Consider the following 56,196-nt stretch of genomic DNA (forward strand, 5'->3'; position numbering starts at 1 on the left):
TACATGTCGGTGTATTTTTCTGCGGAAATATGTGCCTTCGAAGCAAATGCCTCGGAAGGAACGGTCATTGTGGTGGTGTCTTCGGACATGTCGCCTCCCAGTTCTCGTATTCTTGACGTGACCCTGCGCAAGGCAGAGTCCTTCCTCCAGATCAGCTTTACAGAGTTTGATGTGAAAATGCCCGTAACTTGCTGCATTAAATAGATTTATTTGTAAATCACTTCACGAATGTACGTCACTTTGTGTAAATTAAATTTACAAATCTGAAATGTCATGACTTTACAGATTGTTAGTTTCGATCTCTGCAGCAGAGTGAAATCTTGAAATTGCTTGCTCACGTTCGCTGTTTGGGACGTTGAGCGCCCATATAGACGCAGCCGTCGAGTGTCGGGCCAAAACGCTGCGGCGCGGCATTGGAATGCGCCACTCGATGATCGACTCGCTTAACTGGATTTGTTTCATCCGGCGGCAAACCTCCATTGATGCCACCATGCGCTCAGAAATTTGACCAATTCGGGCTATATGTTCCAGCAAAGCAAATTCCCGCATGTCTGATGAGACATGCGGGGAGGCGCGTTTGGTGCAAGTCTCAGCCGTGAGAGACATTTAAGAGACCAGTCTCACCTCTTCATCTTCATTTGTCGTTTTGAGCACAGAGCTGTCACGCTCGAGGGCGGTGGCTTGAGCTTTCAGGGATTGCAAGGCCGCGGTGGTCTCTTCGAACATGGCCGCGTTGTGTTGTGTCACCTGATCCAGTTGGCTGACGGCTGTTGATATTTCCGCGAGACCGACAGATTGTTCAGAAGCAGAGGTCGAAATGGTCTGAACAAGGCCGTCCAAGCTTGCCACAAGGGTCTCAATCTCGGCGAGCGCATCCCCAGATGCATTCACGAGTTGCACACCCTCGTCGACTTGACGCCCCGATGTTTCGATCAGTTTCGCAATCTCGTTTGCCGCCTCGGAGCTGCGTTGTGCCAGGGCCCTCACTTCGGAGGCAACGACGGCAAAGCCCCTGCCCGAATCGCCAGCTCGCGCGGCTTCGACGCCGGCGTTCAGGGCCAAGAGATTGGTTTGGAATGCAATGTCATCAATGACGCTGGTGATCTTGGAAATCTGGGTTGAGCTTTCTGCAATGTCGTTCATGGCTTTGACGGTCCGCTGGACAACATGGCGCCCTGCCGTTGAGCGGTCTTTGGTTTGGCCAACCGTGCCGGCAGCATCTTTTGCACTGCGGGCTGAGCTGTCTACAGAAGCGGCAAGTTCGGTGATCGCTGCCGCGGTTTCTTCAAGGGAGGCGGCTTGAGTTTCCGTGCGACGGCTCAGATCTATCGCGGCGCTGTTGAGGTTGTCGGTTTCACCAATGATGGTGGCGGCCCCTTCAACGATGGTGCTGGCCAAGCGGCTGATTTTTTCAACGGCATCATTGAAGTCGGTGCGCAGTTTTACATATTCAGGCGGAAAGTCTTCGTTGATACGCACGGTCAAATCGCCGCGTGACATGGCGCCGAGGCCCGCCGCAAGCGTTGATACGACGCGCTGTTGATTTCTGAGGTTTCGTTCGCGTTCGGCTTCGGCTTCGGCACGCTCCGCCTCTTTTTCCTGGCGGGCCTTTTCTTGTTCTTTGCGACGGCTTTCCTCAACGGCGGCTTCACGGAGTTTGGCCTGATGTTCTCGCTCCGCGGCGTCTTCCCGTTCGCGCACCATGGCGGCGTCTTTTTCGATTTGAGCCTGTGCAAGTTCTGCACGCTCAACAAGGGCTACCCTAAAGATTTCAAGGACGCGGGCCATTTCGCCAATTTCACTTTTGTTGTTGGTCATCGGCACTTCAGTGTGGGTATCGCCTTGGGACATGGCAGACATACGTGCCTTCAAGGCGTCAAGAGGGTGCGTGACACTTCGGACAAGGAGAGCGGAGGTGAGCCCGAGCGCGATGAGCGCTGCCGCCAGAACGCCATGGCCGATGGTTCTCATGTCAGTAAGATCATCATTGATGTCAGACATGTAAGAGCCCGTGCCAACGATCCAACCCCAAGGTTCGTATTCGCGCACAAAACTGATTTTTTCATCGTCGCCGCTGCCGTCCGGTTTGTCGAAGTAATACGTCAACGCACCGCGGCCTTTGGTGGTGGCAATTTCGATCATTTCCTGGAAAATGTAGGTGCCGTGGGTGTCTTTGATGTCGGTCTGATCGGTGCCGTTCAGCTCTGGCTTGATCGGATGGGCGATCATGATGTTTTGGTTATTCAAGACAAAGAAGTAACCGCTTTCGCCATAGCGCATCTTCATCATGGTCTCCTGACCAAGGGCGATGGCTTGCTCATGTGTGAGAGCGCCGGCTTTTGCCTGATCGTCGATCTCGATAAGGGTCGCGATGGCGGTATCTACAACATCACTTAGGTGTTGTTCACGCATGGCGAGCGCGGAGTTGTAGGCGAGATTCAATAGAATTTGTGTAAGTACTGCGATCAGAACAACGGCAATCACGACGATGGCGTAGATTCGGACTGATAGTTTTGACAGCTGAGCGCGAATCATCTCGATCCCCTTGAATTGTATGGCGTTTGGGAACACCATGAGGGGAGCATCTTAACAATCAGTGCATTGATGCACGTTTTGCAATGCGAGAACGCATTCAGCGTTCGACCAAGGGAGGGGGCGAGCATTTGGGGGTCAAACCCAAAGGCATCATCTCATTCCAGTCAGGCCTATGCCCCGGATCGTGGGTCAGCGAGACAGTTCTTGCGTGATCTTTTGCGCCAGTTGACGCATAGCAAGGCCAGAGGCGGCGGCAATGCCCGCGGGCGAGGTGTCGCGAAGCGGGACGGCGATGTCAAACCGCACGATCCGTTCGCGCACGATATGATCATAGGATGAAATCGCGAACTGGCCTTTGAGGTCAAACTGGCCCGAAGCCCGCGCCACCATTTCCGAGACACGCACTTCGACTGCCGCCTGCGCCGGGGTGGCCAAAGGCCAAGGTTCCGCCGCCACTGTGGCCGACCCAGCGCGGCCAATGGTATCGGCCAGCAAAAGCGTCACAGCGCGCACAGGCTCATCCGCCCAAGCCGCGCCTTTGACCGGGGTCAACGCGCCGTCACCGCCCTCCAAAAGGATTTGCGATTCCTCGGCATAGGCCGGGAGCGACACTTCGCGCACCTCAAGGGTTGCAACGCGCAACCGCACCGGCGCTGCGGTCTCGGCCGGGGCCGTGTCGATCAAATAGCGTGGATCGGTGCCGCCACAGGCGGCCAAAAGCAAAAGGGCAAGCGGGAGAAAACGAAACATATCGGTCACCGTCCAAACAAGAGGGAATTGGGGTTGCGTTCAATGGCGCGGGCGAGCTTGCTCAGCGCTTGTGCCGCCGCGCGCACTTCGCGCAGGGACGAGAGCGTTTCGCGGTTGAAACTGGATTGGCTGCCATAGCCCGCAAGGGTCTTTTCGGCCTCGGCCACGAGGGTTTCGATCCGGGCGGACAGTTCCGGCAGGCTCTGCGCCGCCTGTTCAATCGCCGATGCGGCATCGCGGGCGGACGACAGCGTGGCGTTGGTGTTTTCAACCACGCCACCGGCGCGCAATTCGGCCAAGGCGCTGCGAGCTTCATCCAAAGCGGCGGTCAGGCTTGCGGGCAGGGCGCGGGCGTCCGGCGTGTCGATCAACCGATCCGCCCCGTCCAAAAACGCCCCGGCAGAGGCGAGGAATTGTTCGACTTCAAGCGAATTGGCCTTGTTGGTCAATTTTTGTAAATCGGCCACCAGTTGCGGCAACTCCGCCGTGGCGCCTTCGATGTCGGCGGCCACGTCTGTGACCGATGTCGCGGCCTCTTCGGCGGCGTCCAAGGCGGCCACGAGTTTGCCCACCGCATCCGCTTGCCGCAACTCTTCGGACACTGCGCGCAACTCGGAAATGGCGACTTTCAACTCGGCGGGGAGCGCTTGCGTGTCCGGGCTGCCAAGCAACCCGCGCGCGTCATCCAACAGCGCGACAAATGCATCAGGTGCCGCGCGCAGGGTTTCGTCGCCCGCAAGGCTTTCGACGGCTGCAAGCGTGGCGATGGTTTGATCCAACAGCTCTTCGACCGGCAGGTCATTGACCCGTTTCAACAACCCCTCTGCGGTCGCGCCCACATCCGGCAAATCGGAGGGCACGGAGGGCAACAGTGGCGCGGATTCGGAGAAAATCCCAAGAATCGCCGGGCTTGCATCCGGGATATTCGCGAGTTCGATCACCAGCGAGGTGCTGAACAGGCTTTGCGACGCCAGCCGTGCACGCAGCCCGCCTTTGACGGCATTGGCGAAAAACGCGATGGTTTCTGCGGCGGGGGCATCGGCATCTAAGCCCAAGCGTTGCGGATCAATTGAAATCATCGCGCGCAACTTCACGCTTGGGCCATCCGGCATGTCTTCGATAAATGCACCAAGATCAGAGACCGCACCAATGCGCACGCCGCGATACAGCACGGGTGAGCCTGCGGACAGGCCGCTGACGGATTCATCAAACTCGACCGTCAAATCGACAGCATTGTCGATGGTCTCGCTGAACACACTGTCGCGCGCCTGTTCTTCGCCCTCGAACAGATCAAAAACCTGCCCGGGTCGCACCGGGCCGCCGCCGGAAAACACCGTGTCAAAGGCCAGCCCGCCACGCACAAGACTGGCGACCGAGTCAACCGAAAGATTAAGGCCGCTTGGGCCAAAATTGATTGAGAAGCCAGAGGTTTGCCAAAACCGCGTGGCGGAGGTGAGGCGTGTGTCATAGGGCGCGTTAATAAAGGCGTCGACCATCACGCCCGAGCCATTGTCGAGCAGGCGCGGGCTTTCGATTTTGCCGACTTCGATGCCTTTGTGAAAAATCGGCGCGCCGGGGGTGAGTTGTGATCCAGACGCCGTGCGCAGGGTGATTTTTGTACCTTTCATACCGGGCAAGACCAAGGGCGTGTCATCGCGTCCGACAAATTTGGTGGCACCTGCGCCGGGGGCGGGGTCGAAGGCGGCCTGAATATAGGCGCCCGAAAGCACGGTGGAGAGGCCGGAAATGCCGCTGGCGGAGACTTCGGGGCGCACGACCCAGAATTCGGCATCGGCGGGCAAGGACTCCGCCACCGTCCGATCAATGCGCGCGCGATCACGACAGAGGTCAGATCGGCGGAAAAGGCCACGTCTTCGACCAGGCCGATGGTGACATCGCGGTAGCGCAGAGCAGTTTCATTTGCGGTGATGCCGGCTGCGTTTTCAAACCGGATTTCAATGCGTTGACCCCGGTCGGCCCAGCTTTGCCAGGCAATGAAAAGCGTCACGGCCAAGGCCGCCAAAGGCACCAACCAGACATAGGACAGGTTGCGCCATGCCGAGCGTTTCGGACCTTCGACCACCATTTCTGTTGGCTGCACATCGCTCATGGCATTGCCCTCATTCTGCGTCCTCGTTACGCGCGTCCCAAATCAGACGCTCATCAAAACTCAAGGCGGCCATCATAGTGAAGGCAACGGAAAGTGCAAAGCTGACCGCCGCAATCCCCGGCGTGATGGTGGCAGCAAAATCCAACCGCACCAGCGAAGAAAGGATCGCAACCACAAACACATCAATCATCGACCAGCGTCCAATAAATTCAACAATTTCAAACAGGGTGTGACGGCGATGCATCGGCATGCGTACTTTGCGTGTCACCGACAGGCCAAGGTAAATAATCGCAATGAACTTGGCGATCGGGATCACGATGGAGGCGAAGAACACGATACCCGCCACGCCGTAGGAGCGTGGTGCATCAGTTCGATCACCCCGCCGAGAATGGTGTTTTCCGTGGTTTTCCCAAGACTTACGGTGGAAAGCATCGGGTAGAGATTGGCCGGTATATAGATGACCATTCCGGCGATGAGCCAGGCCCAGACCTTTTGCAAACCATCGACATCGCGCGGGCGCAGACGGGCGCCACAGCGGGCACATCGCACCACGCCGGGTCGGTCCACCTTGCCACAATGGGTGCAGCCGATCAGACCCGCATCACGGGCTGTCAGGATCGGCGGCGCGCTTCTAAGGTTTTCCAAACGGTCACTCTACTCATAAAATTATCTTTCAGCACGGTCACGATGACCAGCGCCACAAAGGCCCAAAATGCCGGGCCCAGCGAGACATGCGCCAGCCCTGCGACTTTTACCAATGCCACCGCAACGCCAACGATAAACACCTCTGCCATCGCCCAGGGCCGCAACGCTTCGGTCACTCGAAACGCATGAACCGCATGGCGTGCCGGATGCCAGCCAAAGGCCATCGGCCCCAACACATAAAGCAGTGTCAAAAACCGGGTCACGGGCAAAACCACAATCAAAGCAGCCATGGCCAGCGTCAGCGGCGCGGTCAATCCGGTGGCATAGGCCATCACCGTGTCCAACAAAGAACTGCGCCGGACCATGCCCGCCGCACCCAATTCGAGAAAGGGGAAAAACACCGCCGCAATCATCAGGATCAGCGCTGCCAGAGCCAGCATGATGATGCGGGTCATCGCCAAGGGTCGCGGCGCTTCGATCACCGTATGACAGCGCGGGCAAGAGGCCGTGGCTCCGACCGAGACAGTGCGGTCCACCAGCAAAGCGTCACAGGCGGGACAAGCCATCATCCCGTCAAGGTCAGGGATATGAGGAAAGGCGGGTGCGGTCATCGGATCAGTCTACCCTGTCGTGCAAGTGTTGAAAAGCGGCACAGCCCCCGCCGTGATCTCCTGGGGCTTTGATGCTCAATAGCGGGGTGTTCAATAGGGGGACAATCTGCGCGTTCGGCGCGTGCAATGCGCGGGGTTTCGCGCAGAGAGGGAATAAAAGGCCGCTTTAGGCGAAAGCAACCTTGTTTTTCCGCGAAACCGGCGAAAAACCCCGATTTCGCCCCTGACAAACTCGCGAAAAATCGCCAGTTCTCAAACGGTTCTACAGATTTATGTGGCGGTGCAGCGAAACTAAACATATTTGACGGATGTCACGGAACTGTCATGCGAGTGAGTCGCATGCAGGGATGATGTGAGTCTGGGAAACCAGAGTCGAGAAACCAAGTCGGGAAGCCAGTTCGGTTCAATGTTTGCGCAATGTCAGTAAAGTCACTCTCTTCTGATGCGGGCCTGTCCCGTCGTTCCGTTCTTGCCACGCTGTCGGGGTCTGTGGCCGCCGTCGCCTTGGCGCGCACTGCTTGGGCACAAGACGTGGACCCAACGGTGGATGCACCAGCCGTCAGCACGCCTGTGCCGGAGGTCATGCCCGAACCTGTGGCCGAACCGATCGGCCCTCAGCCGTTTTCGTTTGACTGGCTCGATGCGCGGATCTCTGAGGCGGCGCAGTCTGACTATCAGGCCCCTGTTGCCGCGGCCGAAGTGATCACGGACCTCGATTACGACGACTACCGTAAGATCCAGTTCAACCCCTTGCGTGCCCGCTGGCGCGATGAGGGCGTGTTGTTTCAGGTTCACGCTTTTCATCCCGGTTGGTTGTACAAAGACACGGTGACGGTCCATGAGGTCGTGGACGGTATGCAGGTGCCGATGGCGTTTTCCACTGACGATTTCCTCTATTATGAAGACTTGGCCGCGCGCGTGTCGCCCCATGTCGCCTTGCCCGGTGTGGCTGGCTTTCGGTTGAACTCGCCGCTCAATCGCGCTGATAAGTTCGACGAATTGGTGGCCTTTGTTGGCGCCTCCTATTTCCGCGCTTTGGCGCGTGACAGCAGCTATGGCCTGTCGGCGCGGGGGCTTGCCATCAACACCGGGTTGAGCGGCGAAGAAGAATTCCCGCGCTTCACTGAGTTTTGGCTCGAACGTCCTGCCGTCGGCCAGGACACCGTGGTATTTTACGCAGCCCTCGAAAGCCCGTCCTGCACCGGCGCGTATCGGTTTGTTATCCGTCCGGGCGAGGAAACGGTGATTGATGTCACCGCCAAGCTGCATTTCCGCCGCGATGTGGAACAATTGGGCGTGGCCGCGCTGACCTCGATGTTCTTGTTCGACGAAAAGAATAGCGACGCCTTTGACGATTATCGCCCGCAAGTCCATGACAGCAACGCCCTGATGGTGGTGCGTCGCGACGGCGATGTGCTCTGGCGTCCGCTCAACAACCCGCCGCGTCTGGCAAGCTCGTATCTGAGCGAACCGAACCTCAAATCCTTCGGTCTGATCCAACGCGACCGGGCGTTTGAGGATTACCAAGACGCCGGGGCGCATTATCAGGACCGCCCCTCTGTGTTGATCGAACCGCAGGGCGATTGGGGCCCGGGCGCTATCCGTTTGGTGGAAATCCCGTCCGATCTGGAAGGCAATGACAACATCGTCAGCTTCTGGGTGCCGTCTGAGAAGCCGAAAGCGGGCGAGACGCGTGAATATGTGTATCGTCTGCGGTGGGGGGCGCTTGGCACCGACCGCGACGGGGACCGCGCATGGATTGTCAACACTTTGGCGGGCCAAGGCGGCACGTCTGGCGTCTCGGGCGCGAAAGCCTCGTTGCGCAAATTTGTGATTGATTTTGACGGTGGGTTGATGGCGGGGCTGCCTGCGGATGCTGAGATGGAGCCGGTCGTGACCCTGTCTGGCGGCAAAATCCAACATATCGCCCTCTCCAAAATTGAAAACACCACGCGCTGGCGTTTGGTGATTGATGTCGATGGCGGCAATGAGCGGCTGGTTGAACTTGTCGCCCATGTCGCGGGCTTTGGACGGAAACTGACGGAAACATGGATTTATCAATGGGTACGCACATGATGATGCAAGGGTCTCTTTCTGATGCGGCGCAGGACGCACACGCGCGGGCCATCGGTACGCGTCACGCGGAGATTTTGCGTGCGGCGCGTCTGCCTCATGCGCCTTTGGCGATGCCCCGGCAGGTGATCGAACGGCCCCTTGCGGAGGCCGTGGCACAGACACCGTTTTTGTCGCGCCTCATCGGGGTTTTCGCCTCCGGTATCGGTCGCACTGCGCGTGGCAGATAACCAATGAGCCAATCGACGTCCCCCAGCGGCGCGCGTTCTGCGCGTGCTTTGGCGTTGCTGATCAGTGTTGGCCTTGGGATCGGCGCGGCGGCATTGTTTTTGCAATTCGGCGCGGCGGACGGCTATCAGATGGTCGATGGTGTGCGGGCTGCGCTTGTGTTTATCACGACATTTTGGCTGGCTTGGGGCGCGATGCAATCGGTGGAGGGGCTTATTTCGGCCCGAAACCCCCCCGCATATCTGAACACGCCGCTTACGACCCGCACCGCGATTTTGATGCCCGTCTATAACGAAGATCCTGCGGTGGTTTTTGCCCGCGTGGCGGCGATGGACGTCTCGCTCACCCGGCTTGGTGTGGCCGAACAATTTGATTTTGCTATCCTGTCTGATACGCAAAATGACCGAGTGGGGCCCGAAGAAGAGCGGTGGTTCGTGCATCTTTGGTCTGACCGCGGCCAAGACGCGCGGGTCGCCTTAGGGAAAGCCCCCCGGTTTTTCTACCGTAGACGGGCGCGCAATATTGGCCGCAAAGCGGGTAATATTCAGGACTTTTTTGAGACCTCGGGCGGGCAATATGATTTCGCGCTGATCTTGGATGCCGACAGTTTGATGGAAGGCGAAACCATTGTTGAAATGGTGCGCCGGATGCAGGCGGCCCCCGAGCTTGGTCTGTTGCAAACCCTGCCGCGCATCACCGGCGCGCGCTCGCGCTTTGGCCGTGCCATGCAATTTTCCGCCGGGTTCTATTCGCCGGTCTTTGCCCAGGGTCAGGCCGCGATGCAAGGCGTCACGGGCCCGTTTTGGGGCCACAACGCCATGGTGCGGGTGCGGGCCTTTGCGGAAAGCTGTGCGCTGCCCGAACTCTCCGGCCCGCCGCCCTTTGGCGGTCATATCCTCAGCCACGATTACGTCGAAGCGGCGCTTTTGGCGCGCGCCGGATGGGGGGTGCGACTTGATCCAGATTTGGCGGGGTCTTTTGAGGAAGGCCCCGAAAACATGATTGATTTCGCCAAACGCGATCGGCGCTGGTGTCAGGGCAATTTACAACATATCCGGGTGATTTCTGCGCCGGGCCTCAAGGGCTGGTCGCGGTTCGTGTTTTTCCAAGGCATCCTCAGCTACGTCGCGCCGCTGTTTTGGGTGATGTTTCTGGCCTCCAACCTCTACGCCACTGCGACCGCGCCTGAACCGGATTTCTTTCCTGAACCGTTCCAATTGTTTCCGGTGTTTCCCTCTGATCAAACCTCGAAAGCGGTGGGGGTTGCGGTGGGTGTCTTTGGCCTTTTGGTTTTTCCCAAAGTGTTGATCCTACTCGATGCCATCGCGCGTGGGCGGGTGGCGGAGTTTGGCGGTACAGTCACGGCCCTGCGCAGCATGATAACCGAGCTCATCCAATCCTCGATCAACGCGCCGATCATGTTGATGTGGCAAACCCGGGCGGTGATGCAGGTGGTGATGGGGCGCGATGGCGGTTGGCCAGCGCAGACACGTGGTGACGGGCGGCTGACATTTCCCGAGGCCTATGCCGCCGGGTGGTGGATTCAACTGTGGGGCATCGTGGTGATGGCACTCACCCATAGTTTCGCCCCCAACCTGATGCTTTGGGTTTTGCCGATTGGCGTACCCTTGGTGGTGGCGCCTTTGGTGATCTGGATGACATCAAAGCCCTCTCACCCGCCGGTGTTTCTGACGCCGGAAGAAACCGCCCTGCCGCAGGTCATCACCGATCATCGCCGGATTGTCGCGCTTTGGGATGACACTTCCCCAAGTGTCGTCGTGCCCAATGCCCAAGTGGCTGAAATCCCTGCCTGATATGTCCCATACCAAACCGTCCTCCTCCGCACCGATTGGCGTGCCCGTATCCTCTCGTGGCCCGAATGCACGAGACCCCAGGCTCGACTTTTTCCGGGGGCTCGCCTTGGTGATGATTTTCATCAACCATGTGCCCGGCAACCCGCTTGAGGTCCTTACCAATCGCAATTTCGGCTTCTCGGATGCGGCCGAAGGGTTCGTTTTCATGTCCGGGATGGCGGCGGGGCTGGCTTATCCTTTGGCCTTTGTGCGTTTGCCGTTGTGGCGGGCTGTGGCGAAATGTTGGGGCCGGGCCTGGACGCTTTACTCCGTGCATCTGGTGATTTCCGTGATCTCTTTGGCGATCATGCTGGGCGCGGCCTATTGGTTCGGCGCCGACAAGATGTGGAAGGTCAACAACGTTGGCCCGTGGATGAAAGCCCCGGTGCAAGCGACGATTGGGATCGCCACATTGGGCCATCAGTTCGGCTATCTGAACATTTTGCCGATGTATGCGGCCTTGTTGCTGATGACGCCGGTGATGATCCTGGTCGGGCAACGCAATATCTGGATCATGCTGGGCGGGTCATTCGCGCTTTGGATTTTCACCGGTGAAACCCGCCTCAACGTGCCCGCCTATCCCAATCCCGGCGGTTGGTTTTTCAACCCGTTCGCGTGGCAATTCCTCTTTGCCATCGGGCTTGCCTGTGGGATGCGGTTGAAGGCGGGTCAGCGGTTGGTGCCAAATGTGGCCTGGGCCAAATGGCTGTCACTGACGATCTTGGTGCTCATTCTGGGCTGGATGAAAATCGACGCGATCCGTGAGGTTGGCAGCAGCGGGTTGGGCGTTTTGCGCAGCCTTGGGGCGCCATTTTACATCACCAATTTCGACAAAACCTTTCTTGCCGCCCCGCGTCTGATCCATGTGTTGGCACTGGTATATTTCCTCTCGACGCAAAATTGGGTGACACACCTCTCTGCCAGCCGTTGGGTTTGGCCGATCCAATTGATGGGGCGGTTTGGTCTTGGCTGTTTTGCGCTTGGCACGGTTTTGTCGATCCTCGGCCAGTCGATCAAAGCGGCGCTGATCTATGATCCGTGGATCTTTGACCTGGCCTATGTGTTTGTCGGTTTGGCGGTGCAAATGGGCTTTGCCCGGATCAAATGGCAATTGGCCAAGCCCGCCGTGGCGCGGGTCGGGTAGTTTTCAAGCGGTGCTGCGGGCCATTTTCTTATCTGCAAAGCGGCGACTTTTGGCTCCAAGCCGTATCTTGCGGCCCTAAATCACCATGCAGACGGTTTTATTCTCCAGGTAATTGTCCAAGCCTTGCGCGCTGTTTTCCACGCCCCAACCCGAGGCCTTGATCCCGCCTTTCGGCAGTTCCGGTGAAAAATAGCTATGGCAATTGACCCAGACCGTGCCCGCATGGATTGCCGCCGCCAGTTTGTGCGCGTGGCTGAGGTTTTCGGTCCAGACCGAGGCCGCCAAGCCGTATTCGCTGTCATTGGCGAGGCCCAAGGCCTCCTCTGGCGTGTCAAATGGGGTGAGTGCCGTCACCGGGCCGAAAATCTCATCCCGCATCAAGGCCATGTCGGGGCGCACGCCAGTCAGGATCGTTGGTTGAAAAAACGCGGGTGCTTCGTCGATTTGCCCGCCTCCGGTCAAAATTTCGGCCCCCTCGGCGCGACCTTGGTCGACAATCCCCGCGACCCGCGCGGCATGTGTGGCGTTGATGAGCGGGCCAAGATCGCTGTCCGGTGCCAACCCGTGCCCAAGGCGCAGCGCAAGTGCGGCCTGCACCAGCCGTTCGGCAAATTGATCATAGAGTGCGCGCTGAACATAGATGCGAGACCCGGCCACACAGACCTGTCCCGAATTGGCAAAAATCCCGCGCGCTACACCCGGCACCGCCAGATCAAGATCGGCATCCGCCATCACAATCGCCGGGGATTTGCCCCCGAGTTCGAGTGTCAGTTTTTTGAGGTTGCCCTTGGCCGAGCCCAACAAATGCCGTCCGATTTCGGTCGATCCGGTAAAGGCCACTTTGGCGACACCCGCATGTGTGGCCAAGGCCTCTCCGACCTCATGTCCAAAGCCAGTCAACAGGTTGACCACGCCCTTGGGCATCCCCGCCTCTTCGATCAATTTACAGAGCCGGATCGCGGTCAGTGATGTTTCCTCGGCCGGTTTCAAAATCACGGTGCAGCCCGCGCAAAGCGCAGGCGCCAGTTTCATTGCCGCCATCAAAAGGGGCGAATTCCATGGCGTGATCGCGGCCACAACGCCGACAGGTTCGCGCCGGGTATAGGCCATGACCTGTTTGCCCGCAGGGGCGTAACCGATTGAAGGCGTGATGCTCTCACCGGTCAATTTGGTCGCAAACCCGGCGTAATAGCGAAACTGCGCGATGGCACCGGGGAGTTCGCCGAACCGCGCGGTGGCGAATGTTTTGCCCTGATCAAGGCTTTCCAATTCGGCCAATTCATCGGCGTGGGCCTCGATCAGATCGGCGATGTTCCACAGCAAGGCCTGACGCGTGGCGGGCAGCATCCCGCGCCATGCGGGGGAGACAAGCGCCTCATGCGCCGACGCCACCGCCGCATCGGCCTCAGTTGCGCCTGCTCGGGAAAGGCGGGTCAAAAGCCCGCCCGTGGCGGGATCATGGCTGTCAAACTGATCGGGCAATATCTGCCATTCCCCGCCGATCCAAATCGGTTGCGCGGGCCGGGCCAAAAACGCCAGGGCACCGTCGGTTTTGGGCGCATGTGGGGTCAAGGTGAATGTCATATCCTGTCCTTTATAAGCGTACGGGCGCGAAACGCCCCGCGCAAAATCGAGTGATAGCCGGTGCAGCGGCACAGGTTGCCCTCAAGGGCGGTGCAGATCATCTCGTCCGTGGCATCGGGCGAGAGGGTGAACAGCCCAACGAGGCTCATCATCACGCCGGGCGCACAATAGCCGCATTGAAAGCCGTTTTCCTCCTCCATTGCGCGCACCAAAGCCCGGCCCTCGGCCAGCGTTTCCAGCGCCTCGATGGTGGTCACGGCTTTGCCCGCCACCTGCCATCCCATCAGCAAACAGGCGTTGATCGCGTGACCCTCGAGCAAAACGGTACAAGCCCCGCAGCGGCCAATTTCGCAGGCCTGTTTGGTGCCGGTCTGGCCTAACCTTTCGCGCAGGGTCGACAACAGGCTCTCATCCGGGGCGATCTCGGCGGTCTGACCATTGAGTGTAAACCCGATCATGTTTGGGCCTCCGCCTCAAAGGATGCGATCACATCCAAAAGGCTCTCTGGGGCAAACGGCGCCACCACCGGCCAGCGTCCAATTGCATCAAACACCGCATTGGCAATCGCGGGCGTCACCGCACCAATGCCCAACTCCCCCGCTCCGCGCGGGCCATAGGGGTCACCGGGGTCAAGATCTTCAAGAGCGGTGATCCGCATGGTGTTGGGCACATCGCGCACCGTTGGCATCATATAGCTGTCAAAATTTGCGGTCACCGGGCGGCCATCCTGCATCAGCATATCCTCGGTCAAGGTGAAGCCCAGGCCTTGGATCAACCCGCCCTCCATCTGGCCCAAATAGGACGCCATGTCGATCACGGGTCCGGCGGCGGTATGCATCTCAAGATCAAGCACGCGGACCTGCCCGCTGATCCGGTTCACGGCCACACGCGTCAATGTCGTGGCAAAAGCGAAAATCAGGCGGGCGTTGCCTTTGGTGTAATCCGACTTTGGAAAAGAGAACTGCGTGGTGAAGGTGGCGCTATCGGCCATGGCGTCAAACCGCAACAGCGGCGTGGGTGTATTGGCCCCGCGCGCGCCAATCCCGCCGGGGACAAGTCGCAGTTCCGCAGGGGGTAGGCCAAGTTTGGCACCTGCCTGCGACAGGAGTTCGGTCTCAAACGCCGGTGCCGTCTCCTTGATCCCGCGCCAGACCACATAGCCGCCGCGCGAGGCGGTGGTCGAACCGCTGTCGGGGGCGGTTCCGGTGTCGCCAAACACCCCACGACTGTCATCGCGGGCCACGCCCAAACGCGTGGAAAGTTCGGCATGAAGCGAGGCGATTAGGCCCTGACCCATCTCATCGAGACCACAGAGCACTTCGATTTTTCCGCCCTTCAAACGCAGCGCAAATTCCGCCTCATCCTCGGGCAAAGTGCCAAGTCCGTTGCCCTGATAATTCAGCGCCATGCCGGTGCCGATGATCTCGTCGGGATTGGTCTCTCGGGCACTCCAAAGCGGCGAGCTTGAGGCGGCGTCGAGCATTTCAAGCAGGCGCTCAGAGGGCGCAACTCTTTGGCTCAGAAAACCGGGACTGCCAGGCACACGCATGTTCAGCCTGCGGATCGCCACCGGATCAAGCCTCGCTTTTGCCGCCAGACGGTCCATCTGACATTCAATCGCATAGCTCATCTGATTGGCACCAAAGCCACGAAACGCGCCGCATGTGCCATTGTTGGTATAGGCGAGCCGCCCGCGTGTTTGAATGTTTTCAATCACATAAGGTCCGGCGGCATGTTCCATCGCGGTTTCTAAAACGCCGGGCGACAACGACGCATAGGCACCGCAATCGGCGACGACATCGACCTCTTGCGCCACCAAACGCCCCGTTGCGTCACAGCCGGTTTTCATCCGAATGCGCATCGGATTGCGCTTGATCCCGGCCTGAACACTTTCAGCGCGGCTGAGGTGTAGCCGCACGGCGCGGCCGGATTTGCGCGCCAAAAGTGCCAAAATGGGTTGGACCGTCAATTCGTCCTTGCCCCCAAACGCTCCGCCCGTGGGCGAAGAAATCACGCGGATTTTGTCCTCGGGGAGGTCGAGAATGCGCGACAGTTGCAACCGATCGCGGGCACCATGCTGGCCCCCGGCACAGACTAAGATTCCGTTGTGCTGAGGCCCATCCGGTGCGGCCCAGCCACCTTCGGTTTCCATAAACCCGTGCATCTGGCGCGGGGTGACGTAGGTGTCTTCGACCACATGCACGGCCTTGGCCCAGCCGTCAGTGAGATCGCCCTTGGCATGGGCGATCTCACTGACAAGATTGCCACTGTCATGCACACGCGCGGCACCGGGCATCAATGCCATCTCCGGGTCGGTGACATCGGGTAAAGGCGCATACTCGACTTCGATCAGCGCCAGCGCCGCCTCAGCCACTTGCGCATCAATCGCGGCGACGGCGGCGACCGGATCACCGGTGTAACGCACTTTGTCGGCACAGAGCGCGGGCTGGTCTTGGAAGACGATGCCAAAGCCGTTGAGCCCGGTGATGTCGCGATGGGTGACCACGGCATGCACCCCCGGCAGTGCCTCGGCCTGGCGCGTGTCAATGCGCAGGATTTCGGCATGAGGGTGAGCGGCGCGCAGGATACGCCCGACCAACATGCCGGGCGCGCGCACATCGGTCAGATAGGGCAGGGCGCCACGCACCTTTGCGGGCATGTCCGGGCGGGTGTGCCAGCGGTCGCCGCCGCCCTGCCGCGAGAGTGCGGCGAGAGCCAGGGGCGGGGTTGGGCTGGGGCGGAGGGTTTTGGGGCAATGGGTTTTGAGGCCTGGCCCGAGCAGGCCATGAGAGATCACTTTGGCGGCGACACGTTTGCGGTAGCCCGCACTGCGAAAGGCACAAGATGGCGCGTCGATGGCCGCGAAAACCCGCGTCTCAAGATCGGCCATGTCAACCTTTGTCAAAACCTGCCCGATGAGCCATGTTTCGACCTCTGTAAGCCGCTGCGGCGCGACGATACCGCCCCCTACCGAGAGGCGCAGATCGGTGATCCGACCGTCCTGCGAGGCGAGTGTTCCGGCGCTGACGATCATTGCGGGCGTGAACGCGGCGCGCAGTCCGATTTTGCGCCAAATTGAGCGCTCCAGCGGGCGGAGGGTCATGGAGAGGATGAGGCCTTTTGGGTCGCGCAGATGGTCGCGCAAAGGACGTGGGCCGCGTGTGGTGTTCAGTTCGGCATCCAGTGCCAAAAGCGCCGGAATGAGACAGCCCGCACCAAAACCGATATTGCCGCCCAGCGTTGCGAGACGACGAATATTGGGTGCGCCGACATCCCTGCACGCCTGTGATAAAAGCGGCAATCCGGCGCGGCGGATGTCCTCAAGGGAGGTGCCCGCGCCGATGGTCAAGCCATTGATCCCATTTGGTAAAAGTGGGCCTATGTTGACGAGGTGATCGGGCCGTGTCTGTCCTTGGGACCAGCGAAACTGATGCCCCGTGCCGCCGACCACGGCCTGCGCGCCTGTGGCAATCAGGGCCTCGGCCTCGGCCAATGTGCGGGGGTGGCTGACCCTCATGCGGCCTCCGGCGTGGTCGTGCCAAAGGTAATCCCCTTTTCCTTCAACCAGCGGCGATAGGCGACCGAGGAACTGTCGGCGCGGGTCGGGATTTCGCTGCGCGCCTCAAGTGGCAACAACAGCGGGCGTTGGTTTTCGACGATGATCCGGTCTTGCAGGAAAATCACCTGTTCAAAGCGCAAAAGCTGGGTATGGCTGGAGGTCTGGTCGAGCAGATACATCACCGGTTGCGCCCGACATAGCCCCTCTTCGATTGGATGGATGAACAGGGCAATGGCATCGCGGTGGGCGGGTTGATCTGGTGCTTCGCGGTAGAGCATGACGACAAAGGGACTGGGCACCCGGTAGGTCAGTTGGGCGAATTCGCCTCCGGGCGGGCTGTGGTCATTTGCGGTTGAAAAAAGGTGCAATTGGTGGCCCAGACCTCGTCCACATTGCGGCGGATTTCGGATTTGTAAACGGGCACCTCGGCGTGCGGTTCAGAGCCCAAAATGTCGGTGTGGACAAAGGGAAAATGCGCCATGTCGAGGAAATTTTCGACCACACGCAGGCCAGAGGCCCGCATGGTCACCCAGCCACAGGTGACAACCCGCCGCTCGGGCTCAAACCGCTCTTCGATTTCGAAAATCTCAGTATTTGGTGCGCCGAGCGTGGTCCAAAGACACTCGAATTTCTCCCGAATGGGCAGGGGTTTACCATTATGCATCACGGATTTCCCCGGACCGATAGTGATCGGATGACCCAAGAGCTTTGTCTCCTCCATCCGGTCCAAATCGGTGAGCGTGGCGACCGCATACCATTGGTTGAGGGCGACGGAATCTTTGGTGCCTTGTGAGGTCTGTGACATCTGGATGCTCCTCAATCGGTCCATTGCGTCGTGCCGCCGCCATTGGCGTCAAGCCAGAGCTGGCGGCGGGTGAAATGCCCCGGTGTGAGGCGGTTCAGCCGGTCGATGATCTCGGTCACATCCCCGCTCACCAGCTTGCCGTCCTCGACGCATATCTGGCCATTGACCATGGTCATTTTGACGTCAGAGCCGCGTACGGCATGGACCAGGTTGTGGTGAATGTTGAACCAGCGCCCATCGGCGTGAAATGGCGTCATCCGCGGCGTGTCGCCGCGCAGGGCGATGATGTCGGCTTTTTTGCCCGGTTCCAATGACCCCGTGACATTGCCCAGCCCCAGGGCCTCGGCCCCCAAAGAGGTCGCCATGCGCAACACCTCCCAACTGTCCATTGCGGCGGCGTCGCGGTGGCGCAATTTGCCCTTGAGGGAGGTGAGTTTCATCTCTTCGAACATGTCAAAATTGTTGTTCTCTTTCTCACCATCCGTGCCGATGCCCACGGGTATGCCCGCCGCCAACATGTCGGAAATGGGCGCGATGCCAGAGGCCAGTTTCATGTTCGACACCGGGTTATGGGCGACCGAGACGTTGTAATTTGAGATCAGGTCGATCTCTTCGGGGGAAAACCACACCGCATGGGCAAACATCGCCCTCGGCGTCTCAAAGAACCCGAGATCGTGAAAGACCTCCATCGGCTTTTTGCCGTAGCGGGTGTGAAACTCGGCCAACTCAATCTCAGCTTCGGAACAATGGGTGTGAAAGCCGGTGTTGTGCCTTTTCGCCATGTCGATGGCGCGCTGTTGCCCGGCCTCATCGGCATAAAACAGATGCTCCAACCCGACCCAGACAGTGACCCGGCCCTCGGCCTTGCCATGCCAACGCTCAATCAACGCCTCATTCATATCGAGCGTGTCGAAATAGTCGTAATCGGGGTGCTCGCCAACGTAAGGCACGGCGACAATCCGGTTGCCAAGAATCTCGGCGGCACGGGCCGAGCCCTCCATATAACGCCACATATCCACCACCGTGGTGGTGCCCGCCAAGAGGCTTTCGGCATAGCACAGATAGCTGGCGGCCTCCGCCTCTTCGGGCAAAAGCACGCGGTGCATCGGGTTGATATGTTGGGTCAGCCAATCCCAAACCGGCAGGTGTTCGGCGGTGCCACGCAGAAAGCCGGAATGGGCATGGGCATTGATCAGACCGGGCATCAATACCGCCCGGCCCATGTCCTTTACCGTGGCCTCCGGATACGCCGCAATCAGGTCGCGCGCGGTGCCCGTGGCCACAATCGTATCACCGCGCACCAAGACCGCACCATGGGGGATCACGGTCAGGTCCTTGTCCATCGTGATAACGGCTTCGGCACTTAGGATCAGGTCAGACATGCGTCCTCCAATATAAATTGCGCCGCCCGTTCACCGATCATGGTGACGGGGGCGTGGGTGTGACAGGCGGGGATGTCGGGAATGACGGAGGCGTCCGCGACCCAGAGGCCGCGAACGCCTTTGACGCCCAACCGAGGGGAAACGGGGGCGTCGGTGTGCGTGCCCATTTGGGCGGTGCCGCAACAGTGAAAAAAGGTCGAACAGGCGCGGCGCACGAAAGTGACGGTATCCCCGCCCGAGACCTTGCGATCCGGGGCGACGAAATCCGCGAAGAGGTGTGAAAAGCCGGGGGTGAGCACCATGTCCAACAGGAACTCCACCCCGGACACGAGCGCCTTCAGATCGCGCGGGTCCGACAAGAGGTTTGGCTGAATATCAAGTGGGTCATCCGGGGAGGTCCCGGTCAGCGTGATCCAGCCTTTGGAATAGGAGCGCATGACGCCCAGTCCGATGGCAAAACCATCACCGTCGAGATCGTAATGATCCCAAAGCGCCGGCACGGCAGAGCGGGTTTGAATGGGGAAAGCCAAGAGATCGGCTTGGTCCAACTCGGGCGCGGATTTCCAAATCGACAGCGTGCCGCCGCCATTGCCTTTCATCGGCCCAAGCGGTGATGAGGCGCGGAAATTGAGGGCGCGCAGCAGTGGATGATCCTGAAGATTGCGACCGATTTCGGGGGCGTGGAGGCGGGTTTTGAGGCCAAGCCGGACCAGCTCCGCCTCATCTCCAATGCCAGAGAGCATCAACAACCGCGGGGTTTCCAAAGCGCCAGCGGCAAGGATCACGCCCGACCGTGCGGTCAAAAGATGCTCCGCGCCGTCTTTGAACACACGGACACCACGGGCGCGATCACCGGAAAACGCCAGAGCCAAAGCGCGGGTCTCGCAGAGGATCGTCAAACGTTCGGACGCCATGATTGGAGCAAGATACCCCATCGCCGAGGTCCAACGCAGACCCTCGGGCGAGATGTTGAAATTGGCAAGGCTGACGCCGAAGGGCTCCGGCCCGTTCGGGTCATCCACCATCGGCAAGCCCATATCGGCCCCACCTTTGAGCATGGCTTGGGTCAGGGGATGATCCGGGTCCGGGCGGGTGATCTTGAGCGGGCCATCGCTGCCGCGCAAGGCGCTCGCACCGCTCTGCCATATCTCGCAGGCTTGAAAGCTCGGCAGGCAGTCCTCCCACGACCATCCCGGCGCCACGGCGTCCCATCGGGCATAATCGGCGGGTCCGCCGCGATACCACATCATCGCATTGGTGGCCGACGAGCCACCCAAGCCTTTGCCGCGTGGGATCGGGATAGTGCGATTCAAAACCCGCGCGGTGGGGGTGTAATGATGCCCCCAATCCCATGCGCCGGATTGCAGAGCAAACCACGCACTCGGGTCTTCGATCTCAGTCACGCCAAAGGTGGATTTTCCCGCCTCGATCACCGCCACATCCGCCCCCGCATCATGCAGCCGACGCGCCACGGCAGAGCCGCCCGATCCAGAGCCGATCACGATGTAATCAAAGGCGGTTTTCATGTCGGTCCCGTGGATTAGTTATGTTCAGAAGGGCCCATGATGGTGATCCCTTCGGTGGCTTCGACATGGCGCACAAAGATGTATTTGTCCTCGCGCCCATCTGAGTGTTTGCGCTTGATCTCGGGCTGAACAGTGCCCGCGACCTTGGCGACGACAATATAGGGGTCGTCACTGGCCAAAGCCGCTTCGCAATGGGCGTCGAACTCGTCCAAAGTGCGGGCGGTGTAGGCGTGTGTCACCCCGGCACCCTGCGCAATGGCGGCCAGATCGACGGTGCCCGAGGCGGTGTGGGTTTTGGGCCCGCCGATGGATTGGTACATTTCATTGTCCCAGACCACGACAAACAGGTTTTTCGGTCTTTCATTGCCCAAAGTGGCCAGTATGCCGAGGTTGAACAACAGCCCGCCATCGGTGTCGAGCGAGATGATTTGACGCTCCGGCAGGCCCGCCGCCAGTCCAAACGCCTGCGGCGTGACACAGCCCAATTGTTGTTGAAACAGCGAGGCGGCGCGCATGTGCGGCGCGGCGTTGTACCATTCGTCAACAGAGGCGCCCAATGAGAGGATCACCAATTCGTCGGAGAGGCGGGCGGCCAATTTTGTCATACACTCAAAGCGTTTCATCGCACGATACTCCCCGAAAGCGCCACGGCGGTGTGGTAATAAGACGAATAGGCCAGCTCATAAGCGTCAAAAATCGCTTGTTCGATCCGCTCCTCTTCGCGCTCGACCACATAGGGGATGCGCAGGGCTTGCAGCACCGGTTCCATGGTCACGCCATGTGGCACCGCCCACCAATTGTTTTCGCCCATATCGCCGCGATAGCTCATCAGCATCACAACCGGGATGCCCGCGCCCAAGCCCATCCGCGCAAGCGGTTCGACCGAGGCGCGCAGACCGGAGTTTTCCATCACCAAAGCCGCGCGTTTGCCCGATAGGAACACACCGCCGCAAATGGCCGCCCCCTCGCCTTCGTTGGTGACTTGGATGGTGCGAATGTCCGGGTCGGCATCGAGCGCCGGATAGAGTTCTTTGAACAGCGAATCCGGCAGGTAACATACGATACTCACACCCGCCCGTTTGAGCCCTCGGATCACCGCATCTACGGCGCTTTGCTGCATATCGAACCTCCAAATCTCACGCTACAAAATCAACCTGTCAGAGTGACTGTGTTCCGAAAAGACGATGATTTCTCAACGAGATGTTCGCTTTGGCGCAACACTTAGGATTTGAGACCCTCCATGGTGGAAGTGAGCGAGGCAGAGAGCGCCAAGGCGGCCTCAGAGGCTTCGCCTTTGGGGCGGGCAATCAGCGACAGGCGGCGCAGACCAAGACCCGCATCCGCAAGCGGGATGAAGACAAGATGGCCACGACTGATTTCATTTTGCACACCAAGCCGGGTCTGAAGGATCGTGCCCAGCCCGCGAATGGCCAGATCAATCATCAAGCCGATGGAATTCGTCCGGGCGCGGCGGGAAAACTCGACGAAAGAGCCAGAAAACATCTGTTCGACCGAACTGCCGAGCGTCAAAGAGGCGTCCGAGAGGATCACTCGCTCACCGGCCAATTCATAGGCTTTTACGGGGCGGTTTTCTTTGGTCAGGGCACTGCCGGGTGGCACCAATACGCCCAAAGGCAAAGCCACGGAGGCCAAACGCCGCGCATTGCGCGGCACCCGCACGTCAAAGGCCAAGGCCAAATCCGCCTCGCCCTGATTGACCAAATCGACGGCCTCTTGCGAGCCGGTGACGCGGACATCGACGCTGATTTCGGGATGGCGCACCCAAAACCCGGCCAGAACTTCGGGCAAAAGCCCGCGTGCGGCACTTTCGATCACCGCCAGGGTCACGGTGCCCCGGCGCAGCCCGTGCAGGTCGTTGATCTCGGTCAGCGCCCGGTTCATTTCGCCGGTGGATTGCCCGATGTGATAGGCTAAAAGTTCGCCCGCTGAGGTCAGTTTCAGCCGTTGTTTGGTGCGTTCAAACAGGGGGGTGTCGAGGTCTTCTTCGAGTTGTTTGATGGTGCGCGAGATCGAAGAGGGCGCGACATTGAGCGACAGCGCCGCCTGCCGGATCGACCCCAGCCGCGCCACCAACATAAAGTGGTGGACGCGCGAGGACACGAGACCAAGCCGATGCAGGTCCATCAGTGGTAATCCGGGATGCCGGGCATGACAACAAAGCCCGGCGTGGCACGCACCCGTCGCGCCCAAAGCCGCAGGGCGGGAAAGGCGTCATGGTCAATATTGCAATCGCGGCTCAGCGCAAAGGCGGGGAACAGCGCAATATCGGCCAGCGTAATCTCTTCTCCGGCGAAGAAACTCAGACCTTTGATCTCTTGCGCGCTCATGTGATCCTCCATAATCCGCAGCAAAGCGCGGGTTTGGGCGATGGTTTGGGGCCCGTCACCGGGCAGATCCATGATCGAAATGGCGCGGGCCTCGGTGGAGACCGATAGGTCATGTTCCGCGAAAAACAGCCAATCCATCATCTGGGCCAGTGCGGAGGCCTCTGTCGGCAAAAGCCGCTTTTGCGGGTCCAGCCCCGCCAGATAGAGTAAAATCGCTCCGGTATGGCGCAGTGTCACATCCGCCGTTTCCAAGATCGGCAAGCGCCCCAAAGGGTTCAGCTTCAGATAGGGCGGGGAAACCTGTTCCATACCGGGGAACATGTCGACATTGCGCAATTCCACCGGAAGGTCGCAACAGGAGGCCACAAGCCGCACGCGATAGCAGGCGTCATCCAGATCATAATTGTGCAAGACAAGCTGGGTCATTGGGCGGCCTCTTTGAGGGGGGATTCGACGTTGCGGCGCAGGGTGGCGAATTGGTCGAGCAGGCTGAGGCGGGTCGCGGTCGGTGTGTCCGAGGGCAGGGTGATGTGCAACGCCGAATGGTCGGCGTCGATGGTTTGTAACCCGAGGGTCAGCGGGGTCTCTCCCAGCGTGGCAGTGATCAGCGCGCCGGTCTGCGAGACCTGCGAGGCCACGGTTTTCACCCCGGCCAAGACCGCATCCCGAGGCGCGTCGATATAGAGGCTGCGCAGCCCGTCCATATCAGGCGCGTTTGGTTCCACTTCTGGCATGTCGCCCAAAGGCAGCGCGGTCCAGATCATGCCACCCGCCTCCGTCACCGCATAGCGCGTGACGCAGATTGACGGTGGCACTTCCAAATCCGGGTGTGCCGGGATGTAGCGACAGGTGCCGGTCTCGTCATATTCCCAGCCGTGATAAAGACAGGCGATGTGATCGCCACGCACAAAGCCAAAGCTCATTTTCATGCCGCGATGCGGACAGCGGTCCTCCCACGCGTGGGCTTTGCCGCCGGTGTCGCGCCAGACCACGATTTCCGCGCCATGCACCGCCGTGCCGGCCGATGTGCCGGGGGCAATAAAGCGTGACAGGGCGATGGGCACCCATCCGGTTTCACTCATGTCTCTTCTCCTTTGGCGGGGTTGTCTGCCTGTCGTGTGACCTTGTGGACGATGCAATCCTGTGGCCCGAGGCTGAGCGCCATTTCAAACGCATCCACCAAATCGCGCTGACCAATCACCTGCAATTTCGCAACTGCATCATTTTGCATCACAGTTGTGAGGGTGATGGACAATCTTGAGGCACGGTGTTGCGCAAACTCGGCAAAACTCTCGCGTGGAATCTGTCCCGTAAAGGTGAATGTCACGTGGTCAATCTGCATGTCTCTGTGCTTTCATCATTCGAGAAAACCCCTTTTTTATAGGAAAAACGGCGATTTTTTCCGAGGTGTTCGCGGCAGTTAGGCGTGGAAAATCTGGACCGTCAAGTGTTGTTCTAAACGCAACATCTGTATCGAAATTTTACGGCTATTCACGGTCACAGCACTCTGGAAACGTGGTCCTGCACATGCGACGTGGCCGCCCCACATTCGTGACCTTGGCGACGGATCGTCCGGGCGCAAGGCGGTCCTGGCGCTATCTCCCCGCAGAGGGCGAAGCGCCGCGCACCTTTCATAGCGCGTCCCCGGCCAAGGCCGGATGGGACATGTCAAAAGCGTTCAAACAGCCAAGAGGACCTCTTCGATGATTTCTACCAAATCCCTGTCCCGCCGTGGGTTTCTCAATATGGGTGCCGCTGCCGGGGCCAGTTTGATCCTGCCCAAAACCGGGGTGATCAGACCTGCCAATGCGGCGGGCCCTTTGGCACCCGTGGTCGAAGCTGACGCGCATATCGCCTTTGGTCACACTGGGCCAACGTCGGACGAAGGCTGGACCTGGGCGCATGACCAAGGGATGAAGGCAGTCGAAGCCGCCTTCCCGGCGCTGCGCACCTCCTATGTCGAGTCGATCCCCTATTCGGCCGATGCCACCCGGATTTTCCGTCAATTCGTCGCCGATGATGCCTGCATGGTCTTCGCCACCTCGAACTATGGTGATTTCTTGTACGACGTTGCCAAACGTGCCCCCGAGGTGGCGTTTTACGAATGCGATGGCCGCAATCCGATGGACAATTTGGGCACTTATTACGTCGCCCATTGGTATCCGTCCTATGTCGCCGGGATCGCGGCGGGGGCGATGTCGACCACCGGAAAACTCGGCTATGTTGCCTCTTTCCCTGTGCCCTCGGTCTATTCCGGCACAAACGCGTTCCTCATGGGGGCGCGCACGATCAACCCGGAGGCCACGCTACAATCCATCGTCATCAACAGTTGGTTCGACCCGCAGGCCGCGACCCAAGCCGGAGTGGCGCTGATTGATGCAGGCTGTGATGTGCTGTTTGGGATCATGGATGAGGCCGGTTACCTTCAGGTGGCCGAAGAACGGGGTGCCAAGGCCGTGATGTGGAACACCGATCTGCGTCGCTATGGTCCCAATGCCTACATCTCTTCGATCATGGTCGATTTCGGTCCATGGTACGTTGAACAAGTGCGTCGCCGTTTGGCGGGCGAATGGATGCCGACCTATGACCTCTTGCCCTTTGGGGCCGGCGTGGACGTCGATGCTTGGGGCGACAGCGTGCCCGCCGATGTCGCGGCCAAGGCGGATGCGGTCAAGGCCACGATCCTGGATGGGTCGTTCAACCCGTTCATGGGCGAGATCAAAGACTCCAAAGGCACGATCAAAGTCGCCGCAGGCAGACCATGACGGAGGAAGAGCTTTACCATTGGAACTGGTCGATCGAAGGGGTCTCCGGTCTGGACAACTGAGTGATGCACGAGGATTCGATCCAACAGCGTCTCGGGCTTGCGCCCGGGACGCCGCCTTTGGTCGCCCTCAAAGGCGTGTCGAAATATTTCCCCGGCGTGATCGCCAATGAGGACGTGGATCTTGCGGTCTATCCCGGCGAGATTCACGCGCTTTTGGGCGAAAACGGCGCCGGGAAATCGACGCTGATGAATGTATTGACCGGCATCTATCACATGGATGCAGGCGAGATCATCATGGACGGGGAAAGTCGCCGCTTTGCCTCGCCAATTGATGCCATCGCCGCCGGGATTGGCATGGTGCATCAGCATTTCAAATTGGTCAAAGCCTTCACCGTGGCCGAAAACATCCACTTGGGTTGGGATGCCACCCCGGCGCGGATTTCGCGCAAGGCGCTGGAAGAGCGGACCATGCATTTGGCCGACACGCTTGGCCTTGCGGTCAAGCCAGGGGCGATTGTGGCCGATCTGTCAACGGGCGAACAGCAGCGGGTCGAAATCCTGCGGGTGTTGGCGCGTGACGCCAAAGTTCTGATCCTTGATGAGCCCACCGCCGTTTTGACCCCCTCGGAGGCACGCGACCTGTTTGCGGCGCTCAGGGCCTTTGTGGCGCGGGGAAACGCGGTGATTTTCATCTCGCATAAACTCGACGAGGTGATGGAGATTTCCAACCGGGTGAGCATTTTGCGCGCGGGCCGCAAGGTCGCGACCGAATGGACCTCGGACTGTTCGGAGACATCCTTGGCACAATTGATGGTCGGGCGCGAAATCGTGCTCAACGACATGCGCGGCGATGGCGGCGCGCGCAAGATTGGCGCGCCGATGGTAACACTTGAAGGTGTCACGCTGAAATCTGAGTATGGCACTGTGTTGAAAAACGTCTCGCTCTCTGTGCGCGCCGGAGAAATCCTTGGCATCGCTGGGGTTGCGGGCAATGGTCAGCGTGAATTGACCTATGTGCTGAGTGGTCTTGTCGCGCCCTCCAAGGGCACGGTGACACTGGATGGTGAAGATATCGGACGCGCTGGCGCGCGGGTCTTTGCGCACAAGGGCGTGGGTCATATTCCCGAAGATCGGCTTTATGCCGGGATGGCCCCGACCCTGTCGGTCACCGACAATGCGGTTCTGCGCGAATACGCACTGGCGCCGCTGTCAAACGGGCCGTGGTATGCGCCGCGTCGAGCGCTGGCTTTGGCGCGCGAGATCGCCAAGATTGCCGGGGTGATGGTGCCGGATTTCGCCATGCCTGCGCGCAACCTGTCGGGCGGCAACCAACAACGTCTGGTCGCGCGGCGCGAAATGCGCATTGCCGATAAGGTGCTGATCGCGGCCTACCCGTCGCGGGGGCTGGATGTGGGCGCGATCAACACGATGATGCGCTATTTTGTTGAGATGCGCGACAGTGGCGTCGCCGTTGTCCTGATCTCCGAGGAGTTGGAAGAAGTGCTGAACCTCGCTGACCGGATTGCCGTGATGTTTCATGGCGAGATTATGGGAGTGGTTCCGGCCCAAGGCGCGGATATCGAACAAATCGGCCTGATGATGGGCGGACAAAGACAACAGGGACAGGCCGCATGAGCTACCGTTTGCAACGTATGCCGGTCGCGGCCCCAAGCGTGTTGTTCTCCGCGCGGGTGCTGGCGGTGATCTTGGCGCTTTTGACCGCCGCCGCCGTGTTGGTGCTGTCCGGCAAAGACCCAATCGCGCTGGGCGGCAAGGTGTTGTCATCGACCTTCGGGTCGCGTTTCGGGCTTGAGGATTTGGGCCTGTTGTTTTCGCCGCTGCTCTATTGTGGTCTCGCGGTTGCGGTTGGCCTGCGCATCGGTGCGTGGAACATTGGGGCGGAGGGGCAATTCAACCTTGGGGCGTTTGCCGCAACTGGCGTGGCGCTGTTCGTGCCGGGTCCCGCGTGGCTCTTAGTGCCGCTGATGGCGCTCGCGGGCATGGCCGGTGGCGCGCTTTGGATTTTGATCCCGACCTTGGCCAAAGCCTATGCCGATGTGTCCGAATTGATCACCACGCTGTTGATGAATTTCGTCGCGCTTTTGTTGGTCTATTGGGTTGCCACCGGCCCTTGGCTTGATCCGTCGGGCATGGCTTTGGCGACCACCGCGCGACTGTCCGTCTCGGTGCCCTATGTCTGGGGGATCGTGCATTGGGGCTTGCCCGTGGCGCTGATGCTGGCGGTCGGTTTGGCCGTGATGTTTGCCTATACGCGTTGGGGCTATGAGGTGCGCATCGGCGGCGCCAATCCGGGTGCCGCAGCCTATGCCGGGATGCCGGTACAGCGTCATCTGATCCTCGTCATGTTGATGTCGGGCGCCATCGCCGGGCTTGGCGGCATGATGGAGGTTGCAGGCACCGTCGGGCGGCTTCAGGGCGGAATTTCCAACAATTATGGCTATCTGGGCATCATGGTCGCGGTTCTGGCCCGCGCCGCCCCTTTGGGGGTGATTGCCACGGCATTTTTTATGGCGGTGATCCTGAATGGTGGGATCGTTTTGCAATCTCAAGGGCTTACAACCCATACGGTTTTGGCCATCACCGGGCTGATCCTGTTTTACGCCGCCATCGCTGACGAGGTCGCGCGCTACAAATTGATCCCAACGACTGGAAAAGTCACACCCAAGGAAGCGCGCTGACATGGATACTCTTGCAGGTCTGATCCAAACCGCCTTTTTGGCCGGAGGCGTCTTGGCGCTGGCGGCTTTGGGCGAGGTTTTGGCCGAACGTGTGGGTGTGGTGAACCTTGGCGTCGAGGGGCTGATCGCCTTGGGCGCGATGTCAGCGGTGGCCACGGTGGTGATCACGCCGCACCCATGGCTGGGCTTTTTGGTCGCCATGGGCGTGGGGTTGATCGCGGGGATGATTTTTGCCGTGGCCACGGTGATCATCCGCGCCAATCAGGTGCTGTGCGGCTTGGCACTCACCTACATGGGGATGGGTTTGGCCGCCACCTTGGGCAAACCGATCTCTGGCTCGCCTGTGTCCGCGACCTTTCAGGACATCCATATCCCAATCCTGTCCGATCTGCCGTTTTTTGGCCGCGCGTTCTTTAGCCATTCGCTTTTGGTCTATCTGATCTTCCTCGTGCTGCCGGTGGCGCTGCATATTTTGATCTTTCACACCCGTCATGGTCTCAACATGCGCGCCGTGGGCGAAAATCCGGCGGCGGCAGATGCCGCTGGGATTTCAGTGATGAAAATGCGGTTTTGGTATGTGTCATTGGGGTCGGCTTTGGCGGCAGGGGCCGGGGGCTATCTGACCTTGGTCTTTGTCCCAAGCTGGTCCGAGGGCGTCGTCGCAGGGCGCGGTTGGATCGCGGTCGCCTTGGTGATTTTCGCCGGATTTCGCCCGATCAACGCGGTCTTGGCCGGGCTGTTATTCGGTTTTGTCACCGCCTTGGGCTTTGTCGGTCAGGCGCATAATTGGCCGATTGCCGCCTCGATCCTCTCGATGTTGCCCTATCTGGGCACCATGGCATTGATGATCGTGCCTGTTCTGGCATGGCAACGGATGCGTCGCCTGATGGCCGCACCCGACAGTCTCACAGTCCCCTATTTTCGAGATCAAAGATGAGCACAACTTTCCTTAAAAACATCTCCTATCTGGCCACCTTTGATGACGGTTATGGCGAGGTCGGTCGCGAAATGACCGATGGGGGCGTATTGATCCGCGACAATGTGATTGCGGCTGTCGGGCCGATGTCGGAGTTTGTCGATGTGGTGGCGGATCGGGTGTTGGACCTGTCCGATCATGTGGTGATGCCGGGGATGATCAACACCCATCATCATTTCTACCAAAACCTCACGCGGGTGATGGTTCAGGATGACGAACTCTTCGTCTGGCTCAAAACCCTTTATCCGATTTGGGCAAAGCTTGATGATCGGGCGATGGAAACCGCTTCGCGCATGGCCATGGCGGAACTGATCATGAGCGGCTGTACCACCTCCTCGGACCACCAATATATCATGCCCAATGATTGCACCTTGGACACGCCCATTCGGGTGGCCCAGGAGATGGGTCTGCGCTTTCATGCGGCGCGGGGCGCGATGAGCCGGGGCGAAAGCAAAGGCGGGTTGCCGCCCGACAGTTGCGTGGAGGAGGAAGAGGCGATCCTGAGGGATGCCGAGCGCTTGATCCACCGCTATCATGACATGTCAGATCACGCGATGACGCGGATTGTTTTGGCGCCCTGTTCGGCCTTTTCCGTCACCCAAGGCTTGATGAAAGACGCGGCGGCTTTGGCACGGATGCATCCCGGTGTGCGGCTGCATTCGCATATCGCCGAAGTGCTGAGCGAAGAGGAATATTGCATCGCCACCTATGGCATGCGTTCGGTCGCCTATGCCGAAAGCTGCGACTGGCTTGGCCCTGATGTGTGGTTTGCCCATGCGATTTTCCTCAACGATGCCGAGATCAAAACCTTTGCCGAGACCGGCACCGGGGCCACGTTTTGTCCCTCTGCCCATATGCGCTGCGGGCTTGGTATCATGCGGGCGCGCGAGATGTTGGACGCCGGCGTGACGGTTGGTTTGGGCGTCGACGGGTCGGCCTCAAACGACACCTCCAACATGTTCATGGAGGCGCGCATGGCGCAGTATTTGCAACGGGTCGCGCCGGACCGCTACCTGTCCGAGGTCCCCGGTGGGCGGGGCGGATTTGGCGGCACACCGGGGGCACTGTCGGCGCGCGAGGCGCTTTGGATGGCGACGCGGGCGGGAGCGAAACTTTTGGGGCGCGACGACATTGGGCAACTGGCCCCCGGCAAATCCGCCGATCTCATTGCCATAAAACGCACGCGGCTTGGCCTTGCGGGCACCCAGCGCGATCCTTTGGCTGCCCTTGTGATGTGCGGTCCGTTTGAGGTTGATCATTCCTTCATCAATGGGGTGCAGATCATTGACCAAGGTGCCTTCACGCGTCTGGACGTGGCGGCCGCTTTGGCCAATCATGCGGCAACGATGGATCGTATTTACGCCTGAACCAGATTTTAAAGGATGCATAAAATGACGACAGAGACAGATGGGTCGGCAGCGCTGGACCCCGCCACGCTCGATCAATGGTATTGCATTCAAAATCTGGCCGAAATCCCGCCCTCTGGGTTGACGACCCGGCTTTTGGGTCAGGATATTTTCATCACGGGTGGCGAGGCTTTGGTGGCGCGCTGTGGTGATAGGGAATTGCCCGTGCGACTACGATACGGCTATCTTTGGGTCACCTTGGCGCGCCCAACACCGATGTGCCGCATATCCCCGAGGCGGATGAACCGGATCGCCGCTACGTTCCATGTGGGGCTGTGAGGGTGAAGTCCTCGGCCCCGCGTGTGATCGAAAACTTCCTTGATATGGCGCATTTCCCTTTTGTGCATACCGATATTCTTGGTTCTGAGGCGCACTCCGAGGTTGAGAAATACAAATGCGAAATCCGCCGCGATGTGGATGAGGTCTGGGCCACCGATTGCGTTTTTACCCAACCACAGGCCGCCAAATCCGCAAGTGGCGCGATCCGGACCGATTATATCTATCGTATCACCACGCCGTTTACCGTGTTGCTGTATAAAACCTGCCCGATGTCCGAGACGCGTTGGGATGTGATTTGCCTGTTTGTGCAACCGATGGAGCCGGGCCTGTGTCGCGCACATCCGGTGATGTTCTTGCTGGATGAGACCAGCACGGATGCCGATCTGATCGGGTTTCAACAGGTGATCTTTCTGCAAGACCGGATCATTTTGGAAAACCAACGCCCGCGTCTTTTGCCGTTGGAACCGCGGTTCGAAACGCCGACCCGCGCCGATGCCTCCTCCATCGCGTATCGCCGTTGGTTGAAAGAAAAGGGCTGTGTTTACGGTACAACTTTGGGGCCGGCGGATACATTTACCGTCACTGCGGCATGAAGGATCTGCGCGGACAAAAGATTTTGGTCTCGGGGTTTCATGCGCCAACCCTGGGTGTGGTTGAAGCCTTTGAAGATGCCGTTCTGACATTGGATGACGCGGGACGCATTGTTGGTTTTGAGCCGGACGGCGATCCGACCGGGGCGACGATCCTGCCAACGGGCTGGTTGATCTTACCGGGATTCGTGGATCTGCATGTGCACGCGCCGCAATACGCGCAACTTGGCACCGCGCTTGACGTGCCGCTTGAGGATTGGCTGCAAACCTACACTTTCCCGCTTGAGGCGCGGTTTTCCGATCTCGATTTTGCCAAAGCGGTCTACAGTGCGTTGATCGACGACATGTTGGCGCTTGGCACCACCACCGCGCTGCATTTTGCCACCGTTCATGTCCCGGCTACCACGCTTTTGGCCGATCTTTGTCTGGCCAAGGGGCAGCGTGCGTTGATTGGCAAAGTGGTGATGGATGACCCGGACCAATGCCCGCCTGAGTATCGCGATGCCTCTGCCGAAGACGCGATTGCGGGCACGCGCGCGGTGATTGAGTATATCAACGCCATGCCCGGCAATGACGGGATGGTGCATCCGGTGGTGACGCCGCGCTTTGTGCCGTCTTGTACCGATGCGTGTCTTTCGGGCCTTGGCGCTTTGGCGCAAAAAACCGGCACGCGGGTGCAAAGCCATGTGTCGGAAAGTGATTGGGAACATGACTATGTCCGTGCCCGAACGGGGCGTTCTGATGCGGAGGCGCTGGCGGACTTTGGCCTGATGGTGCCGCATTCGGTCTTTGCCCATGGCACGCATCTCTCCGGCTCTGATATGGACCTGATGATCGCCCATCAGGCGGGGGTGGCGCATTGCCCGCTGTCCAATGCCTATTTCTCCGGGGCGGTTTTCCCACTTCGTGCGGCTTTGGAGCGGGGTCTGAATGTCGGGCTTGGCTCAGATATGTCCGGCGGGCCTGTGGCCTCGATCTGGGAAGCCGCGCGGATGGCGCTTGCGGCATCTCGGATGTTGGAGAGCGGTGTGGACGCCACTGTTGCGCCTGAGGTGCGGGGCACGGGGGAGGCGCGGATTGATTTTCGCACTGCCTTTTATCTGGCGACGCGTGGCGGGGCCAAGGCGCTTGGCCTTCCGGTCGGGAGTTTCGAGCCGGGAATGAAGTTCGATGCCATCGCCATTGACCCGAAAGCCGCCAAGGGCACGATCCGGCTTTGGCCCGGTTACGACGGTGATCTGGTGTTGGAAAAGCTGCTTTATTCCATCTCGCGCGCCAATATTGCCACGGTCTGGGTCGATGGTTTGCGTCGTGTTGGATAGCGCGGTGCGGCGAAGGGCGGTGGCCTTGGTCAAAAGCAGGAATGTGGTGTTGACGAAATCCGCTTAGGCTAAGTTGCTGTGTCATTTTTACGTTACGTTACGTTTACAAATTGTAGTTGACTTTTTTCGCTTTCGATTCGGGTAAGGTTTTACGTAGTTTTGAAATATTTTTGTTCATAGTCTGCTTGAAAAATACGCGTAACTTATTGTGCAAGTGCAGAAAAGGCTCGTTTTTAAAGGATAAATTCGAACCCCAAACAATTCTTAGCAAGTTTCACGGAAATGACGTCCTTAATAATGTATGAAGAAATGGTCAGCCATTTGGGGGGATTCGAGGCGGCGAGCGTTTCGCCGTTCAAGGGTCCGTAAATATTATGTTGGATACGTCAAACAGTTCTCTGAGCTCACCCGTGCTCGCAGCCACCGCGACGAGATCGGATTGCTACATCTCTCAGGAGACCGCGCAACCCAAAAGAATATTCTATCGAAAATATGGCAAACGCATCTTTGATATGCTGCTGCTTTTGATCGCGGCGCCGATTATTGTGCCCGTGGTCTTGGTTTTGGCTCTCTTGGTCAAACGCGACGGTGGCCCGGCGTTTTTGCGCAAAAACGTGTGGGTATGAATGGTAAGGTGTTTAAATGCTACAAACTGCGCAGTATGCGTGTGGACGCCGAAGAGGTGCTTGAGCGGCTGTGTCGCGAAGACCCTGCGGTGGCCGAAGAATGGACCACCTTTCAAAAGCTTTCCAATGATCCCCGGATCACCCGGATCGGTCACATCATTCGCGCCACAAGTCTGGATGAGTTGCCGCAGCTTTTGAACGTATTCCGGGGCGATATGAGCCTGATCGGTCCGCGCCCGTTCATGCCGTCGCAGATGTCGATCTACACCTCGGCGAAAGGCAAAGCCTATTTCAACATGCGTCCGGGTCTGTCTGGACCTTGGCAAGTGTCGGGTCGAGGCGAAACCACCTTTGCCGACCGCGTTGCCTTTGACGAAGGCTATGAGCGCGATTTGAGCTTTGCGACCGACGTGAAATTGACGTGGAAAACCTTTGCTGTGGTGCTCAACCGCACAGGTCACTAACGCCGCACAGCGGACTGCGATAGTTTCAAAAGGCCGGACTCTGATGTGTCCGGCCTTTTTGTTGGTCGCAGTCTGCGCCGCCCTCACTTAAGGTTGGAAATCCAGCGGCTTTGATAGGGCGCAAAACGGATATTTGGCACGGAGAGGTCAATCTTTTCGCCGGATAGCAAATCATACCAATCCTCGCCCTCGATCAGGTTGATCGAAATATGCGGAATTTCGGCATCCTGGTTGGTCAGGTTGTTGATCGCGAAAATGGATTGATCGCGGGCCGGAGATTGCCGCCAGATGCCAAAGAACGCATCGCCAAGCTGCATGGTGAACTGCGTCGCATTCGGGTGAAACGCCTTTTGTGCGGTGCGAATAGCGATCCGATCCTTGAGCGCGGCCAGAACTTGGGCGTTGAGGCTTTCGGGATCATCAAGCAGGGCGCGCAGCTCCGGGTAATCCCAACGATGACGGTTGATCGCCCGGTTGACCCCGGTTTTTTCGACGCCCGCATGGTCGTTATGGGTCGCCAAAAGCGAATGAATGTAAAAGGCGGGAACGCCCTCAAGCGCCATCACAATGGTTTGCGAACAGATAAACCGCGCCACCTGAAGCCCGTCCTCACCCGCCTCAATCGTGCCTTTGAGCGCGTCAAAATAGGTGATGTTCAACTCATATGGCTTTTGCGATCCATCGGCCAAGGCCCGCATCGACACCAATCCGCCCGCATCGCGCACACATTGAATCACCTGATCCAACTCGTCATTGGACAAAAGCCCCTCCGCCCCGCGCACGCCGATCCCGTCATGTGAGGCCGAGAAGTTGAGATAGGCACAGCCCAATTGCGCCGGTGGCATCCGCATCAGCCATTGGTTGAGGTGTAATGAGTTGCCCGACAACAGTGCATGCAACAGCAGGGGCGGCAGCGAGAAATTATAGATCATATGCGCTTCGTTGCGGTTGCCGAAGTAGCTCAGGTTTTCCGCGTTGGGCACATTGGTTTCGGTCATCAAAACCACGCGCTCTTCGGCATAATCGCACAGCAGCCGCATCAACCGCACAATGGCGTGGGTTTGTGGCAGGTGGATACAATTGGTGCCCAACTCTTTCCAAACAAAGGCCACCGCATCCAACCGAATGATCCGCACCCCATTGTCGATATGCAGCCGCATGATCCGCAGGAATTCCAACAAGACCTCGGGATTGTGGAAATCCACGTCGATCTGGTCGTGGCTAAAGGTACACCAAACATGTTTCGGGCCATTCGCCGTCATCACTTCGCGCAACAAGGGCGAGGTGCGCGGGCGCACCACTTCGGAGAGATCATCTTCTGGCGAGGCTTCGACGAAAAACGTGTCATAGGGGGCGTGGCCCTGACGGTACTCCGAAAACCAAGTCGAGAGCGACGACACATGGTTGAGCACCAGATCGGACATCAGACGAAATTCTTCGCCGATCCGTTGAATATCGGTCCAATCGCCCAGTTGACTGTTGACCAAACGGTAGTCGGTGACCGCAAAGCCATCGTCAGAGGTGAAAGGGAAAAACGGCAGGATGTGCACGCCATTGATCACACCGCGCAGATAACGGTTTAGAAAATCACGCAACAAATCCAAGGGTTTGTGTTGTCCATCGACCAATGTGTTGCCGTAGGTGATGACCAATGTGTCAGTCTCATTCCACAGATTGTGTCCCGGCGCGCGGGCGCGTGAGCGATACCCGGAGCCTTCGGGCCAAAAGGCCGCAGTGATCTGTTGGCTCAACGCTTTCGCATCGAGATCGGGATAGATTTGTTCGATAAGTCCGCACAGGCGCGCACTGAATTGCGAAGACGGTTTGGCCATGGGCGTCCCCTTCTCTGATTGCTTTCCTTGGGGTAGATCAAACCACTTGCACAGGTTCAATGCAGCAGAGGCCAAAGCGACAGTTTCCTGAGCAAAAACGGAGCACTTTGCGTGGGGATGTTGAAAATTCGCCTAAAAATACGGCGAACGAAACAGTTTCGGTAAATTTGGCCCCATTTTGAGGATACTTTGCCTTAAACACGGTCGCTGATGAGCGTGTCGATCAACCAGCCACCCGGTCCTGCAATCCGGTCCGGCAATGCCACGATCATTACTTCGCGGATTGCGATTGTGGTCATGATGGCCAAAGCCAACTGATCAAATGTGATGGCGGTGAGGTCCATGACAAGGCTCCTTTATACGACACGACATTTGCTGACAGGTGAATCGGGCCGAAATGGGGCAGGCTTGGGGCGGCTTTTCGACGTCGCTTAGGTGGGCGTAGCGGAGGATGCAAACGGATCATCCGCGTAACCGACACCCATCAGATACAATCCCTGCGGCGGACAGACCGGCCCACAGGCCGCGCGATCACAGGCCTCAAGCGCCGTCGTGACATCCTGAGGCGTCCACGATCCCGCGCCAACGCGCTCCAAGGTCCCGACAAAAGACCGGACTTGGTTGTGCAAAAACGAGCGCGCCCGCAGGTAAAACCGATACTCGGTCCCATAGGGGATGGCGTGCGCTTCGATCCGAAATTCATCCAATGTTTTCACAGGACTGTCGGCTTGGCACATGGTCGAGCGAAAGGTGGTGAAATCATGCAGGCCAATCAGGCGATCCGCCCCCGCTTGCATCCTGTCGCGGTCGAGCGGATGGTTGATATGCCACGCCTTACCCGCCTCATGCACCAAGGGCGCGCGCCGGGAAATCAGCCGAAACATGTAGCGCCGCTCATGGGCCGAAAACCTTGCGTGCCAGTCATCCGCAACACGGGCTGCGTGTAAAATCGCCACGGGCGCGGGTTTGAGGTGATGATTGAGCGCCTCACTTAACCGGAACGGGTCCCACTCCTTTGTCATATCGCAATGCGCCACCTGACCGGAGGCATGCACCCCCGCATCCGTGCGCCCCGCCGCGCCGATCCCCGGGCAGTCGGGTTCCAGTTTGCGCAACGCCTCTTCCACCGCCTGCTGAACCGAGGGGTGTTGCTTTTGACGTTGCCAACCGGAAAAAGGCGCGCCGTTGTATTCGATCAAGAGGGCATATCTGGGCATAACGCGCGTTTACCCCGGCACGGGGAAGCCGTCCAGCCTTTCTCCCTTTTAACCCCGCCCTCTCGTGCTTATCTTAAAGCCATAAACATATGAGAAGGGGCGGGATTTGATCCTGAACGATATTGCAGACAGGGTTTTCCGGGGCGTTGAAACGGTCCAGGACGGCGTTCATGAGGCGCTGTTTGAGCCCGTGGTGCGGTTGGGTGTCACCGGCCTGTCGCGGGCGGGCAAGACGGTGTTCATCACCTCGCTCGTCGCCAATCTTTTGGACCGGGGCCGGATGCCGCAATTCGGTCCGGGCACCGCGATCACCGCCGCTTATTTGCAACCGCAACCCGACGACACCGTGCCGCGGTTTGATTATGAAACCCATCTTGCCGCCCTCACGGCGCCTGCGCCGCAGTGGCCCGAAAGTACCCGTGCCATCTCCGAGCTGCGCCTGTCGTTCAAAGTGCGCCCGACCGGGATTTTGGGCTCTCTGTCTGGCCCACGCACCGTGCATCTCGATATTGTCGATTATCCCGGCGAGTGGCTTTTGGATCTGGGTCTGATGGAAAAGAGCTTTGCCGAGTGGTCCGCCGAGGCGTTGACCGCCGCCACCACCCGTCCTGAGGGGGCGGGGTTTACCGAGGCCTTGGCGGCGTTTGATGCGACCACCAAACACGCGGAGCCGGAGGCCAAAAAACTGGCCCAAAGTTTCACCGCCTATCTGCAGGCGGCGCGCGCGGCGGGGTATTCCGATTGCACGCCGGGGCGGTTTTTATTGCCCGGTGAATTGGATGGGTCACCGGTTTTGACCTTTGCCCCGCTGCCTGCGGGTGAGGCCCCGCGCGGGTCCATGGCACGGGAGTTTGAGCGCCGCTATGAGGCCTATAAACGCGAGGTGGTGAAACCGTTTTTTCGCGACCATTTCGCCAAAATTGATCGTCAGATCGTTTTGGTCGATGCTTTGGGCGCGATCCATTCTGGCCCGAAAGCGGTCGAAGACCTGCGCCGGACACTGGCGGATATTCTGGCCGCGTTTCGTCCCGGTCGGGTTGGGCGCATTCTGTCGCTTCTGGGGCAAAAACGGGTCAGTAGAATCCTGTTTGCTGCCACAAAAGCCGATCACATCCACCATGCGCAACACCCGCGTCTGACCGCGATCATGGAGGCGCTGGTGCGCGATGCCCGCGACCGGGCGGATTATGCCGGGGCCGGCACGATGGCCATGTCCATTGCCGCTTTGCGCGCCACGGTTGAGGAAACCGTGACCCATGAGGGCAAGCCTTTGGACTGTGTGCGGGGCCTGACGGAAAGCGGCAAACAGGCGGCGTTTTATCCCGGTGAATTGCCCGAAGACCCAAGCCATATCCTCGCCCCTGCGCGCCAAGGGGCGCAAAATTGGTTGGACGGCGAGTATGAAATCATGCGGTTTCAACCCGCGCGTCTGACCCTGCGCCCCGGCGAGGGGCCGCCGCATATCCGGCTTGATCGCGCCGCTGATTTCTTGATTGGAGACAAGTTATGACAGAGGCCCCCGCCTCACATTCGCGCAAAGGCCCGGTCATGATCGAGATTGACGAAGCGCCCGTGCAAACGCCGTCCACCGCCGATCCGGTGCCGGACCTCGCGCCACTTGCGCGCCCGGCCGCGATGGAGCGGATGGCCGTTTTGGCCACGCGCCGCCCTTCGGCTTTGGCGCGGTGGTTTTGGCGGTTGTTCACGGCGCTGTTCACCTTTGTGATCTCGTTCGCCGCCTATGATTTCATTCTGCGCCTGATCGAACGCAACGCAATTTTAGGCTATGTCGCCTTGGCGTTGACCGGGGCGTTTGTGGCGGTCTTGGCCGCGATCGCGTTGAAAGAACTGGCCGCGTTTGCCCGGCTCAAACGCATCGATACGCTGCATAAAGCCGCCGCAGAGGCTGCGACGCGTGGGGATTTACACGGTGCAAAGGCGGTCACGGATCGGCTTTTGACCCTCTATGCTCATCGACCCGAGATCAATTGGGGCAAGGATCGGTTTAATGAACGCAAAGGCGAAGTCTTTGACGCAGATGGGCTTTTGGGCTTGGCGGAGGTTGAACTCCTTTCGCCTTTGGATGCCGCCGCACGTCGCGAGGTCGAAGCCGCGGCGCGCCAAGTGGCGACCGTCACGGCGCTTGTGCCGCTCGCGCTGGCCGATGTCTTTGCCGCGCTGACTTCGAACCTGCGGATGATCCGGCGGATCGCGGAGATTTATGGCGGTCGCTCGGGCACCTTGGGCTCATGGCGGGTGACGAAATCCGTTTTGACCCATTTGGTTGCGACCGGTGCCGTGGCCGTGGGCGACGATTTGATCGGCACCATGGCGGGGGGCGGCGTGTTGTCGAAAGTCTCGCGCCGCTTTGGCGAGGGCGTGGTCAACGGCGCGCTGACCGCCCGCGTCGGCGTTGCCGCGATCGAGGTCTGTCGCCCGCTGCCGTTCACCAAAGGCACCAAACCCTCTGTCTCCGGCACAGTGAAACGGGCTTTGACCGGGTTGTTTGATAAGGGTCAGACGTCGGAGTGATCCTGCGGTGTGAGATAGCCCAAGGGTGGCAGGAGTGAGCCTTTGACCAGAGCGGTCAAAAGCTGTTTAGCGGGTGGGAGGATCGAAAGTGGGAACAAAATTCGGTCACGGACAAAGGGCAAAATCCGGCTGTCGGATTGGTACTGTGGCGTGAACGCCGCCGACATGGATTGATAAGCGAACACATGGGCGCGGCGGGCGCGGGCGTAGGCGGGCAGGGCGGTGTCCAGCGGGAAATACCGGATCGCTTGCGCCAAGGCCCAGGCATCCAAAAGTGCCATATTGGCCCCTTGGCCCAATTGCGGTGAGGCGCGGTGGGCGGCGTCGCCGATATGGGCGATGCCGTCGCCAAAAGGTTTGCGCAAAGTGCCATGGGTGTAGCGCGCCATGACCATTTGCTCGGGCGCAGTGATTTGATCCATGAAGGGAGCGAGATCGGGCCAAAGCGCCAAGGCCTCCGATCTCCAGCGCGCAAGGCCGCGGTCTTGCCAGTCTGCATAGCCTTCGCGCGGCAGCGACCAAAACAGCGCCGCTTTTTGGCTGGTTTCACCGGGGAGCGTCCCGATTGGCATGACGCCGATCATCCGGTTGGCGCGGCGGTAGCGTTGAGACAGCTCCGTGGTCGGCAGACTCGTGTTCGGCCAGTCCACGGTGGTCCAAATCGCGCCATAGGGCAGGGGGCGGGGTTTGATCGGGCTGAGCGCGGAGTTTGCGCCGCTGGCGTCAATGATGAGATCAAATGGACCGCTGCGCACACCGGCCTCGAACGTCAGATAGGACCCTTCCCGGCCCGTGACCTTGTGCGCGGGCATAAGCGTCACAGTGCGGGTCTGAACCGCCTCCATGAGGCTGTGAAACAGCGCTGCCCGGTGGATCGCGAGCCCGTAACTTGAGCCGTAACTGACGTCCAAAACGCGTCTGCCACTTTGGGTCTCGCGTCCCAGCATCCGTTGAATGTTATGACCCAGAGCGCGCGCCGTGCCGCCCGCGCCAACCGCGTCCAAAACCCGCCGTCCGACAGGTTGGATCACAAGGCCAGAGCCAACAGAGCGCGGCGTGTCGAATTGGTCGAATAGTGTCACGTGATGACCCTGATCGGCCAGCAAGGATGCAGCGGCTAGCCCGCCGATGCCTGCGCCTGCAATGGCAATGGTGAGGGGGGTGGTTTGGGGCATGGTCACCGCTGGGGTCCGTCGTTTTGCTTTGGTTCAACGCGATATGGCGGATATGGGTCCGTTTTTAAACGGTTTTATTAAAAGAGCTTGGGCGGCGCGTCTTGGGGTTGGTCGCGTTGTGCAATCCCCATGCGAAACGCCCGACCGATGCGGTGGGCAATTTCGGACCATTTCGCCGCTGTTTCTGCGTCGAGTTCTGCGGTGAGTGCGTCGTCAAACAGGCCGAGCCAGAGGGCGAAATGATGCTCCTTCACCTCGGGCGCCATCAAATGCACCCGTTGAGGAAACCCGTCATATTGCCGCTCATGCAGAATCGCGTTGCGCCAAAAGCGTCCGATTTTTTCCTCATGTGCGGGCCAGTCTTTGACATGCGCCCCAAACACTGCACCCAGTTCGGGGTGGCGGCGCACATTGGCGTAAAACCGGGCCAAAACGCGGTCCATGTCGTCATGCGAGATATCGAATTTCGGGGGCAGGGCGGAGCGTGTTTCGGACATGGGAGCCTCTGTGGAACCTCTGAGTGTAAGCCTGTCGATCTTGCGCGGGTTTGGCGCGGGCTGCAATGCGGCAAAGGCGCAGGCAAGTGTGCTTGCCCAAGCGCCGCCCCCCGCCTATAAGGCGGATATGACATTCATGGCTGCCCTGATTATTCGAATTAGCAGCCCGGCGCTCTGATCCACTGAGCCGCCGGGACAAGGCGTATGGTGACCCGCGCCGCCCTTCGATCGCCCCAATGATCCCAATGATCCATGCCATTCCCCAAGGACTTCCGATATGTGTTCCGAGACGACCACGCCCGAGTATAAAGACACGCTCAATCTGCCCAAAACCGACTTTCCGATGCGCGCGGGATTGCCCAAACGCGAACCCGATTGGTTGGCGCGCTGGGAGGAGATGGGCCTCTACCAACGCCTGCGTGAAAAGGGCAAAGCCGAGGATCGCCCCTCTTTCGTGCTGCACGACGGCCCTCCCTATGCCAACGGCCATTTGCACATCGGCCATGCGTTGAACAAAACCATCAAAGACATCATCACGCGTTCGCACCAAATGATGGGCTTTGACGCGCGCTATGTGCCGGGTTGGGATTGTCACGGCCTGCCGATTGAATGGAAGATCGAGGAGAAATACCGCCAAAAAGGCAAGAACAAAGACGACGTGCCGGTGATTGATTTCCGCCAGGAATGCCGCGCTTTTGCCGACGAGTGGGTGAACATCCAGCGCGAAGAATTCAAACGTCTGGGCGTTTATGGCAACTGGGACGATCCCTATTTGACGATGAATTTTCATGCCGAGGCGGTGATCGCCGACGAGTTCATGAAATTTCTGATGAACGGCACGCTGTACCAAGGCTCCAAGCCTGTGATGTGGTCGCCGGTTGAAAAAACCGCGCTGGCAGAGGCCGAGATCGAGTATCACGACCACAAGTCGCATACGATTTGGGTGCCGTTTAAGGTGGTTGATGCTGCAGATGTTTCCGAACCTGCAATCAAACTCCAAACTTCTAGTGAGGCTTTGTCATCCCATTCTCGCGTTGGTCTTAGCGATGATCTTTTGGACGCCCGCGTCGTCATCTGGACCACGACCCCTTGGACCATCCCGTCGAATAAGGCCGTCGCCTATAACCCGAAAATCAACTACGGGCTCTACGAGGTGAAAGCCACGGAAGACGAAAGCTGGACTGCCCCCGGCGAGCTTTATATCTTTGCTGATGCTTTGGCCGAGGACGCTTTGGGCAAATCCCGTGTGACCGAGTTCACCCGTGTGCGCGATGTCACCTCCGAAGAGCTTGGCGGGCTGACTTTGGCGCATCCTTTCGCGGGGATCGAAGGCGCGGACGGCTTCTGGGACTACGAGGTCCCGATGATTGACGGCGATCATGTCACGGCGGATGCCGGTACGGGGTTCGTGCACACCGCGCCGAGCCATGGTGCCGACGACTACGACTGTTTCGTCAAACGCAACTGGATCGACCGGATGACCCATAACGTGGGCGAAGAATCCGAGTTTCTGCCGCATGTGCCGTTCTTCGCCGGGCTGACCGTGTTCGATCAAAAGGGCAAAGAGGGCAAAGCCAACGGGGCCGTGATCGCGAAACTCGTTGAGGCGGGGGGCATCATCGCGCGCGGACGTGTGACCCACTCCTACCCGCATTCGTGGCGCTCGAAAGCCCGATCATTTTCCGCAATACGCCGCAATGGTTTGCCGCTGTGGATCGCAAACTCGACGATGGCATGGGCGAATACGGCGACACCATCCGCGAACGTGCGCTGCGCTCCATCGACGAGCTGGTCAAATGGACGCCTGTAAGCGGTCGCAACCGGCTCTATTCGATGATCGAAAGCCGCCCGGACTGGGTGCTCTCGCGTCAACGCGCGTGGGGTGTGCCGCTGACCTGTTTCACCAAAAAAGGCGCGCTGCCGACCGACCCTGATTTCCTGTTGAAAAACGCCGATCTGAACGCCCGCATCAAAGCCGCCTTCGACGCGAATGGCGCGGATGTTTGGTATGAGGACGGGTTCAAGGCAAAGATGCTTGATGGCATCGCCGACCCGGACGCCTATGACCAAGTGTTCGACGTCTTGGATGTGTGGTTCGACTCGGGGTCCACCCATGCGTTCGTGCTGCGCGACCGCGAAGACGGCACACCCGATGGCATCGCGGATGTCTATATGGAGGGCACCGACCAACACCGTGGGTGGTTCCATTCGTCCTTGTTGCAGGCCTGTGGCACCAAGGGCCGTGCGCCCTATAAAAATGTTGTAACGCATGGGTTTACCTTGGATGAGAAGGGCATGAAAATGTCCAAATCCTTGGGCAATACCATCGTGCCGGAGACGATCGTCAAACAATACGGCGCCGATATTTTGCGGCTTTGGGTGGCGCAGGCGGATTATACCGCGGACCAACGCATTGGGCCGGAAATCCTCAAAGGTGTGGCCGACAGCTATCGCCGTTTGCGCAACACCATGCGGTATATGTTGGGCTCGCTGAATGATTTCACCGAGGCGGATCGTGTCGATGTGGCGGATATGCCCGAGCTTGAACGTTGGGTGTTGCACCGTTTGGCGGAACTCGATCAAACCGTGCGCGAAGGCTACCGGACGTTTGATTTCTCCGGCGTTTGGACCGCAGTGTTCAACTTTGCCACGGTCGATCTCTCGGCCTTCTATTTCGACATTCGCAAAGATGCGCTCTATTGCGATGGCGACACCGCGCGTCGCCGCGCTGCACGCACCGTGTTGGATATCCTCTATCACCGCCTGACCACATGGCTTGCCCCGATCCTGACCTTCACCATGGAAGAGGTCTGGTTGGAGCGCTTTCCGGGTGCGGACAGTTCCGTGCATATGGTCGATTTCCCGGAAACCACCTCTGGCTGGTTGGACGGTGATTTGGCAGCGAAATGGGCCGACATCCGCAAAGCGCGCCGTGTCGTCACCGCCGCCTTGGAAATCCAACGCCAGGACAAGGTGATCGGGGCCTCTTTGGAGGCGGCTCCCATCGTGCATGTCGAGGATGCGGGCGTGTTGTCAGCGCTCAAATCCATTGATTTTGCCGATCTGTGCATCACCTCCGCGCTGACATTGACCCAAGATGCCGCCCCGTCTGAGGCGTTCCGCCTTGGCGAGGTCGAAGGGATTGGGGTTGTGTTTGAAAAGGCCGAGGGCGAGAAATGTCAGCGTTGCTGGAAAATCCTGCCTGACGTTGGCACGCACAGCCACGCCGGTGTGTGTGCGCGTTGCGATGAGGCGCTGGGGTAAACTAAGGCGTTGCTCTAAATTGTTTAAAAGGGCACTCGATTGGGTGCCCTTTTTGTCGTGCCAAGGTGGTGTCGTTCAAGAATGCGCTTGCCCGTGCACTCTTTGATGAGAATTTAAGGACGGTCATCCCCCGTTTTTCAACCCGTCCTCAACCCAGCGCCATTCTTCCTCGGTCAAAGGCCCATCACCGTCCTTGTCATAATCGGCCAACGCCCGCGACAGTTGCGTCAGGAAATCCTCTTGGGTGATGCGGCTGATCACGGCCACTTCGCGCAAACTCGGACCGCTCTTTGTCAAAGGCGGCGTGTCCGATCCGTCGGAGCTTTTGGAGAAAAACGTCGGCACTTTGTCTGTCATGTCCCATCCCCTTTTCGCTGTGACAGCCTGTGGTTTAAGCTGTCATTCAGTTTAAGAGAGAGGAGATGAACAAAAGGTGGAGGAGGTTCAAGATGAGCCGTTTTTTGCGCGCGGATGGGCGGCCTCGTACACTTGTAACAGACGCGCTGTGTCCACCGCCGTATAGGCCTGAGTTGTGGACAGCGAGGCATGGCCCAATAGCTCCTGAATCGCCCGTAAATCGCCGCCTGCGGTCAGCAAATGGGTCGCAAAAGAATGGCGCATCGCGTGGGGTGTCACACTTGAGGGCAGGCCCAGCTGCATCCGCGCGGCTTCCGTGACCTTTGAAATCAAACGCGGATTGAGTGGCCCGCCGCGTTTGCCGCGAAACAGGGGGGCTTTCGCCGCCAGTTCATGTGGGCAGAGCCGGACATATTCCGCAACGGCGCGCCGGGCGACGGGCAAGACCGGTACAATGCGCTCTTTGTTGCCCTTACCGATGATGCGGATCACCTCGCCCATTGGCACATCGGTGCCGGTGAGCGACAGCGCCTCGGAAATCCGCAAGCCACAGCCGTACAGCAAGGTCACCACCGCCACATCGCGCGCGGCGATCCATGGCTCCTCGGATTGCAACTCGACCGTCGAGAGCAACGACTGCGCCGCTTCAACGGTCAAGGGACGGGGCAGTTTGCGTTGGAATTTAGGTGAGCGGGTGGACAGGATCGCCGTGGCATCAAACCCGTCGCGTTCTGCCAGAAACCGGGTGAAGGTTTTCACCGCAGACAGCGCGCGCGCCAGCGACCGGGGGGCCACGCCGCGCCCGCGTTCATGCGCCATCCACGCGCGCATATCGGTGAGCGTGAGTGTGCTGAGACGGGCGGGACCAAACCCTCCGCCCAGATGATTGGCCAGAAAGGCAAGCCAGCCAGTGACGTCATGGGTATAGGCGGTGATCGTGTGCTCAGAGGCGTTTTTGAGCGCACGTTCGCGGTCAAGCCAGTCGGAAAGCGTGTCCCGCATCCCGTCTGTGAGCGCGAGACTCATCCGAGCCAGCGGCGCATCATGCGTTCGAATACGCCCGAGAAAAAGTTTAACAAATCCGTGCCCTGCGCCGGACGGAACATATGCGGGTCTTCGGAGCCGAAAATCAACAGGCCGGGCAGGCGGCCCGCGCCGAGGTCGAGTTTCATCAAGGCTTCGCAATGGATATAGCCCGCGGAAGTGCCGTAGATGAGGTCCGCCTCGGGCGAGACCTGGCGCAAGGTGACGGGCCGCACGGGAATGTTGCGGCCAAAGGTAATATAGGTGTCGATGAACCCCGGTTCGGCGGTGATCAACACATCGCCCAGTTTTTTGACGGCGGGATCGGCGTCTTCGACCTTGGTTTCCAACAAAAGCCGCACCGCATCGACGCGTAGCGTGTTGGCGACATCGCCAGACAATGCGGTGAGAAATGATTTGAAATCAGAAGGTTCCAACAGGCGCAATACGGCGCGGTGGATTTGGTTTGTGCCGGCAAGGTTTTCATATGCGGCGGCAATCACCCCGCGATGGGTGTCTTCTAAACGGTCCAGCCGATCCTCAAGCCGCTCCATGGCAATGCCGCGCAAATCCACGATATTGTCGCCAGAAGTGCGTTCATTGGCGGCGATGAGCGCGCGCATCACGTCCAGATCGTCTAAAATCATATCCGGATCGGAAATAATTTTTTCACGCAGGTCTTCAGCCATCGGCGACATCGCTCGGGGGAGTCGGGTGCTCATACTGCCTCTTTCTTTATCGCCGGTTTCCGGTCGTTGACGCCATTATGCCCAGCAAAGCAGTCCGGTTCAAGTCGCTTAAGTCCCGCGCATCTTTTCTGAATCGCGGCTTACTCGGCGGCTTCCGAGGTCGGCTGACGATAGGCTTCGGGGATCTCTCCGTCCCACGCCTCGCTGAAAATCCATTTTTTGCGCTCTTCGAATTCCTTAACACCAGCGAGTGACGCGATCCGTGCTTCATGCGCCGTACAGCAGGCTTCGTGCAGGCTTGCCAATGTGGGATCAGTCAGGAGGCGGTCATATTCCTTGCGGGCCAGCGCGCCAAACCGGGTGAGATCAGAGCTGGTTTCGCCATTATTGTTGCGAGTGCGCCAATAGCGGTTGGACACGCTCTTGTCGGCCACAACCACGTCCCCACGATGCATTTTGACCAGAAAACACTCCAGTGAGCGCAGAGGGAAATGATCCAAGGACACAAGATCATAGGCCCCGCGACAATCCCACCCATTCATCTCCGGGTCTTTGAGAAAGCCGGGACGCGCGCGTCCCGATCCATCGCGCCAAATCGCCTGGCCCAAGTTTTGCGAAACGTCCGGGCGGTGATTGCGGATCGCGTTGACGCGGGGGCTGAGGCGGGTGATGCTTTTGACGCCCCGGTGCGCTTTCTGTTTGCCCGGTGTGGTGGATTGATGACCCGGATAGGCTTCGGTCACCCATTTGCGTTCGTAAGCCAGCTTGTTGTTGGAGCCGTGATTGATTTCGGACATCGACAACACGTCGAATTCCCCGGTGACCGCAAATAAATCCTCAAAGCGACCCTCACCCACACGGATGTTGATAAACTCGTCCACATCCATGGAAATAACGTAATCAACCTCCCGCATTTCGCGGGTGTAAGGCAAATAGCGCAAGGCCACGGGTTGGAAATTCGTCGCATCCGATCCCAGAGCCGGGTTGGCCATATGCCGCACAATCCCCATATCATCGAGCCGGTCGAGCAACTTGTCCGTACCATCGGTGCAATCATTGGTGAACACCAGAAAATCCGTGACCCCGACGGCGCGATGCCACGCGATCCATTCAAGGATAAAGGGGCCTTCGTTTTTCATGCAGGTCGGGATCAGAATGCGCGGGGCCTCAGCCCCCCAAGGCCGGTATGGCCGCCGAGGCAGGGCCGCCCCTTCGATCATTTTCCCCTCGACCAAGACACGATCAAAGCGCTTGACCGACGAGTCGGGTTTGGTGTCAGGGGAGGGCAAAAACCCTTTGGCTCCAAGCATTTCAACGATCTTGCGCAGCCCCTCTTGGCCATAGACCTTTGGATGCACTTCCATCACGATATGGCGCAGTCCGGACAGGTCCACCTCATCCAAAAGCCCAAGTTCCCCGCCTTCGATGTCACAGGACAATACGGTGGGACGGAACTCCTGAAACAGCGCGTCCATGCCTGCTGAGGGCACCTCTTCGATACGCGAATAAGGCCGCGAGTCCGGTTCCATTGAACTGGCCCAATAATTGTCGCGGATGTAAAATTTCACCGGATCGCCGGCCTTTGCCATCGCCACGCCATTGCGCAGCTCAGCGGTTTCAATGCCATTCAGCCGCCACGTTTCTTTGATCATCGGCACAAGGTTCGGGTCGGCCTCAATCGACAAAACCGCCTCGACCCCCTCAACAGAGGCCGCAGCACTTGACACCACTCCGACACCGGCACCAAGTTCCAAAAGCCGATCTCCGGGCTGCAAAATGGCCCGCATGATCTCAACCTCCCCCTTCTCGTATTTGCCCTTTCGCATGGGCTTTTCGATCGTTGGGGTGATGATATCGGGAACAAAGGCTACTTTTATGCCGTGAATCGTGAGTGTCTCGTCATACGCGTACATGTGGTGCCTGCCGGTGACTGTTTAAAAGAATACCCTCTCAGACTCGTCTATTTCTGGGAGGGTTTCAATGGGGTTCACGTTGATCCCGCCGCAAAACGATGGCCTTTTGCGCGACTTGCCAACACAGACGCGCAGAGCTGTGTTGTGATGGGGGCACGCCTGTGCAGCGCGAGTTCATATGTATATGGGACTTAAATGGTGCCCAGGGGCGGAATCGAACCACCGACACGAGGATTTTCAATCCACTGCTCTACCCCTGAGCTACCCGGGCACCGGAGAACGACGTGTCGTTCGGGTAGCGGGTTTCTAGTCGGAGGGGGCGGGACTGTCCAGAGGGAAAGTGAAGTTTCTAAAGCGTCTCTTTAAAAAACTGACTCTGGGATTTTGGACGCTGTGCATGCCATGTTGATCGGCGCTGTGGGCCTGGCCATATCCCAGCCTCAGGCCAGTGGCAGTAGGCTTTATTGCGGCTTTTTGGCCTCATCCGCCTCAGAGCTCCGCAGCATCTCTTCCAAGGCTTCGGCAATTTCTTCGGGGTCTTCCTCGCGCCCGGAGGGGACGGCATAGGTGCCGTTCATCCAACGGCCAAGGTCGATGTCGGCGCAGCGCTTGGAACAAAAGGGGTGGTATTTGGCGACCGCTTCGCCTTTGCAGATGGGGCAGCTCATGAAAGCGCCTGTGTTAGCGGCACGCGGGTGCGCTTTTTTTGGATTTCGAAATGGCCCAGCGGGGTCCATCCGGCTAAAACCGTGTCATTGCCATCGGATTTGAATGCGGCTTTGAGGGCCTGCTCGAACGGCAGGCGGTCTTTTTTCGGCATCGGGGCCAAATCGATGGTGATCTGCCCGGCCAAGCCGCGCAGGCGAAGCTGTCGCGGCAAGTCGCGCGCGAGGGCGATATTGGCTTTGGTGCCCGCCGCCGGAGAGAAATCGCCACCGGTGTTCACGTCAATCGCGACAAGGGCGCGGGTCGGTTCGATATAGGCCGATGCGCCGGATTTGAGCGGCACGCGTGGATCAAGTGCCGCGTCGATCAATTCGTGTACGCCGTGATTGTCGAACGCCTGTTCACTGTCGTCAAACACGTCAACCTCGGGCCAATCGCGCCAAGCGACCTCCCAGGCATCCGGCCCATCGACCAGCAATTCGGGCGTGCCAGGCAGGTCGGCCAGAACGGCCTCGGCGAGTGTCCGCATGGCGGCGATGTCGTCGGCGACGGCCTCATCCGTCGCGCCTTCGCAGGCAGAGCGCAGGATCAGGCCAAGCGTCTCATCCGCGCCATCCATGCCCTCGGAGGCCAGTTCATGCAGCCGGATCAGCGCCTCGTCATCGGAGATTTGGCGCGAGATGTTCAGGCCGGGGGCCTCCGGCGTGATGATCGCATATTTCGATTTGAACAACAGCCGGGTCAGCACTGGTACGGCCTTGCCGGGTTCAGCAATGTGGCTGACTTGGACCAACATCGGCGCGCCGGGTTTGAGGCCCTTGTTGCCGCGCAGATAGGCCTGTTCGCCATTCGGTAGGTCCAACAACGCGCCGCCCATGCCCTTTAAAGACCGCCCGCCTTTGGCGCGAAAAATCGCACCGGGGGCAGGGGGGGCATCTTCGCCCGCATCGACAATCAGGTCTTCCAGTCGACCGTCTACAATCCATGCGGCGGCCTTTTGTCCGTTGATCTCGCCAAGCGCAATCACACTGCCAATCATCGCGGGTCTCCATACACGGGATAGCCCGCCGTCATCAAAAGGGTTGCGGTTTCCGCCACGGGCAGGCCCATCACGGCCGAATAGCTGCCTTGAATCCACGGGATGAACGCACCCGCAGGCCCTTGAATGCCATAGCCGCCCGCCTTGCCGCGCCAATCATTGCTGTTGAGGTAGCTGTTGAGTTCGACATCAGACAGGCGTTTCATTTTCACGGTGGTGACCACATCGGCCTCCCACACGCGATCGCCATAAGCCACGGCCACGGCGGTGATCACCTTGTGACGTCGCCCGGACATGGCCAAAAGAAACTCGGCACATTCTTTTTCGTCAACAGGTTTGCCCATGATCCGCCGTCCAAGGGCTACGGTGGTGTCGGCGCAAAGCACGATCTCGTCTTCGGTCCGCGGCACCGCCATCGCTTTTTCCCGGGCCATGCGCGCGCAATAGGGGCGCGGCAATTCGGCCTTGTGTGGGTCTTCGTCGATGTCGGGGGAGCGCACGTCAAAGGGGACAAGCCCCAGCTGCGCCAGAAGCTCTTTCCGGCGCGGGCTGGCTGAACCGAGGATCAGTTTCATAGGGGACCCGTTGAACCCGCGTTTAACGGAAACGGTAATTGATCCGACCCTTGGTCAGATCGTAGGGGGTCATTTCGACCTGAACTTTGTCGCCTGCGAGAACGCGGATGCGGTTCTTGCGCATTTTGCCTGCCGTGTGAGCGATGATCGTATGGCCGTTTTCCAGCTCGACCAGGAATGTCGCGTTCGGCAGGAGTTCCTTAACGACACCGGGAAATTCGAGCATTTCTTCCTTGGCCATGTTCACTCCATAGTTGTTCCACCCGTCAGTATACGGGCGACGCAGTAAATGCGCCTTTAACAGCCGCTTTTCAAGGTGGATTTCGCGTTATTTCAGCACAAGGGGGGTACAATCCCACGTCAAAGCGATGGATTCGCTCTCTGGCCAGTGGTCTGGGACACTGACATGCGTCTCTTTGCGCCCGGCACCGAGTCGGCGTTCAAGCCCATCCAAAATGGCAAACCCCGGTGCATTGCGCGGACCTTGGGCCAATATCCCATCGTCGGGTGCGCCGACATCGGGGGCGCAAAACACCCGCGCCTGACCCAGATTGACGTCGATCACCTCGCATTGCGTGACCTCGCCAACGAGGGGTGCCATCGCCACCAAGACCTGCCCCTCAAGCGCCCGGGCGCGGCATCCGATCTCAACCCGGCTTGCCCCCTGTTCGGTGTCGGTACAAGACGGGACCAAAAGGATCTCTGCGCCTGCCTCGACATATCGGCGCGCCAAGTGCGGGAATTCACTGTCATAACAAATCAGCACGGCGATCTTACCAAAGCGTGTATCGATCACCGGGCCGGGCCGCCCCGCAGCCATGTTGAGGGCGCGCTCATAGGGGGTGGGCATGTGTTTTTCGACGAAGGTCTCGCCTTCGGGGCCGCAAAATAGCGCGCGATTGACATAGCTGTCGTGTGAGGCGGCAAAGCCCGATCCGCTCAAAATTGTCGCGCCGGTTTCTGCGACCAAAGCCCGAATGCCGTCGCAATAGCGTGCGAAATGATCCGCCCCCCGGCGCATCCAACCCTGTGCATCCAATGGCGCATCGCCGTAAAACGCCGCCTCCATGGCGGCATATTCGGGGAAGATCACCAATGTGTCGTGATCGGCTTTGACCTCAGCTAAGGCTGCGCGGTAGCGGTCCAGCCACAGGTCCGGCGCGTCATGCCAGACGGGGGCCCATGTAGCGGCGATCAATCTCACAGGGCTTTCCCCCAAAATTGCAGGCGCTTTTGGGTCGATTGCGCCTGATCTACATCTTTCCAGTCAAATTCCGCTACAACTTCAGGCAAGGGGGCATAGCCGCGTCCGCGCCAAAACGCATCATGGCTGCGCGTATCTTTGGGGCGCAGCGGGTGGTCCTCCGGGCGGATCACCGAGCAAAAGGCCGAAGTGGCAAAGCCCATATCGCGGGCATGGGATTCGCGGGCGTCAAAGAACCTGTGCCCCGCGCCTTGGCCACGGTAGGCGTCCAAAAGCACGGATTCGGCGCAATAAAACACCTGATCCAAGGGCAAGTCACTGGTGGCAAAGGCATTTGCGAAATCATCGGCGTGATCTATCAAGGGCGAGCCAGTGGAGGCCCCGACCAGACGGTCGCCGTCAAACGCCGCGACCAAAATGGCGCGGGGATTGCCGACATAGCTGGCCATGTAGCTGCGCTCATAGTCCAGCGAGCCGTCATAGAGATAAGGCCAATCGCGAAACACCGTGATCCGCAGCCGTGCCAAGTCATCCAAAGCCGCCGTCACATCCGGCCCGCGCAGGGTGCGGTAAGTGAGGCTCATGACACTTGCTCGACCCAGTCAGCGGCATTGTAATAGACGGAAATTCGGGCGATTTTACCGCCTTTCAGGCTAAAGAACGCGCCCGCTGGCAGATCATAGGTCTGACCATGCGCCTCCGGGTAGCCCTCTGCGGTTTTGAGATATGTGCCCAAAACCCGGAATTCCGCGGCGGCGCGTGTGCCATCCTCTGAGGCAAAGAGCACCATGTCGGTGAGACGTTCGCAATAGGCGGTGTCCATCACGTCAAGAAATGCCGCGAAAGCCGCTTTGCCAGTCTCGGCCTCGCCTTGATTGATGTGATGCACCACATCGTCGGTGAGGCAATCAAGCATCGCGGCGTGATCCTGCGTGGCGAAGGCGGCGTAATAGCGGGTCAATAGCGCAAGGGTGGTGTCTTGTGCGGCAGTCATGGGAGCGGTCCTTTAGGAGCTTTGGGCTGGGCCAAATCGGGCCAGCATCCGAGCGATGATTTGATCGCGGGCTTGGCGGTAGGCGTCAAGTTTGGCCTCGCGGGTTTCGCCGATGCCAGTGGGGTCCATGATCGGCCAATATTCGACGTCCAGATGGTAAAATCGTGTGAGTTCGAGCGCTTGTCTTTGTGAGGCCGGAGACAGCGCGATCACCAGATCATAGGAGGAAATGTCATCGCCCCAGTCTTTGAGATCATCGAAAGAGCGCGCCCGATGGCGGTGCAATTCGACCCCGATTTCATCACAGACCGCAACGGAAAACCCGTCGACCTCAAGATCGGAATGCACGCCTGCCGATTGAACATAGACGGCGCCGGGGTAAAATTTCTTCATCAGCCCCTCCGCCATAGGCGAACGGACCGCGTTGTGATCGCAACAGAACAAAACCGAATGCGGGAGGTCTGTCGCCATGCTGCCTATCCCCAGTGCAAAACGCAAATCAGGGTGAACAGGCGTCGCGCCGTATCGATATCAACCTCGGCCTTGCCCTCAAGCCGCTCTTGCAACACCCGCGCGCCTTCGTTGTGAATGCCGCGCCGGGCCATGTCGATGGCTTCGATCTGGCTGGGGGGCATTTTCTTGACCGCGTCGAAATAGCTTTCGCAAATCTGGAAATAGTCTTTGACCACCTGCCGAAACGGGCCAAGAGAGAGGTGAAATTCGGCCGCCTTATCGCCGCTCTCGGAGGTCAGATCAAACACCAGACGGCGTTCGCGAATGGCCAAAAGCAAGTTGAACGGACCCGTGGGCACCGTCCGGTCGTCACGGGCGGGCAGGGCAAAGCTGTTGTCTTCCAACAAGTCGAAAATCGCGACTTTGCGTTCTTGTTCGATCTCAGGCGTCGGAGGGGCGAGGCCGGCCTCGTCGATCTCAACAGATAGAAGTTTACTCATTGCCGCCCTCATTCAACCGATCAAGCCGCGCTTGCACCGACAATCCGTGTGCCTCAAGGCTTTCGGATGTCGCCAACCGCACTGCCGCCGGGCCAATCGCCGCCAAAGCGGCAGGGGACATCTTGGCCAAGGTTGTGCGTTTGAGAAAGTCCAAAACCGACAAGCCCGACGAAAACCGCGCTGAACGCGCCGTGGGCAGGACGTGATTTGGCCCGCCAACATAGTCACCAATGGCTTCTGGTGTGAATGCGCCTAGGAAAATCGCCCCGGCATGGGTGACTTTGGCGGACAGAGCATCCGGGTCTTCGACACAAAGTTCCAGATGTTCGGGGGCAAAACGGTCCGAGAGCCGAGCTGCCTCATCCAAATCGCGCGTGGTGATCACCACGCCGAACTCTTCCCAAGATTTACCGGCAATCTTGCGCCGTTCCAATGTCTCAAGCCGCTTTTCAACGGCGGCGGTGACGGATTGGGCGAATTTGGCGTCATCTGTGATCAGGATCGCCTGTGCGCTTTCGTCATGCTCGGCTTGTGATAGCAAATCGACCGCGATCCAGTCGGGGTCGTTGTGCTTGTCTGCGATCACCAAGATTTCAGAGGGACCGGCGATCATGTCGATGCCAACCTTGCCGAACACCCGGCGCTTTGCGGCGGCGACAAAGGCATTGCCCGGCCCGGTGATTTTATCGACAGGAGGGATGGTTTTGGTGCCATAGGCCAGCGCCGCAATCGCCTGTGCGCCGCCGATGCGGTAAATCTCGTCGACGCCCGCAATGCGCGCGGCCATCAGGACCAAAGGGTTCACCACGCCATCCGGTGTTGGCACGGTGATGCACAGGCGCGGCACGCCCGCGACCTTGGCAGGGATCGCGTTCATCAAGACCGAAGACGGATAAGAAGCCACGCCACCCGGCACGTAAAGCCCCGCCGCTGACACGGCCGACCAGCGCCAGCCCAAAGTGGCCCCGTCCGGGTCGGTCCAGAGCGCATTGTCGGGCATTTGACGGACGTGATAGGCGCGGATGCGCTCGGCGGCGAGTTCCAAAGCAGCCTTGTCCGCAGGAGAGACCTGTGCGCAATAGCCCGCGATCTCATCGTCGGAGAAGCGCATTGTTTCTGGCGTCAGATCGAGTCGATCAAACTTGGCCGTCAGCTCCAACACCGCCGCATCGCCGCGCGCGCGCACATCGGCAATGATCCCGGCCACGATGTCATCTACATCGGGGCTGTCCTCGCGCTTCATCGTCAAAACAGCGGCAAAGCGGGTTTCGAAATCGGGGTCCGTGGTGGACAGGAACTGGGGCATGACGGTCTCCTTCGAAACAGGGCATACCCCGGCTAGCGCGGCGGCTCAAGCGGCTCCGGCAGAGCGATTGTGTGTTGCAGGGCGGCCAATGCGCAAGTGGCCGCGCTGCACTCACTGTCAATAGCGGTAGGTGTCTTTCACAAAGTAGAGTTCGAACTCCGCTTTTCCTTTCGGGGAAGGCACATCGGTGACAACGCAATTGGCCGGATCTCCGACATGCTCAACCTTTTGTTTCTGATTTTTCAGCTTGGAGAAGAAGGTCAAATTTCTGGCGATCACCTTGCCGTTGAGTTTGATCCGAGCGTCCTTCATGGCCATTTCCGACAGTTCATAGGCAAGACTTCCGCCTGAGCTGGAATAGCCACCGCAAATGGCGATGAGACCATCATTGTTGTAAACTTCCCAACGCACCAACGTCGTGCCGCGCGGGTCCCATGTGATGGTGTACATGCCGAAATCTTTGTCGATGGCGACCGACCCGCCGCTGGCCGCAGATTGAGCGGGGTGTGTTGTTGCCATGAGAGAAAGCGCACAGCTGCAGGCCAAAAGAATCTGTTTCATGAAAAATCTTTCTATCGTTGATATGAAATGAGGGTCGCTAAACCGGTTTAAAATGCGTGATCGTCGAAATTGAGATCAACTGTCGTGGGTCGGAACCTTATGTGAGGGTGCGATATA

Annotated in this window: 57 protein-coding genes, 1 tRNA gene and 3 pseudogenes (1 of these 61 only partly in view); 19 read left to right on the forward strand and 42 right to left on the reverse strand. The window is 59.1% G+C overall.

The annotated features are described in order from the left end of the window. Positions 1-204: hypothetical protein (locus C8029_RS22395; protein WP_226946312.1), on the forward strand; the 204-nt coding region annotated here is incomplete at its 5' end. A 75-nt stretch (positions 205-279) separates the two neighbouring features. Here the strand turns inward: C8029_RS22395 and C8029_RS11315 are convergent. The 7 genes and pseudogenes from C8029_RS11315 to C8029_RS11340 form a co-directional block, all read right to left on the reverse strand. Continuing rightward, the gene (locus C8029_RS11315; protein ID WP_009574001.1) at positions 280-606 is read right to left on the reverse strand and encodes a hypothetical protein; all 327 of its coding nucleotides are present in this window, start codon (positions 604-606) and stop codon (positions 280-282) included. Then, a complete protein-coding gene (locus tag C8029_RS11320) occupies positions 607-2,574 on the reverse strand; it encodes a methyl-accepting chemotaxis protein (RefSeq protein WP_152002917.1) in 1,968 nt (655 codons plus the stop codon). It lies immediately after the preceding gene. 150 nt (positions 2,575-2,724) lie between these two features. Continuing rightward, positions 2,725-3,285: a PqiC family protein gene (locus C8029_RS11325; protein ID WP_152002918.1), complete on the reverse strand. Its 561-nt coding sequence runs from the start codon at positions 3,283-3,285 to the stop codon at positions 2,725-2,727. 5 nt (positions 3,286-3,290) lie between these two features. Then, entirely contained in the window at positions 3,291-5,099 is a 1,809-nt protein-coding gene (locus tag C8029_RS11330; protein WP_502707595.1) for an MlaD family protein, read from the reverse strand. 80 nt (positions 5,100-5,179) lie between these two features. Next, positions 5,180-5,395 (reverse strand): annotated as a pseudogene (locus C8029_RS23115) (paraquat-inducible protein B); the annotation flags it as partial. A gap of 10 nt (positions 5,396-5,405) precedes the next feature. After that, positions 5,406-6,040 (reverse strand): annotated as a pseudogene (locus C8029_RS11335) (paraquat-inducible protein A). Further along, a complete protein-coding gene (locus C8029_RS11340) occupies positions 6,007-6,651 on the reverse strand; it encodes a paraquat-inducible protein A (RefSeq protein WP_009573996.1) in 645 nt (214 codons plus the stop codon). Before C8029_RS11340 ends, C8029_RS11335 begins: the two are co-directional and overlap by 34 nt. 417 nt (positions 6,652-7,068) lie before the next feature. Between C8029_RS11340 and C8029_RS11345 the strand changes: the two genes are divergently transcribed. Genes C8029_RS11345 through C8029_RS11360 form a run of 4 tightly spaced genes read left to right on the forward strand, consistent with a single transcriptional unit; the run spans position 7,069 to position 11,949 of the window. Further along, entirely contained in the window at positions 7,069-8,727 is a 1,659-nt protein-coding gene (locus tag C8029_RS11345) for an OpgD/OpgG family glucan biosynthesis protein (RefSeq protein ID WP_152002919.1), read from the forward strand. Beyond that, positions 8,712-8,954, forward strand: coding sequence for a hypothetical protein (locus C8029_RS11350; protein WP_152002920.1), 243 nt, complete (start codon positions 8,712-8,714; stop codon positions 8,952-8,954). The genes C8029_RS11345 and C8029_RS11350 overlap by 16 nt, the downstream gene beginning before the upstream one ends. Before the next feature lie 3 nt (positions 8,955-8,957). Then, positions 8,958-10,766, forward strand: a complete 1,809-nt coding sequence (mdoH, locus tag C8029_RS11355; protein ID WP_009573993.1) for a glucans biosynthesis glucosyltransferase MdoH — start codon at positions 8,958-8,960, stop codon at positions 10,764-10,766. After that, a complete protein-coding gene (locus C8029_RS11360; RefSeq protein ID WP_157789846.1) occupies positions 10,738-11,949 on the forward strand; it encodes an OpgC family protein in 1,212 nt (403 codons plus the stop codon). The genes mdoH and C8029_RS11360 overlap by 29 nt, the downstream gene beginning before the upstream one ends. Before the next feature lie 75 nt (positions 11,950-12,024). On the opposite strand, the gene C8029_RS11365 is transcribed toward C8029_RS11360, so the two are convergent. The 13 genes from C8029_RS11365 to C8029_RS11420 form a co-directional block, all read right to left on the reverse strand. Further along, a complete protein-coding gene (locus tag C8029_RS11365; RefSeq protein ID WP_009573991.1) occupies positions 12,025-13,533 on the reverse strand; it encodes an aldehyde dehydrogenase family protein in 1,509 nt (502 codons plus the stop codon). Continuing rightward, positions 13,530-13,991: a (2Fe-2S)-binding protein gene (locus C8029_RS11370; protein ID WP_009573990.1), complete on the reverse strand. Its 462-nt coding sequence runs from the start codon at positions 13,989-13,991 to the stop codon at positions 13,530-13,532. Before C8029_RS11370 ends, C8029_RS11365 begins: the two co-directional genes overlap by 4 nt. Continuing rightward, positions 13,988-17,050: a molybdopterin cofactor-binding domain-containing protein gene (locus C8029_RS11375; RefSeq protein ID WP_009573989.1), complete on the reverse strand. Its 3,063-nt coding sequence runs from the start codon at positions 17,048-17,050 to the stop codon at positions 13,988-13,990. Before C8029_RS11375 ends, C8029_RS11370 begins: the two co-directional genes overlap by 4 nt. After that, on the reverse strand, positions 17,047-17,391 hold the full coding sequence (locus tag C8029_RS22735) for a hypothetical protein (protein ID WP_286189885.1): 345 nt from the start codon (positions 17,389-17,391) through the stop codon (positions 17,047-17,049). Before C8029_RS22735 ends, C8029_RS11375 begins: the two co-directional genes overlap by 4 nt. A gap of 8 nt (positions 17,392-17,399) precedes the next feature. Next, complete coding sequence (locus tag C8029_RS22740; RefSeq protein WP_286189886.1) at positions 17,400-17,897, reverse strand: hypothetical protein; 498 nt, start codon at positions 17,895-17,897, stop codon at positions 17,400-17,402. Between the two features lie 11 nt (positions 17,898-17,908). Next, positions 17,909-19,279, reverse strand: coding sequence for an amidohydrolase family protein (locus C8029_RS11385; protein ID WP_152002921.1), 1,371 nt, complete (start codon positions 19,277-19,279; stop codon positions 17,909-17,911). Beyond that, complete coding sequence (locus tag C8029_RS11390; protein WP_152002922.1) at positions 19,267-20,805, reverse strand: GMC family oxidoreductase; 1,539 nt, start codon at positions 20,803-20,805, stop codon at positions 19,267-19,269. Before C8029_RS11390 ends, C8029_RS11385 begins: the two co-directional genes overlap by 13 nt. Positions 20,806-20,819: 14 nt before the next feature. Next, positions 20,820-21,428, reverse strand: a complete 609-nt coding sequence (locus tag C8029_RS11395; RefSeq protein ID WP_152002923.1) for a thiamine pyrophosphate-dependent enzyme — start codon at positions 21,426-21,428, stop codon at positions 20,820-20,822. After that, a complete protein-coding gene (locus C8029_RS11400; RefSeq protein WP_009573984.1) occupies positions 21,425-21,925 on the reverse strand; it encodes a thiamine pyrophosphate-binding protein in 501 nt (166 codons plus the stop codon). Before C8029_RS11400 ends, C8029_RS11395 begins: the two co-directional genes overlap by 4 nt. 101 nt (positions 21,926-22,026) lie before the next feature. Next, positions 22,027-22,950, reverse strand: coding sequence for a LysR family transcriptional regulator (locus C8029_RS11405; RefSeq protein WP_009573983.1), 924 nt, complete (start codon positions 22,948-22,950; stop codon positions 22,027-22,029). Then, a complete protein-coding gene (locus C8029_RS11410) occupies positions 22,950-23,579 on the reverse strand; it encodes a glutathione S-transferase family protein (RefSeq protein WP_009573982.1) in 630 nt (209 codons plus the stop codon). The genes C8029_RS11405 and C8029_RS11410 overlap by 1 nt, the downstream gene beginning before the upstream one ends. Further along, on the reverse strand, positions 23,576-24,235 hold the full coding sequence (locus tag C8029_RS11415; RefSeq protein WP_152002924.1) for a Rieske 2Fe-2S domain-containing protein: 660 nt from the start codon (positions 24,233-24,235) through the stop codon (positions 23,576-23,578). Before C8029_RS11415 ends, C8029_RS11410 begins: the two co-directional genes overlap by 4 nt. Then, entirely contained in the window at positions 24,232-24,495 is a 264-nt protein-coding gene (locus tag C8029_RS11420) for a hypothetical protein (RefSeq protein WP_009573980.1), read from the reverse strand. Before C8029_RS11420 ends, C8029_RS11415 begins: the two co-directional genes overlap by 4 nt. A gap of 361 nt (positions 24,496-24,856) precedes the next feature. Here C8029_RS11420 and C8029_RS11425 point away from each other — a divergent pair, with 361 nt between their 5' ends. The 10 genes from C8029_RS11425 (at position 24,857) to C8029_RS11460 (ending at position 34,282) form a co-directional block, all read left to right on the forward strand. Next, entirely contained in the window at positions 24,857-25,918 is a 1,062-nt protein-coding gene (locus C8029_RS11425) for a BMP family ABC transporter substrate-binding protein (RefSeq protein ID WP_226946313.1), read from the forward strand. A 65-nt stretch (positions 25,919-25,983) separates the two neighbouring features. Next, positions 25,984-27,555: an ABC transporter ATP-binding protein gene (locus C8029_RS11430; RefSeq protein ID WP_152002937.1), complete on the forward strand. Its 1,572-nt coding sequence runs from the start codon at positions 25,984-25,986 to the stop codon at positions 27,553-27,555. Further along, positions 27,552-28,619, forward strand: coding sequence for an ABC transporter permease (locus C8029_RS11435; protein ID WP_152002925.1), 1,068 nt, complete (start codon positions 27,552-27,554; stop codon positions 28,617-28,619). The genes C8029_RS11430 and C8029_RS11435 overlap by 4 nt, the downstream gene beginning before the upstream one ends. A 1-nt stretch (position 28,620) precedes the next feature. Continuing rightward, on the forward strand, positions 28,621-29,556 hold the full coding sequence (locus C8029_RS11440) for an ABC transporter permease (protein WP_152002926.1): 936 nt from the start codon (positions 28,621-28,623) through the stop codon (positions 29,554-29,556). Beyond that, on the forward strand, positions 29,553-30,962 hold the full coding sequence (locus C8029_RS11445; RefSeq protein WP_152002927.1) for an 8-oxoguanine deaminase: 1,410 nt from the start codon (positions 29,553-29,555) through the stop codon (positions 30,960-30,962). The genes C8029_RS11440 and C8029_RS11445 overlap by 4 nt, the downstream gene beginning before the upstream one ends. A gap of 24 nt (positions 30,963-30,986) precedes the next feature. Next, positions 30,987-31,280 carry a hypothetical protein gene (locus tag C8029_RS22400; RefSeq protein WP_226946314.1) on the forward strand — a complete coding sequence of 98 codons (294 nt, stop codon included), beginning with the start codon at positions 30,987-30,989 and terminating at the stop codon, positions 31,278-31,280. Continuing rightward, positions 31,220-31,873 carry an aromatic ring-hydroxylating dioxygenase subunit alpha gene (locus C8029_RS11450; protein ID WP_226946315.1) on the forward strand — a complete coding sequence of 218 codons (654 nt, stop codon included), beginning with the start codon at positions 31,220-31,222 and terminating at the stop codon, positions 31,871-31,873. Before C8029_RS22400 ends, C8029_RS11450 begins: the two co-directional genes overlap by 61 nt. Then, the gene (locus C8029_RS11455; protein WP_152002928.1) at positions 31,870-33,192 is read left to right on the forward strand and encodes an amidohydrolase family protein; all 1,323 of its coding nucleotides are present in this window, start codon (positions 31,870-31,872) and stop codon (positions 33,190-33,192) included. The genes C8029_RS11450 and C8029_RS11455 overlap by 4 nt, the downstream gene beginning before the upstream one ends. Before the next feature lie 410 nt (positions 33,193-33,602). Continuing rightward, complete coding sequence (locus C8029_RS22405) at positions 33,603-33,818, forward strand: hypothetical protein (RefSeq protein ID WP_226946316.1); 216 nt, start codon at positions 33,603-33,605, stop codon at positions 33,816-33,818. Then, positions 33,815-34,282, forward strand: a complete 468-nt coding sequence (locus C8029_RS11460) for a sugar transferase (RefSeq protein ID WP_286189888.1) — start codon at positions 33,815-33,817, stop codon at positions 34,280-34,282. Before C8029_RS22405 ends, C8029_RS11460 begins: the two co-directional genes overlap by 4 nt. Before the next feature lie 83 nt (positions 34,283-34,365). Here C8029_RS11460 and C8029_RS11465 read toward each other — a convergent pair whose 3' ends face one another. From C8029_RS11465 to truA, 3 genes are all read right to left on the reverse strand, one after another. Further along, a complete protein-coding gene (locus C8029_RS11465) occupies positions 34,366-36,114 on the reverse strand; it encodes a sugar phosphorylase (protein WP_152002929.1) in 1,749 nt (582 codons plus the stop codon). Positions 36,115-36,308: 194 nt separating this feature from the next. Continuing rightward, on the reverse strand, positions 36,309-36,458 hold the full coding sequence (locus C8029_RS22045) for a hypothetical protein (RefSeq protein WP_157789845.1): 150 nt from the start codon (positions 36,456-36,458) through the stop codon (positions 36,309-36,311). An 87-nt stretch (positions 36,459-36,545) separates the two neighbouring features. Then, complete coding sequence (gene truA / locus C8029_RS11470; RefSeq protein ID WP_009573970.1) at positions 36,546-37,331, reverse strand: tRNA pseudouridine(38-40) synthase TruA; 786 nt, start codon at positions 37,329-37,331, stop codon at positions 36,546-36,548. A 106-nt stretch (positions 37,332-37,437) separates the two neighbouring features. Between truA and C8029_RS11475 the strand changes: the two genes are divergently transcribed. Both C8029_RS11475 and C8029_RS11480 read left to right on the forward strand, forming a co-directional pair. Beyond that, positions 37,438-38,841 (forward strand): YcjX family GTP-binding protein, encoded by a 1,404-nt coding sequence (locus C8029_RS11475; protein WP_009573969.1) that lies wholly within the window; start codon positions 37,438-37,440, stop codon positions 38,839-38,841. Further along, on the forward strand, positions 38,838-39,863 hold the full coding sequence (locus tag C8029_RS11480; protein WP_009573968.1) for a YcjF family protein: 1,026 nt from the start codon (positions 38,838-38,840) through the stop codon (positions 39,861-39,863). Before C8029_RS11475 ends, C8029_RS11480 begins: the two co-directional genes overlap by 4 nt. On the opposite strand, the gene C8029_RS11485 is transcribed toward C8029_RS11480, so the two are convergent. Further along, positions 39,848-41,038 (reverse strand): FAD-dependent oxidoreductase, encoded by a 1,191-nt coding sequence (locus C8029_RS11485; RefSeq protein WP_152002938.1) that lies wholly within the window; start codon positions 41,036-41,038, stop codon positions 39,848-39,850. The genes C8029_RS11480 and C8029_RS11485 overlap by 16 nt on opposite strands. 77 nt (positions 41,039-41,115) lie before the next feature. Further along, complete coding sequence (locus C8029_RS11490) at positions 41,116-41,535, reverse strand: group III truncated hemoglobin (RefSeq protein ID WP_009573966.1); 420 nt, start codon at positions 41,533-41,535, stop codon at positions 41,116-41,118. Between C8029_RS11490 and C8029_RS11495 the strand changes: the two genes are divergently transcribed. Further along, complete coding sequence (locus C8029_RS11495; protein WP_040403020.1) at positions 41,534-41,713, forward strand: hypothetical protein; 180 nt, start codon at positions 41,534-41,536, stop codon at positions 41,711-41,713. The genes C8029_RS11490 and C8029_RS11495 overlap by 2 nt on opposite strands. Positions 41,714-41,812: 99 nt before the next feature. After that, positions 41,813-44,799: pseudogene (gene ileS, locus C8029_RS11500) on the forward strand (isoleucine--tRNA ligase). A 123-nt stretch (positions 44,800-44,922) separates the two neighbouring features. Here ileS and C8029_RS11505 read toward each other — a convergent pair. The 17 genes from C8029_RS11505 to C8029_RS11585 form a co-directional block, all read right to left on the reverse strand. Continuing rightward, the gene (locus tag C8029_RS11505; RefSeq protein WP_152002930.1) at positions 44,923-45,156 is read right to left on the reverse strand and encodes a hypothetical protein; all 234 of its coding nucleotides are present in this window, start codon (positions 45,154-45,156) and stop codon (positions 44,923-44,925) included. Positions 45,157-45,243: 87 nt separating this feature from the next. Beyond that, a complete protein-coding gene (locus C8029_RS11510; protein WP_152002931.1) occupies positions 45,244-46,182 on the reverse strand; it encodes a tyrosine recombinase XerC in 939 nt (312 codons plus the stop codon). Next, entirely contained in the window at positions 46,179-46,901 is a 723-nt protein-coding gene (locus tag C8029_RS11515; protein ID WP_009573928.1) for a DUF484 family protein, read from the reverse strand. The genes C8029_RS11510 and C8029_RS11515 overlap by 4 nt, the downstream gene beginning before the upstream one ends. 107 nt (positions 46,902-47,008) lie before the next feature. After that, complete coding sequence (locus C8029_RS11520; protein WP_193217642.1) at positions 47,009-48,655, reverse strand: FkbM family methyltransferase; 1,647 nt, start codon at positions 48,653-48,655, stop codon at positions 47,009-47,011. A gap of 322 nt (positions 48,656-48,977) precedes the next feature. Continuing rightward, positions 48,978-49,052: transfer RNA gene (locus C8029_RS11525), tRNA-Phe, on the reverse strand. Positions 49,053-49,242: 190 nt separating this feature from the next. Then, positions 49,243-49,449 (reverse strand): DNA gyrase inhibitor YacG, encoded by a 207-nt coding sequence (locus C8029_RS11530; RefSeq protein WP_009573926.1) that lies wholly within the window; start codon positions 49,447-49,449, stop codon positions 49,243-49,245. After that, positions 49,446-50,486: a ribonuclease E/G gene (locus C8029_RS11535; protein ID WP_009573925.1), complete on the reverse strand. Its 1,041-nt coding sequence runs from the start codon at positions 50,484-50,486 to the stop codon at positions 49,446-49,448. Before C8029_RS11535 ends, C8029_RS11530 begins: the two co-directional genes overlap by 4 nt. Then, positions 50,483-51,061 carry a Maf family protein gene (locus C8029_RS11540; RefSeq protein WP_009573924.1) on the reverse strand — a complete coding sequence of 193 codons (579 nt, stop codon included), beginning with the start codon at positions 51,059-51,061 and terminating at the stop codon, positions 50,483-50,485. The genes C8029_RS11535 and C8029_RS11540 overlap by 4 nt, the downstream gene beginning before the upstream one ends. Before the next feature lie 22 nt (positions 51,062-51,083). Beyond that, positions 51,084-51,302 (reverse strand): translation initiation factor IF-1, encoded by a 219-nt coding sequence (gene infA, locus C8029_RS11545; protein WP_009573923.1) that lies wholly within the window; start codon positions 51,300-51,302, stop codon positions 51,084-51,086. A gap of 87 nt (positions 51,303-51,389) precedes the next feature. Beyond that, entirely contained in the window at positions 51,390-52,265 is an 876-nt protein-coding gene (locus C8029_RS11550) for a nitrilase-related carbon-nitrogen hydrolase (RefSeq protein ID WP_009573922.1), read from the reverse strand. Beyond that, positions 52,262-52,849 (reverse strand): hypothetical protein, encoded by a 588-nt coding sequence (locus C8029_RS11555; protein ID WP_009573921.1) that lies wholly within the window; start codon positions 52,847-52,849, stop codon positions 52,262-52,264. The genes C8029_RS11550 and C8029_RS11555 overlap by 4 nt, the downstream gene beginning before the upstream one ends. After that, entirely contained in the window at positions 52,846-53,259 is a 414-nt protein-coding gene (locus C8029_RS11560; protein ID WP_009573920.1) for a ketosteroid isomerase-related protein, read from the reverse strand. The genes C8029_RS11555 and C8029_RS11560 overlap by 4 nt, the downstream gene beginning before the upstream one ends. A 12-nt stretch (positions 53,260-53,271) precedes the next feature. Continuing rightward, positions 53,272-53,730 carry an arsenate-mycothiol transferase ArsC gene (locus C8029_RS11565; protein ID WP_009573919.1) on the reverse strand — a complete coding sequence of 153 codons (459 nt, stop codon included), beginning with the start codon at positions 53,728-53,730 and terminating at the stop codon, positions 53,272-53,274. Between the two features lie 5 nt (positions 53,731-53,735). Further along, complete coding sequence (locus C8029_RS11570) at positions 53,736-54,212, reverse strand: UPF0262 family protein (protein ID WP_009573918.1); 477 nt, start codon at positions 54,210-54,212, stop codon at positions 53,736-53,738. Next, positions 54,205-55,518, reverse strand: a complete 1,314-nt coding sequence (gene hisD, locus C8029_RS11575) for a histidinol dehydrogenase (protein WP_009573917.1) — start codon at positions 55,516-55,518, stop codon at positions 54,205-54,207. The genes C8029_RS11570 and hisD overlap by 8 nt, the downstream gene beginning before the upstream one ends. Before the next feature lie 117 nt (positions 55,519-55,635). Continuing rightward, the gene (locus tag C8029_RS11580) at positions 55,636-56,079 is read right to left on the reverse strand and encodes a hypothetical protein (RefSeq protein ID WP_152002932.1); all 444 of its coding nucleotides are present in this window, start codon (positions 56,077-56,079) and stop codon (positions 55,636-55,638) included. Positions 56,080-56,154: 75 nt separating this feature from the next. Further along, on the reverse strand, positions 56,155-56,196 hold the final stretch of the coding sequence (locus tag C8029_RS11585) for a DUF2948 family protein (RefSeq protein ID WP_009573915.1). It continues 438 nt past the right edge of the window; 42 of the gene's 480 nt are visible here — the last part of the coding sequence; its start codon lies off the right edge, out of view — the gene reads right to left on this strand; the stop codon is at positions 56,155-56,157.

The organism is Roseobacter sp. TSBP12 (genome assembly GCF_009129705.1).
GTDB lineage: Bacteria > Pseudomonadota > Alphaproteobacteria > Rhodobacterales > Rhodobacteraceae > Celeribacter > Celeribacter baekdonensis_A.

Excerpts from the sequence above, each read along its gene's own strand:
- C8029_RS11420 (WP_009573980.1), bottom strand. The coding sequence starts at position 24,495 with ATGCAGATTGACCACGTGACATTCACCTTTACGGGACAGATTCCACGC.
- C8029_RS11485 (WP_152002938.1), bottom strand. The coding sequence starts at position 41,038 with ATGCCCCAAACCACCCCCCTCACCATTGCCATTGCAGGCGCAGGCATC.
- C8029_RS11315 (WP_009574001.1), bottom strand. The coding sequence starts at position 606 with ATGTCTCTCACGGCTGAGACTTGCACCAAACGCGCCTCCCCGCATGTC.
- C8029_RS11535 (WP_009573925.1), bottom strand. The coding sequence starts at position 50,486 with ATGATTGGCAGTGTGATTGCGCTTGGCGAGATCAACGGACAAAAGGCC.
- C8029_RS11395 (WP_152002923.1), bottom strand. The coding sequence starts at position 21,428 with ATGAAACGCTTTGAGTGTATGACAAAATTGGCCGCCCGCCTCTCCGAC.
- C8029_RS11480 (WP_009573968.1), top strand. The coding sequence starts at position 38,838 with ATGACAGAGGCCCCCGCCTCACATTCGCGCAAAGGCCCGGTCATGATC.
- C8029_RS11435 (WP_152002925.1), top strand. The coding sequence starts at position 27,552 with ATGAGCTACCGTTTGCAACGTATGCCGGTCGCGGCCCCAAGCGTGTTG.
- C8029_RS11520 (WP_193217642.1), bottom strand. The coding sequence starts at position 48,655 with ATGCGGGCCATTTTGCAGCCCGGAGATCGGCTTTTGGAACTTGGTGCC.
- infA (WP_009573923.1), bottom strand. The coding sequence starts at position 51,302 with ATGGCCAAGGAAGAAATGCTCGAATTTCCCGGTGTCGTTAAGGAACTC.
- C8029_RS22740 (WP_286189886.1), bottom strand. The coding sequence starts at position 17,897 with ATGTCACAGACCTCACAAGGCACCAAAGATTCCGTCGCCCTCAACCAA.
- C8029_RS11375 (WP_009573989.1), bottom strand. The coding sequence starts at position 17,050 with ATGAGGGTCAGCCACCCCCGCACATTGGCCGAGGCCGAGGCCCTGATT.
- mdoH (WP_009573993.1), top strand. The coding sequence starts at position 8,958 with ATGAGCCAATCGACGTCCCCCAGCGGCGCGCGTTCTGCGCGTGCTTTG.
- C8029_RS11410 (WP_009573982.1), bottom strand. The coding sequence starts at position 23,579 with ATGACCCAGCTTGTCTTGCACAATTATGATCTGGATGACGCCTGCTAT.
- C8029_RS11465 (WP_152002929.1), bottom strand. The coding sequence starts at position 36,114 with ATGGCCAAACCGTCTTCGCAATTCAGTGCGCGCCTGTGCGGACTTATC.
- C8029_RS11325 (WP_152002918.1), bottom strand. The coding sequence starts at position 3,285 with ATGTTTCGTTTTCTCCCGCTTGCCCTTTTGCTTTTGGCCGCCTGTGGC.
- C8029_RS11350 (WP_152002920.1), top strand. The coding sequence starts at position 8,712 with ATGGGTACGCACATGATGATGCAAGGGTCTCTTTCTGATGCGGCGCAG.
- C8029_RS11360 (WP_157789846.1), top strand. The coding sequence starts at position 10,738 with ATGCCCAAGTGGCTGAAATCCCTGCCTGATATGTCCCATACCAAACCG.
- C8029_RS11405 (WP_009573983.1), bottom strand. The coding sequence starts at position 22,950 with ATGGACCTGCATCGGCTTGGTCTCGTGTCCTCGCGCGTCCACCACTTT.
- C8029_RS11505 (WP_152002930.1), bottom strand. The coding sequence starts at position 45,156 with ATGACAGACAAAGTGCCGACGTTTTTCTCCAAAAGCTCCGACGGATCG.
- C8029_RS11515 (WP_009573928.1), bottom strand. The coding sequence starts at position 46,901 with ATGAGCACCCGACTCCCCCGAGCGATGTCGCCGATGGCTGAAGACCTG.
- truA (WP_009573970.1), bottom strand. The coding sequence starts at position 37,331 with ATGCCCAGATATGCCCTCTTGATCGAATACAACGGCGCGCCTTTTTCC.
- C8029_RS11495 (WP_040403020.1), top strand. The coding sequence starts at position 41,534 with ATGGGAGCCTCTGTGGAACCTCTGAGTGTAAGCCTGTCGATCTTGCGC.
- C8029_RS11440 (WP_152002926.1), top strand. The coding sequence starts at position 28,621 with ATGGATACTCTTGCAGGTCTGATCCAAACCGCCTTTTTGGCCGGAGGC.
- C8029_RS11570 (WP_009573918.1), bottom strand. The coding sequence starts at position 54,212 with ATGAGTAAACTTCTATCTGTTGAGATCGACGAGGCCGGCCTCGCCCCT.
- C8029_RS11460 (WP_286189888.1), top strand. The coding sequence starts at position 33,815 with ATGAATGGTAAGGTGTTTAAATGCTACAAACTGCGCAGTATGCGTGTG.
- C8029_RS11455 (WP_152002928.1), top strand. The coding sequence starts at position 31,870 with ATGAAGGATCTGCGCGGACAAAAGATTTTGGTCTCGGGGTTTCATGCG.
- C8029_RS11320 (WP_152002917.1), bottom strand. The coding sequence starts at position 2,574 with ATGGTGTTCCCAAACGCCATACAATTCAAGGGGATCGAGATGATTCGC.
- C8029_RS11390 (WP_152002922.1), bottom strand. The coding sequence starts at position 20,805 with ATGAAAACCGCCTTTGATTACATCGTGATCGGCTCTGGATCGGGCGGC.
- C8029_RS11540 (WP_009573924.1), bottom strand. The coding sequence starts at position 51,061 with ATGAAACTGATCCTCGGTTCAGCCAGCCCGCGCCGGAAAGAGCTTCTG.
- C8029_RS11580 (WP_152002932.1), bottom strand. The coding sequence starts at position 56,079 with ATGAAACAGATTCTTTTGGCCTGCAGCTGTGCGCTTTCTCTCATGGCA.
- C8029_RS22400 (WP_226946314.1), top strand. The coding sequence starts at position 30,987 with ATGACGACAGAGACAGATGGGTCGGCAGCGCTGGACCCCGCCACGCTC.
- C8029_RS11560 (WP_009573920.1), bottom strand. The coding sequence starts at position 53,259 with ATGACTGCCGCACAAGACACCACCCTTGCGCTATTGACCCGCTATTAC.
- C8029_RS11430 (WP_152002937.1), top strand. The coding sequence starts at position 25,984 with ATGCACGAGGATTCGATCCAACAGCGTCTCGGGCTTGCGCCCGGGACG.
- C8029_RS11400 (WP_009573984.1), bottom strand. The coding sequence starts at position 21,925 with ATGCAGCAAAGCGCCGTAGATGCGGTGATCCGAGGGCTCAAACGGGCG.
- C8029_RS11530 (WP_009573926.1), bottom strand. The coding sequence starts at position 49,449 with ATGAGCTGCCCCATCTGCAAAGGCGAAGCGGTCGCCAAATACCACCCC.
- C8029_RS11345 (WP_152002919.1), top strand. The coding sequence starts at position 7,069 with ATGTCAGTAAAGTCACTCTCTTCTGATGCGGGCCTGTCCCGTCGTTCC.
- C8029_RS11490 (WP_009573966.1), bottom strand. The coding sequence starts at position 41,535 with ATGTCCGAAACACGCTCCGCCCTGCCCCCGAAATTCGATATCTCGCAT.
- C8029_RS11565 (WP_009573919.1), bottom strand. The coding sequence starts at position 53,730 with ATGGCGACAGACCTCCCGCATTCGGTTTTGTTCTGTTGCGATCACAAC.
- C8029_RS11510 (WP_152002931.1), bottom strand. The coding sequence starts at position 46,182 with ATGAGTCTCGCGCTCACAGACGGGATGCGGGACACGCTTTCCGACTGG.
- hisD (WP_009573917.1), bottom strand. The coding sequence starts at position 55,518 with ATGCCCCAGTTCCTGTCCACCACGGACCCCGATTTCGAAACCCGCTTT.
- C8029_RS11370 (WP_009573990.1), bottom strand. The coding sequence starts at position 13,991 with ATGATCGGGTTTACACTCAATGGTCAGACCGCCGAGATCGCCCCGGAT.
- C8029_RS11425 (WP_226946313.1), top strand. The coding sequence starts at position 24,857 with ATGATTTCTACCAAATCCCTGTCCCGCCGTGGGTTTCTCAATATGGGT.
- C8029_RS11340 (WP_009573996.1), bottom strand. The coding sequence starts at position 6,651 with ATGACCGCACCCGCCTTTCCTCATATCCCTGACCTTGACGGGATGATG.
- C8029_RS11445 (WP_152002927.1), top strand. The coding sequence starts at position 29,553 with ATGAGCACAACTTTCCTTAAAAACATCTCCTATCTGGCCACCTTTGAT.
- C8029_RS11415 (WP_152002924.1), bottom strand. The coding sequence starts at position 24,235 with ATGAGTGAAACCGGATGGGTGCCCATCGCCCTGTCACGCTTTATTGCC.
- C8029_RS22045 (WP_157789845.1), bottom strand. The coding sequence starts at position 36,458 with ATGGACCTCACCGCCATCACATTTGATCAGTTGGCTTTGGCCATCATG.
- C8029_RS11385 (WP_152002921.1), bottom strand. The coding sequence starts at position 19,279 with ATGTCTGACCTGATCCTAAGTGCCGAAGCCGTTATCACGATGGACAAG.
- C8029_RS11365 (WP_009573991.1), bottom strand. The coding sequence starts at position 13,533 with ATGACATTCACCTTGACCCCACATGCGCCCAAAACCGACGGTGCCCTG.
- C8029_RS11555 (WP_009573921.1), bottom strand. The coding sequence starts at position 52,849 with ATGAGCCTCACTTACCGCACCCTGCGCGGGCCGGATGTGACGGCGGCT.